The organism is Pseudomonas sp. NPDC090208 (assembly GCF_044746785.1).
In the GTDB taxonomy this organism is placed as follows: domain Bacteria; phylum Pseudomonadota; class Gammaproteobacteria; order Pseudomonadales; family Pseudomonadaceae; genus Aquipseudomonas.
This window is the reverse complement of sequence record NZ_JBIVCU010000014.1, coordinates 169,606-210,377: the sequence shown is the minus strand read 5'-3', so window position 1 is coordinate 210,377 and position 40,772 is coordinate 169,606. Positions and strand designations below refer to the sequence as shown.

Here is a 40,772-nt window from a genome sequence, read left to right as displayed (position 1 = left end):
CGATGGTAGTGTGGGGTTTCCCCATGTGAGAGTAGGTCATCGTCAAGATTAAATTGCAGAACCCCGTTTGCGTAAGCAGACGGGGTTTTGTCTTTTAGTGAAAGCCACGAAATTTCGCTGAAGCGTCACCCTGTGACGAGTCGGCATACAGAATTTCTTGACGACCATAGAGTGCTGGAACCACCTGATCCCATCCCGAACTCAGAAGTGAAACGGTGCATCGCCGATGGTAGTGTGGGGTTTCCCCATGTGAGAGTAGGTCATCGTCAAGATTAAATTCCGAAGCCCCTGTCTGCTAACGCAGACAGGGGCTTTGTTTTTGCGCATGAAAAAGCCGCCCGGATCTGCATCCGGGCGGCTTTTTTATCGAGGCGGGCTATCAGGCAAACAGATTACGCACGTTGTTCATGGCGTCATCGGCAAAGCCCTGCAGGAATGCCTGGAAGTCGCCCGCGCTGACCGGGTTATCTCGTCCTGGCTCAGCGATGATCGTCCAGGTCGCGACACTGCTGTGACTGCCTGACGGTACAACGGTCATCGCCGCCCACAGATTGCCAACCCCCAGATTGTTGTAGATGGTCGTCCAGGTCATGGACATTGCGCTGTCGTCCCGCGAGTTCAGTTGCTCGACCACGACAAGGCCACCTTCCTTGAATTTCTTGTGACGTACCGCCCCGACTCCTTCGCCGATCACTTCGATACTGGCCAGTGCAGGGATGAACCGGGTGAATCCGCCGAAGTCCCCGACGACCTTCCATACCTGGCTCGCCTCGGCAGCGACTGTCACCGAAGACACCACGGGCGCGCCCGCCGGGTTGCTGATCAGAGTGTCGGGTGTCAGGGTTTCAATGGTGTTGATTGCGTTCATGTCGTTCTCCATTACGTAAGTGGTATTGCGTTCGGGGTTATTCAGATAAAAGCGATTTCTTTCAGGTAGTCGCAGCCCTTTCGCAACAATGCCGGGGTCTTTTGCGGATAGCGCTCGCCCATGCGTTGCACGCCGGCCAGGGCGTTCTGATAGGCGATCATCGAGATGTCGCCGATGTCTTCTTCAAAGCCGTCGATGTAGAAGCCGAGCACGCCGAACAGCGCGTTCTGGCTGTCGACCCTGTTCAGCTGGGTCTGCCAGTGGGCGACGCTGACCATCTCGAATTGGCTGCCGGCCTCACGAAACGCGCTGACGTAATTGCTCCAGCTGAGCGGTTCCGGGTTGTGCAGGTTGAACACCGAGCGGGCCGGCTGATAACGGCTGCTGTGGAAGCCGATGAAGCGGGCGAGGAAGTCCACCGGCATGAGGTCGAAGGTCATTGAGAAGTCGGGTACCTGGCCCAGCTGCATCGAGCCCTTGAGCATGAGCATCAAGCGGTTCTTGTGCGGCTGGCAGACGCCGGTGACGCTGTTGAAGGCGATGTTGCCGGGACGGTAGATATTCACCCACGCACCCCGTGAGCGAGCCTGTTCCAGAAGGCGCTCGGCGACCCACTTGGACAGGTTGTAACCGTTCTTGATGTAGATCGGCGGGGTCTCGGCGGCAGGGGCCTCCAACACACTGCCATCGGCACCGACGGCACTGGATGCGGACAGAGTCGAGACGAAATTGAAGACCTTCTTGCTGCGCCCCTCGCACAGTTTCAGGCACTCCAGAATCGGTTCGACGTTGTCCCGCGCCAGCGTCTGATAATCCTGAACGTGATTGACGTTGGCCGCGTTGTGGACCAGCGCGCCGAATTCACGATCCAGTCGCTCGTACACGTCATCGCTCAACCCCAACTGCGGTCGAGTGACGTCGCCGGCATAGACGCGCACCCGGCTCAGGTCCAGGTGCTCCAGGCGGTTCTCGCGCAGCGATTCGATGAAGCGGTCATGGGCCGTCAGCCCGGCACCTTCGCGGACCACACAAGCCACCTCGGTAGCGCCCCAGGCGAGCAATGCCTCGACGATATGCACGCCGAGAAAGCCATTGGCGCCCGTGACGATGACCTTGTGTACATCCCCCAGTTTGCCCACCGGCAGCACCTGCAGATCGAGCGGCGCGTTGGCGTCCTTGATGGCTTGTGGGCTGATGGTCCAAGTGGACGGGCCATCGCTGTCGAGCAGCGAAGCAAGAGTGATGAGCGTCGGGTCTTCGATGAAGCGGTTGATCGGAATGCTGCGGCCGAAGCGCTCGCGAATCCCCAGCAGCATTTGCGACAGCAGAATCGAATGGCCGCCAAGGTTGAAGAAGCTTTCGTCCGTGGAAATATCCCCAGAGGGCAGCTCCAGTAGCTCGGCCCACAGCTCCAGCAATTCGCGTTCATGGTCGTTCTGCGGCTGGCGTCGCGGTGCCTGTTCAAGCATGTTGACCGGCAATTGCAGCAACGCCTTGCGATCGATCTTGCCGTTGCTGGCGAACGGCATCTTCGCCAGCTCGGTATACGCAGCAGGGCGCATGTAATCCGGCAGCAATCGTTCCACATGGCCCTTGAGCAAATGCCTGGCGGCATCCGGCTCGACACCGTGGGGTTGTGCGAGGAACGCCAGAATTCGTCGCTGCTCGTCGATCACCACCGCGACCTGACGGTAGACCTGACTGTCACGCAGACAGTGTTCGATCTCTTCGGGTTCGACGCGGAAACCACGGATCTTCACCTGATTGTCGCGGCGCCCGGACAGTTCGATGCCGTCGTCGGTCCACTTGCCGATATCGCCGGTGCGATAGGCGCGCAGGCTCTCGCCGTCACCCAGGGCAATCTGCACGTAGCGCTGCTCGGTCAGTTTCGGGTTGTGGATATAGCCCAGACACACGCCCGGACCTGCGATGTACAACTCTCCGGCAGTGTGTTGCGCCACCGGCTGCATCTGCTCGTCGAGGATCAGCACCTGGCTGTTGGCAATCGGCCGTCCGAGGTTGCGGTTGCTGCTGCTCGGCCGGAATTGCCCGGCAGTGATCAGCACGGTGGCTTCGGTTGGCCCGTACAGGTTATGGAACTGGCACTGCCCGGCCAGACGCTCGATGACGAAAGGCTCGCAGACGTCTCCGCCAGTCATCAGATGTTCAAGGGGCAGCGGTCGCTCCGGCAGGATGCTGAGCAGCGCCGGCGGCAGGAACGCGTGGCTGAGGTGTTGATCGAGCAGGTCGACCAGTAGCAATGGATCGCGGCGCTGGTCGTCGTTGGCCACCACCAGTTCCGCGCCGCTGAGCAGGGTCGGGAAGATGTCGATCACTGATGAGTCGAAACTCAGGGTGGAGAACTGCAGCACCCGGCTGTGCTCGCTCAGACCGACATACTCCGCGTACCACGCGGTGAAGTGGCTGAGATTGCGCTGGCTGAGCATCACGCCTTTGGGATGCCCGGTGGTACCCGAGGTGTACAGCGCCATGCACGGCGCGTCGCTGTCCGGCAGGTGGCGCATCAGTGGCTGTCGGACGGGCAGCCCGTCGATGGCACTGATATCCAGCCCCGGTACGCATTGCCCGGCCAGGGGATGCAGACCGTCGTGGAGCAACAGTGCGGCCTTGGCGTTCTGCAGGATGTATTGCTGGCGTTGCAGCGGCTGGCTGGGGTCAAGTGGCAGGTACACCGCGCCGTACCCCAGAATCGCCAGAATGCCGGCAAACAGCGCCGCCGATTTCGGCAGGCAGATGCCGATCACCAGCGGTTCGTCAGGCGATGCCGTGAGCAGTTCGTCCATCCGTCGCTGAATCGCCACGCTTTGCGCCCGCAGCGCGTCGTAGCGAATGCGTTGACCGTCGATGCTCAGGGCGATGCGTTCGGCATAGTCGCTGAAGCTGCGATCAAGCCGAGCCACCAATGGCGTTTGTGCGATATCCAGCAAGTGCGGCTGAGCGGTGCGGTTGAAGCGGTGCTCGAACGCCAGGCGATCCAGCTTGTGCAGACCTTCCTGCCATTCGCTTTGCGGCGGCTGGGCCGGTTCGACCCGATTGAAGTACTCGGCGTCCCGGGAGAAGCGGCTGACCAGCAGGGCGATGCTGTCGACCAGCGCAGCCACTGCAGAATCGTGCAGCATGCGCCCGTTGCCGGACGGCTCGGCATCTACCGGCTGACGCAGAATCAGCCGTTGCGCAGTCGCCGAGCCGTACCAGCAGAGCAACTCCACTTGTGGCAGACCTTGGCCGATGACCGGCGTCACGCCGGCCCGCAGCCCCAGATGGACGCCGGCTGTAAACGCCTTGAGGCGCTCGCCGGGCAAATCCAGGGTGCCGTCTTCCACCAGCAACGACGGGCAACGCACATCGCATGCTTGCAGCGCCTCCGCGCTGACGAGCGAGTGGACCTGATGCCCGTGGGATTCCAGCTCGCTGCTCAATTCGCCCAAGGCCCGGCTGTGGCCGATCAGGACAATCTCCAGGCGCTTCATTGCACGCCTCCTGCCGGCAGGTAGTCGGCGAGTGCGTCCTGAACGCAGGGAGCATCGAGCATCGAACTGGCTTTGAAAAAGCGCACGATGTTGCCCACCAGCGGGTGATGGCGATTGATCGGGAAGCACATCGCCTGGGTTTCGTCCTTGAGCGCCTGTTTGACGGTCTCGCTGACCGGCAGGTTGTCGATCAGCACGAAGTCAAAGGACTTCTGGATGTCGTTGGTCAGGTACTGGGCGATGAACACTGGCATGATCCGGGCGATGGTCTGACGATCCTGTTCCGGTGCCGCATGCCAGTAAATCCGCACCAGTCGCGCCCAGAACCCCGAGTGACGGCCTTCGTCGAGCAGGTGATCGGCCATCAAGCCCTTGATCGACTGCTTGACCGTATCGTCCTTGGCGAACGCGGCGACGTCGTTGGTCACGGTGTTCTCGGCAATCGCCACGCAGATCAGCTCGACGGCGCTGCGCAGGTGATCCGGTGCCAGCGCCAGGGCAGCAGGAATGGCCCGGCTCAGTTCGATTTCCAGCGGCAGGGCAATCGGCTGAATGCCGGTCAGGGCGATGGTCTGCTGCATGAAGTCCATGGCCACCAGCGCGTGGTAATCCTCGTCGACCACCACGGTCATCGCGTCATAGCGGCAGGCGAACGGGAAGCGGATCGCGAAGTTGTCCTTGGCGATGCTGCGGGCGGTCTTGTCGACGATCTCGGTCTCGAAAATCACCACGTCGTTGATGAACTTGTACAGGCTCTGGATCAGGGCGAAGTCGCGCAGGTGCGGGCATTCACGCAGAAAGGTGTCGCACAGCACCAGAGGCTGGCGGCTCAATGGGTAAATGAGCTTTTCGTCGTTCTCGACAATGCGGCGCGGGCGGGTGCGGATGCTGGCGCGGCCTTCCCAGGCATCGGCGAAGGACAGATAGTCTTCGGCTTTCATGATGGCTTCCTTGTATGGGCGGCGGAGGACTCGGGGACGGGCAGACGGCTCATGCACTGACCTCCAGCGCCGGCTCACGCATGCTCACGCGCAGCGCGTCCCACAGGGCGATGCGGCTGTCCACGGCGGCGATGGCGGCTTCGTACACTTCCCGTTCACGCTGCTCGTCACCGTCCACCAGACGCGCCAGCAACGACTCGGCGGCGGGGCCGTGGTCTTCGGAGTCGACCTCGATGTGGCGTTCCAGGTAGTAACGGAAGGTCGGCGCCTGGTGGGCGGTGATGCCCCAGTCATCGAGGATGCGCTGGAACATCTGCGGGATGACGCTCTCGCGGCCGTGCAGAAACGCCGCCGCCACACTGTGGGCCGGCGCATGCAGGGCGGTATCGAGGGTGTCGCGGACAAACCGCGCCGCCGCCTTGCCGGCATTGACGCTGTCCAGCGCGGTTTCGTAATGCACGCCCTCCTGCTGCAGCGCCACGAATGCCTCGACCTGTTCAGTGCTGGCGCCCACCTCGCGCATCGCATCCAGATACAGTTCAAAATGGCTGTAGTGGCCGTAATCCAGGCGATCGTCCGATTCCTCGCCGAGGACGATCTCGTTGATCAGCCGTGCCGCCTGCGGATCCTTGGGCGGTAGCCAAGGCAGACGCGTGCAACTGAGCTCCTGTTGCAGGCGTTTGGTCAGCGACATGAAGTCCCAGACGGCAAAGACGTGGGCTTCCATGAAGCGTCTGAGGACGTCCAGTGAATCGATTTCGGCAAAGATCGGGTGGGCACTAAGTTCGGATTTTTTGCGATTCAATACGTGTTTATGGCTATTCATGGTGACGTCCTTGCTGTAATGAAAGTCCGTTTTTGAGGCAAGTTTCGCCCTGCCGTAAGTATCGACAAACACGCCGTCGTTAATTGGACGGGCGAACGCAGGCCGCAAACGGATACTTCGTTTAATGGTCGTTTATGTATTGAACCTGCTGCGCCAGGCAGCAGGTGTCGTGCAGTCCTTGTGGCGCCAAGATGCAGCGGGGTGGCGGCGTGCGGATGTCGACGGGAAAACGGTAAATCACTTTTAAATAGTTGCGCAAACAAAATTTTATATTTTAATTAGTGTATAAAAACCGGGCGCGAAGTGCTGCGATAAAACATTAAGGATAAGTTTTATTTGGACGAGCGTAACCCTTCTAACTGGTTAAGGTCAGAATTGAGATAAATGAACGAATGCCTCGTTCAGCGTTACGCGTTAACTGAGTAATCGGATTTGAAGTTTTATGTGGGCGACGTTGACTACTCCATCATTGCGTCTGCGCCCTGTGCACTGCTCCTTGTGTTGCGCCATGGGGAATCACGATTGCGAAACCGGCTGCAGGCGGTTTCGTCGCGCGAGTTTGCCTGAAACTCGGGGGCAGACTGTTTCAGCGCCCCTGATTGACGATAGGTCCAACGGGGTGGCGGCGGGAAGCGGCGCGAGAGGCGCGCAGGCGGGTTCTATTGCCGTGCGTGTTGGGGGAGAGGAGGGTGACGCGGTGGGCCCACTGCAGCGATCAGTCGCCGAGCAGGCCCAGGTGGGTGTTGATGATGTGCAGCAGACGGTGACGCTGGGAGACAAGGAAATCGTGATTGCCGCGCACTTCGATCAGTTCGAACTCGCGGCGGGTAAATTCGCGCCAGTTCATCATGCTGGCGGCGGTGTCGAGCGGGTCATCGCTGCCATACAGCGCGGTCAACGGGATATCCAAGCCGGCATCCGGGCAGTGCGACCACAGTTCGGAGAGTTTCACGTCGCTGCGCATCACCGGTTCAAACAGGCGCATCAGCTTTTTGTCGTGAAGCATCGATTCCGGCGCGACGCCCAGCCGGATCAGCGCCTGGATGAAGTCATCGGCTGGCAGTGTGTGCAGGTATGGCTCGGGTTGGCGACTGTCGGGGCTGCGGCAGCCGGAGATGAACAGATGCCGCGTCTGGTGCGGGTAATGTGCCTGTGCCAGGTGGGCCAGTTCAAAGGCCAGTCGTCCACCGAAGCCATGGCCGTAAAAGGCGTGCGGTTCGCTCAGGTAAGGTTTTACCGCTCTGAACGTATCGGTCAGCAGCGGCGCCCACTGATCGTAGGGCGACTCCTTGAGTCGACTGCCGTGGCCGGGCAGGCGCAGGGTCACCAACTCGATGTGGTCGGCCAGACCAAGGGACCATTCGCGGAATTGTTCGGGATCGCCACCGGCGTGCGGAAAGCAGATCAGGCGCGTTCTGATGGGTTGTCCGGAATTGACGACCATCAGCCATTTGTTTTTCTCGGCGTACACTCAGGATTCCCCAAACCCGTAACTGCGGGCGTTCATCACCGTGGGGCCGGGTCCTTCGGCGTGGCGCCGTAACCTCCGGCGCTCGGTCTACCCCATGCCTCATGCGTCCGGTTGCAACGACCGCAAGCAGGGGAACGTATGGCTGGATCGTGAGCTGTCATCGCTCACGATCATTGCGACCTCACTGGGCGAGGGCACGCTTTCTTGATGTCCTGGTGGTTTTTGCGACGTCCGTCGGACGTTCTCTCAGGTATTTGTTGATGGCTTCGACACCACGACTCAAGTGGTGGGTCAGCGAACTGACCGTGGACTCGATGGCACCAGCGGCTGCCAGCTCAAGCAGTTCGCGGTGGTCATGCTGGGACAGCTTGCCCAGGCCCATGTGCTTGAGATTGAAGCGCAGAAAACGTTCTTCCTCGTTGAGACCTTCCTCGACCAGCTTGAGCAGCCGCTTGTTCTGCGCACGGGAATACAGCGCCATGTGGAACTGACGGTTGAGCGTGCCCATCTTGTCGTAGTCGGTTTCGACTTCCAGCTGTTCGATCAGCTCGCGCGCGCCTTCGATGTCCTCGGCGGTCAGCAGCGGAATCGACTGGCGCAGCGCCTCGGACTCCAGCAGGATGCGCAAGGCATAGGCGTCGGTGGCATCTTCGTTGATCAGCGGCGCGACAACGGCACCCTTGTGGGTTTCGACGCGCAGCAGCGATTGGGCTTCGAGCTGGCGCAGGGCTTCGCGGACCGGCATGCGGCTGACGCCGAACAGGGTCGCCAATTCCTGCTGGCGCAGGGCGATACCCGCCGGCAGACGGCCGTCGAGGATGGCGCTGCGCAGTTTTCCTTCGATGACCGAGCGTGCCAGATGGGCAGGTGGCTGCTCGTCTCCGAGGATTTCCCGCAGAAATTGTTCTTTCTCAGTCCTGCGCATCGTGTACTTCTTCTTCCATTGATCAGAAATTGGATCCAATAGAACACTAGAGGCCACAACCTGCCTTGTCAAACTCGCTGATGAGTTTGCCCGGCGTCGGGGCGGCGGCATTCTACAAGGCTTTTTGGCGTTCATGTGCGAGCGGTGTTCTATCCTTCGAGATAGACAGGGCGCCGCCAAAACGGCCGCCTGGACGCGGCATGTCAACGCTCAAACGGGCAGACAATCGAAGTCGTTGAATTGCAAGCCAATGATCGCCAGATGCCATTATTTTCCTCGGTTGGAGCCTCGCCAGCGAGTACCTCCGGTCGACCCTCATGGACTGACGGCATTGGTGACCTGTTTCGCGTTCCGCCCCATCGCGCGCACGCTATGCCGGGTATTGCTGGCGGTTGTGGTGTTGGCGGGCATGGCGTACGCCGACTGGGATTTTTCCCTGATCAGTCGGCGGGCTCAGGCGCTGTATGGGCCGTCAGCGGACGGACGGCACAGGGTCGAAGCCTGGAAAGCTTTGCTGGCGAGTCGCAAGCCGGCCAGCGAGCTGGAGCAACTGCAAATGATCAACCGGTTTTTCAACCGGCAATTGCGTTACGTCGAGGACATCGATTTGTGGGGTCAGGATGACTACTGGGCGACGCCCGTTCAGTCGTTGTGGAAAGGTGCGGGCGACTGTGAGGATTTCGCCATCGCCAAGTATTTCAGTTTGCGGCGCTGGGGCATGCCGGCCGAGAAGTTGCTGATCACCTACGTCAAGGTGCTCAACCCGGAGCGGGCGCACATGGTGCTGACGTATTACCCCGACGCAGACGGCGAGCCGCTGGTGCTCGACAGCCTGACCGACGCCATCGAACCGGCCGATGCGCGCAAGGACCTGTTGCCGGTGTACGCATTCAATGGCGAGGGCGTGTGGTTGCCGGATGTGGGTGACAGCAGCATAGGGAGCAACACTATCGCGGGTGACATCAAGCAGCTGTCCCGCTGGCAGGACGTGTTGGACAAGATGAAAGCCGAAGGTTTTCCGGTCGAGGGCAATACGCCTTGACCCGTTCCCGCAGGACAAGGAATTGCCATGACCCTGTTCAAACAGCTGTTGATCGCCATTTGTCTGTTCATGATCGTCGCGTTCAGTGGTGGCTTCATGGTCAGCCTGGAAAGTTCGCGAAATCAGTACGTCAACCAGCTGCGTTCCCATGCCCAGGACGCTGCCACCGCGCTGGCCTTGTCGCTGACGCCCGCAGTGGACGATCCGACCATGATGGACCTGATGGTCAGTTCGATCTTCGACAGCGGTTATTACGCCCGCATCCGGGTGATCAACCCGAGCACCGGCAAGGTCATCGTCGAGCGTAGCGCGACCCCGGCCGCCACTGCGCCGGACTGGTTCGTCCGCCTGATTGCGCTGGAGCCAGCAGGCGCCAGCGCGATTGTCAGCCGTGGCTGGCGTCCGGCGGCGAAGGTCGAGGTGGTCAGCCACCCGATGTTCGCCATCGGCAAGCTCTGGCAGGCGGCGTTGGGTAATCTGGGCTGGCTGCTGTTGTGTGGCGCGATCAGTTTCCTGCTTGGCGTCTGGCTGCTGCGCCGGCAGCTCAGGCCGCTGGATTACATGGTCGAGCAGTCACGGGCCATTGGCCGGCGGGAGTTTCTCAGCCTGCCGGAATTGCCCGCGACGCCCGAGTTGCGGCGGGTGGTACAGGCCATGAATCAGATGGTCGACAAGCTCAAGGCGCTGTTTCAGGAGCATGCCGAGCGCACCGAAAAACTGCGCATGGAATCCTACGAGGACAGCCTGACGGGGCTCGCCAACCGGCGCTATTTCGACATGCGCCTGAACGAACACATCAGCCGGGTTGAAGATGCCCGCGCGGGTTATCTGCTGCTGTTGCGGGTCAACGATCTGGTCGGTCTCAACGAGCGGCTGGGTGGCAAGAAGGTCGATGCGCTGCTGATGGCGGTCAGCGATGTGCTGGTGCGGCAGTGTTTCAACCACGCCGAGGCTCGCCATCTGATCAGCCGGATTCGCGGCGGCGAGTTTGCCGTGCTGGCGCCGGGGCTGGTGAAGGAGGAAGCGCTGCAACTGGCCCATGAACTGGAAACCGCGCTTGGCAGCCTACGCGCGACTTCCGCTTCCGATGTCACGCCCACGGCCTTCATAGGCCTTGCCCCCTATCGACCGGGGGATTCGCTGCAGACCCTGATGGGGCTGGCCGATCAGGCGTTGTCTCAGGCAGAAACCCAGACCGGGCAGATCTGGTACTGCATCGAGCACAGCGCGGTCAGCAGCCTGGAAGACGATCATCATGCCTGGTACGAGTTGCTCGATCAGGCCCTCAACGAGCGGCGCTTTCAGCTGTTTTTCCAACCGGTGATGGATGCCGGCGACCGCAGCCGCGTGCTGCATTTCAAGGTGCTGTCGCGGGTGATCGACGACGAATCCCAAGCGCTGCCGGCCGGGCAGTTTCTGCCGTGGCTGGAGCGTTTCGGCTGGTCGAGCCGACATGACCTGCTGATGCTGCAAACCGTGTTCGAACAGTTGCCCCGGCACGACCAGAAGCTGGCGCTGAACCTGTCGGCAGCCACCGTGGCCGACCCGGGCGCACTCAATGAGGTGATGGAGTTGCTGCGTCGTCACGGGCATCTGGCGTCGCGGCTGATTCTGGAAATCACTGAAGAGCAGGTGCCGGATCAGCAAGGCCTGGAAGAGCTGACGCGGCGGCTCAAGGACCTCGGTTTCTCGCTGGCGCTGCAGCACTTTGGCGGGCGCTTCAGCATGATCGGCAACCTGTCGAGCCTGGGGCTGGCGTATCTGAAGATCGAAGGCAGCTACATCCGCGCGATTGACCGGGAGGGCCACAAACGGCTGTTCATCGAAGCCATTCAGCGCGCGGCCAACAGCATCGATTTGCCGTTGATTGCCGAACGTGTGGAGACCGAGGGCGAGTTCGTGGTGTTGCGCGAGATGGGGATTCAGGGTGTGCAGGGGCAGTTGTTTGGGGATCCTGCGCCGTGGGAGTGAGCGATGACGGCATTACACCGGACCTGTAGGAGTGAGCTTGCTCGCGATGGCGGTGGATCAGACCCATGGTGATGTCTGAAAGAATGCAATCGCGAGCAAGCTCACTCCTACAAGGAAAGGTTAGAGATAACGCCCGGTCACAAAGTGCTGCACGTCATTGAACCCCGGCGTCGAGGCATGGCCCGGGGTCACCAGCGAGTCGATGAACGCCTCGTCTTCAGCGGTGATCTTCACGCTCAGCGCCTTGGTGTAGCTGTCCCACTGCTCTTCGGTGCGTGGGCCGACGATGGCCGAAGTCACCGCCTGGTTGTTCAGCACCCAGGCAATCGCGAATTCCACCAGCCCCACGCCCTTGTCCTTGGTGTATTGCTGCAGCTTCTGCGCGATGTGCAGCGACTCGGTGCGCCATTCGGTTTCCAGAATCCGCTTGTCCTGGCGGCCGGCGCGGGTGCTGGAGTCCGGGGTGACATCCGGGGCGTATTTGCCGCTGAGCACGCCACGGGCCAGGGGGCTGTAAGGCACCACGCCGAGGCCGTAGAACTTCGCAGCGGTGATCTGCTCCAGCTCCGCCTGGCGGTTGACGATGTTGTATAGCGGCTGGCTGATCACCGGCTTGTCGACGCCCAGACGCTGGGCCACGTTGACCACTTCGGCGATACGCCAGCCACGGAAGTTGGACACGCCCCAGTAACGGATCTTGCCCTCGCGAATCAGGTCGCCGATGGCCGACACGGTCACTTCCAGCGGCGTGCTGTGGTCTTCCTTGTGCAGGTAGTGGATGTCGATGTATTCGGTGTCCAGACGGCGCAGGCTGGATTCGATTTCGTTGAAGATGTGCTTGCGGCTCAGGCCGCTGGTGTTCGGCGCGGTATTGCCGGAGCTGCTGCCGACCTTGGTCGCCAGCACCCATTCGCTGCGCCGCGAGGCGATGGCTTCACCGACGATTTCCTCGGAGCGACCGGCGTTGTAGACGTTGGCGGTGTCGATGAAATTCACGCCTTCATCCCAGGCCTTGTCGATGATGCGCAGGGATTCTTCGGTGCTGGTCTGTACACCGAACATCATCGAACCCAGTGTCAGTGTCGAAACCTTGAGGCCGGATTGGCCAAGCGTGCGGTAGTTCATTGCTCGATATCCTTTTCGTCAGGGAAGTGGAAATCAGGACAGCTCTAAGCCGGACATACTCGCCTGTTTTCGACGGATTTGAACAGTGACAAATTTGAACAGTGACGTTCTTTGTAGGAGTGAGCTTGCTCGCGATTGCGTCAGGTTAATCACCACTGTGTTGTCTGATAAAACGCTATCGCGAGCAAGCTCACTCCTACAGGGTCAGGTCTGCACTCGTGAGCTTCGCCCGCCGGCCACTGAGAAAACACAACGTACCGCCCACCGCCGTGAGCCCCGCCAGCACGTAAAACATCGTCGGCGCCGGTGAGTTGATCAGCAAGTAACCACAAATTACCGGGCTCATCGCACCGCCGAACGCCGCTAGGTTCTGCGCGCCCAGATAGCTGCCACGCAGGTGTTCCGGGGCGATGGTGTCGACGAACAGGTATTCGGCCGGGTAGATGATCATCTCGCCCAGGGTGAAGACGAACATCGCCGCGCACCAGGCCAGCAGGCTCTGGGCAAAGCTGAAGCCGAACAGGCCGACGGCGAACAGCGCGGTGCCCAGGCAGATCCAGTACGGCAGTTGTTCGCGCTTGAGGAAGCGGCCGATCTGGTACTGCATGAGGATCACCGTGATCGCGTTGCAGGCGAGCACGGCCGAGAGGATTTTCAGCGCCTGTTCCGGGGTGTGGGTCACCAGCAGGAACTGCGACAGGTACAGGGTGTAGCGGCCATGGACGATGGTGCTGAGCAGGCTGCCGCCGGTGAACAGGATCAGCGTGCGGTCGTTCTTCAGCGTGACCAGGGTGTCGAGAAAACTGCGTGGCTGGTTGTCGCCGTCGGCCACGGTCGGCGGGATGCCGATCATCAGGAACATGCTGCCGAAAGCGATGGCGCTGGCGATCAGGAATGGTGCCAGCGGCAGGTGCCCGGCGATCAGCACGCCGAGCATGGGGCCGGTGGCGTAGCCGATGTTGGTCAGGGTGTAGCGCAGGGAGAACACCTTGGCGCGCTGGCCGATGGGCAGGTTCTCGCTGATGATCGCCTTGGAGCCGATCAGAAACAGCGCCGACGCGGTTTCCGTGATCACCAGCGTCAGGGTGGTCAGGTACACGTTGTGGGCGAAGGTCAGCAGGGTGAAGCCGATGGCGCTGGAGAGCATCGCCAGAATCAGCAGCTTGCGCTTTTCCAGGCGGTCGATGATGTAGCCGCCGTACAGCCCCAGCAGCGTTGCGATGAACACCGCGATGCCCATCAGCAGGCCGACGTCCTGTTGATCGAGGCCCAGCCGGGTGCTCAGAAACAGCGTCAGCAGCGGGCTGGTCATCGCCCGGCTCATGACGATGGTCAGCGAGCAGACCATCAGGCGGCGGATGACGAGGGAGTAGGTGGCCACAGGTTTTCTTATCGTCCTAAATCCAGGCATTCGCGCCGGTCCCATGGGATAACGCAATCCATTGTGGGAGCCGGCTTGCTGGCGAATGCGGTGTATCAGTCGGCCTCGTTGTCACTGACCCGCCGTATTCGCCAGCAAGCCGGCTCCTACAGATTCAGGGATCACTGCCCCTTGTTCATCTCGATCTTGCTCACCGCGCCTTGATCCAGCTCCCACTTCTTGAGGATCTTGCCGTAGGTGCCGTCATCGATCATCGATTGCAGCGCCTCGGCGATGGCGGTGGCCAGTTCCGGGTTGGACTTGTTCACGCCCAGGCCGGTGAACTGCTTGGAGATCGCCAGGCCGATCGGCTTGTAGGTGTCCTTCTCCTGCGACATCAGGTACGGAATGGTTTCGCTGCCTTGCATGGCCGCATCCAGGCGACCCTGGCGCAGTTGCGCGCGGGCGTCGGCGGAGCCTTCGGAACCGCTGACGACGATGGCCGGTTTGCCCGCCGCTTCACAGTTCTGCTTGCTCCACTCGGCGATTTCCGCCGGCCAGGTCGTGCGGCGGCTGGTGCCGACTTTCTTGCCGCACAGGTCGGTGAGCTGGTTCAGCTCGGTGTTCTTGGTCAGCGTGTACAACTGCGGGCCGCTACTGAAGTAGTCGACGAAGGTCACCGACTTCTGCCGCTCGGCGGTGTCGGTCATGCCCGACAGGATGATGTCGAAGCGCTTGGTCACCAGGCCGCTGACCATCTGCTCGAAGGCGGTTTCCTGCCACTTGATCTTCACCCCGAGGCGCTCGGCCAGGGCGTTGCCCAGATCGACGTCCAGACCGGTCAGGGTGTTGCTGGCGGTGTCCTTGAAGTCCATCGGCGGATAGTTCGGGACGATGGCGGCGGTGATTTCGCCCTTGTCTTTGATACTGGCCGGCAGGGCGGCGAATGCCGATGCAGATACCATCAGGCCGGCGAGCAGGGTCGGGAGGATCAGTTTTTTCATGGTCGTTCTCGTTTGTTCTGGTTTAGGTGCGAACGGCAGAAATGAAGCTTTGGGTTCGTGGGTTTTGTGGGCTTATTAGAATGTCTTCGGGGCTGCCGGCCTCCACAATCTGGCCGCCGTCCATGAACACCATGCGGTTGGACACTTCGCGAGCGAAGCCCAATTCGTGGGTCACGACGATCATGGTCATGCCGGTGTGGGCGAGGTCGCGCATCACCGACAACACTTCGCCGACCAGCTCCGGGTCGAGGGCGGAAGTGGGTTCGTCGAACAGCATCAGCTTGGGCCGCATGGCCAGCGCGCGGGCAATCGCCACGCGCTGCTGCTGACCGCCGGACAGTTCGACGGGATAGGAATGGCGCTTGTCCGCCAGGCCGACGCGGGCCAGCAATTCGACGGCCTCTTCGTTGGCTTCCTTGGGCGAGCGCTTGAGCACCTGAATCGGCCCCTCGATGACGTTCTGCAGCGCGGTCATGTGCGGGAACAGGTTGAAGCGCTGGAACACCATGCCGGTGCTCAGGCGCTGGCGGGCGATCTGGGTGTCGGTCAACTCATGCAGCTTGTTGCCGGCCACGCGATAGCCGACCAGTTCGCCATCGACCCAGAGGCCGCCCTTGTCGATCTTTTCCAGCTGGTTGACGCAGCGCAGCAAGGTGCTCTTGCCCGAGCCCGACGGGCCGATGATGCACAGCACCTCACCCTGTTCGACCTCGATGCTGACGTCCTTGAGGGCGTGGAATTTGTCGTAGTACTTATGCAGGCCGACGGCTTTGACGATGCTTCTCATAGGGACTCTCCAAGCCTGACTTACGAACGCTTGCCGGCGCCGCGAGCGAAGCGCAGCTCCAGACGGCTCTGACCGAACGACAGCACGGTGACCACCGCCAGGTACCAGATGCCGGCGACGATCAGCAGCTCCATGACCCGGGCGTTGGCGTAGTAGATGTTCTGCGCGTTGTGCAGCAACTCGGAGTACTGGATCACGCTGGCCAGGCTGGTCATCTTGACCATGCTGATGAATTCGTTGCCCACCGGCGGAATGATCACGCGCATCGCCTGGGGCAGGATCACCCGGCGCAGCGCTTGCAGGCGCGGCATGCCGATCGACTTGGCCGCTTCGTACTGGCCGGTGTCCACCGACAACAGGCCGGCGCGCACCACTTCGGCGGTGTAGGCGCCCTGGTTGATGCTCAGGCCCAGCAGGGCAGCGACGAAGGGCGTCATCAGGCTCACGGTGTCGAGCTGGAACAGGCCGGGAATACCGATCACCGGGAAGATCAGCGCAAGGTTGAACCACAGCAGCAGTTGCAGGATCAGCGGTGTGCCGCGGAACAGCCAGGTGTAGGTGATGGCTACATAGCGCAAGATCGGGTTGGCCGACATGCGCATGATCGCCGTGATCACCCCGATCACCACGCCGAGAATCATCGCCAGCACCGACATGACGATGGTGTTGACCAGACCCCAGAGAATCGCCTCGGAGGTCAGGAACTGGCCGATGTAGCTCCACTCGATCTGGCCGTTGGCGAAGGCGCGGACCATACCCGCCAAGGCGACGACGATCAGCGTGGCAAAGAAGATCCGCCCGTAGTAACGACGCGGGACGTGCTCGTAGCGGGTGATGTCGAATTCGTTCTCGGCCTGCTTGCGTTCGGCTTGCAAACGCTCTGCCTGGTTGTGGTTCATGGTGTGTCTCCGAAGCTGTGTTCAGGCCGCGTATCGATCACAGCGAAGCCACGGCCGATGGCGGTGTGGGCTCGTCCTTGGGGCCGGGGCAGTTCGCTGGGAGTGGTGGGCAGTCACGCGTTGCAAGTCCTGATCAAAGTGTCAGGTTTATTATCGTTACATCGATAAAACGGTCATTGATCAGAGCGTCGAGTCGATGGTTGCCAATCGCCATTGTCTGTGTTCATCATGAAGGGCGGGCATGTTTTTGTTGTGGGTCAAAGCCTGTTGAATATAACGGGCGAGGTAAATAAGCATTATGGAAACTCCACTTTCCACTTCTGGAAACGTGCCGCAAAAACCGGGAATCCGTCCGCCGCTGACGCTCAGCGGAATGGATTTCAAGCTGCTGCGGGTTTTTCAGGCGGTGGTCGAGGCGGGAGGTTTCAGCGCCGCGCAGAACGAGCTGAACGTGGGCCTGGCGGCCATCAGCAAGCAGATTTCCGACCTTGAAATCCGTATCGGCATGCGCTTGTGTACCCGAGGTCGGGAAGGTTTTCATCTGACCGAAGAAGGCAAACTGGTCTATCAGGCCTCCATCGAATTATTTGCCTCGGTGGACAGTTTTCGTGACCGCATAAGTTCGGCACAGAACGAACTGATCGGCGACCTGAGTATTGGCGTTATCGATAACACGATGTCCGATAAAAGTTCGCCGTTAATTACCGCGCTCAGAACAATGCATGACGAGGCGCCCAAAGTAAGATTGCGCCTGCAAGCGTCGCAATTAGATGAAATCGAGCGGGGGGTGGTCGAGGGGCGCTTGAGCGTGGGCATCGTGCCGGTGTACCAGCGCCGTGAGGAATTCGATTACTTCGAGCTTTACCAGGAGCCGTCCCATGCTTACTGCGCTGCAGGTCATCCACTGTTCGACGTGGACGACAGCACGCTCGACATCGACAGCCTGCGTCATTGGCAGGTGATCAATCATCGCTACGCGATCCACCGGGACAAGGCCAGTTTCGTCAATTACGACAGCCAGTCGGCGTCGGCCTCGCAGGTCGAAGCGGTGGCGATCCTGATCCTCACCGGGCGCTTCATCGGCTTTTTGCCCGAACACTACGCCCGCCATCTGATGCGCGACGGCCAACTGCGCGCCCTGCGCCCCGACCTCATACACCTCAACACCCCGTTCAACCTCATCCTGCGCCACAACGCCCCACGCAGCCCGCTGGTCAAGGCGTTCGCCCATGCGATGGGGGTGGATTTGAAACAGGTGGTTTAGGCCAGATCTCGGCGCCATCAAACACCCCAAAACCTGCAGGAGCGCGCTTGCCCGCGAAAGCGTCCGCCCAGCCAATCCCGCGCTGACTGACCCACCGCTATCGCGAGCAGAGCTCCCTCCCACGGGGTCTGTGGTGTCTGATGAATTTCGGCACGGCGCATCAGCTTTTGTGGGAGGGAGCTCTGCTCGCGAAGGCGGTGGGTCAGGCAATAAAGCATCAACTGACAAACCGCATTCGCGACCGTCGTAACCTCCGATCCCTCCCACGGCCTGCGGCCAGAAGCTGCCGGTGCATGAACGCCCGGAACCAGTCCGGCTTGCCAGCGGTAGCGATCTCAAAGACATCACCGCAGGTAGACCCAAACACATAAACCCTGTGGGAGGGAGCCCTGCTCGCGAAAGCGTCAGCCCAGCCAATGCAGTGTTGCCTGACCCACCGCTATCGCGAGCAGGGCTCCCTCCCACGGGTTTAGAAATCCACCGTCGCCGACACCTTCAGCGTGCGCGGCTCGCCTTGGGTCAGGTAGTTGTTCGCCGTCGATGCCGAAGCCCAGTAGGCCTTGTTGGCGACGTTTTCGACGTTGGCGCGCAGGGTGATGTATTTGTCGTCAGCCTTGAAGCCGTAGCGGGCGCCGAGGTCGACGCGGGTCCAGGCCGGGATGCTCAGGGTGTTGTCGGCGTTGACGTACTCACCGCCGGTGCGCAGCATCCGTCCGCTCAAGGCGGCGCCTTCGATGCCCGGCACGTCCCATTCAGCGCCCAGGTTGTACTGGAAGCGCGGCACGCCGGCGGCGCGGTTGCCATCGGTCAGGCCGTTGGAGGTCTTGTTCAACTCGGTGTGCATCCACGTCGCACCGGCCAGCAGGCGCAGACCGTCGATGGGTTCGCCGAAGACGTTCATTTCCACGCCTTTGTTGACCTGCTCGCCGTCGACGTTGAAGGTCGGCAGGCGGTTGCCCGGCATGGTGGTGGTCGCGCTGTTCGGCTGTTCGATGCGGTAAACCCCGAACGTGGCGCCGTAGCTGTCCCAGTCCAGCTTCACGCCGCCTTCGATCTGCTTGCTGCGCCGGGGCGGGAAGACCTCGTTGGGGTTGGTCACGTTGGTGGCGGGCGCAGTCGGGCCCTGGGCCAGACCCTCGATGCGGTTGGCATAGAACGACACGTGATCCCACGGCTTGACCACCAGACCGTACACCGGCGTGGTGATGGACTCGTCGTAGTTGGCGTTGCGGGCGCCGGTCGTGGTGTTCCACGCATCGACTTCCAGCGTCTGGCGGCGCACACCGACGGTCAGCAGCACGCGGTCATCGACAAAGCCCAGGGTGTCGGACACGGCGGCACTCTTGATGCGGTTCTTGCCGACGATGCGCGGGTCATGGATATCGCTGCCGAAGTAGGTGTTGGTCGGTCGCGGAATCTGCACCGGGTGATACAGGTTGTTCGGCTGACGGTTGGCGACCAGGATCGCTTCAAAGGACGAGCGCTGCTCGCCCCACAGGCCGGACAGGCCGAAGTTCATCTGATGGCTGATCGGGCCGGTGTTGAAGTGGCCGTTCAGACCGGCGATGGCGCTCTTGTTGTCCTCGTCGTGGGGCGAGTACAGAAAACCGGTGCGCGCCGTGCCGTTGTTGTCGCTGACGTACAGCGACGAATACTCGCCGTTCTCCCGGGTGTGCTTGGCACCGGCACCGGCGTAGACCGTCCAGTTGTCGTTCAGGTCGTACTCGGCGTTGACCATGCCGTAGGTGTCTTCCAGCTGCGACCAGCTCCAGTCCTGGGCGTAGTTGTCCTTGGCCGACGGCGGATGCGGCACCACGCTGCCGTTGGGATAGACCACGGCGCGGCCCTGGTTGATGCGTTCCTTCTGATAACCCAGGTCGGTCGACACGCGCAGGCGTTCGCCCCGGTAATCCAGGCCCACGGCAATCAACTGCGAACGCTTGGTTTCATCATCAATGGCGGTTTCACCGCCGTGCTGGGCGAGGTTGATCCGCGCGCCGAAACGGTTGTCCTCGCCGAAACGCTGACCCAGATCCAGATGGCCGCCGACCTGGCTGTCGCTGGCGTAGTCCAGTGTCACGCTGCGGGTCGGGGTGTCCTGCGCGCGCTTGGGCACGATGTTGACGCTGCCGCCGATGCCGCTGCCCTGTGGTGCGACCCCGTTGACGAAAGCGTTCGGGCCTTTGAACAGTTCGACCCGCTCGACCGCTTCGGTGGTGATGATCTGCCGTGGCAGGATGCCGTACAGGCCGTTGAAGGCGATGTCGTCGGTTTGCAGGGGCAGGCCGCGAATGGTGAACACCTGAGAGAAGTTGCCGAAGCCGGCGGACTGGCGCACCGAGGCATCGTTGAGCAGCACGTCGCCGAGGGTGCGGGCCTGCTGGTCGGCGATGGTTTTCGCGGTGTAGCTGGTGACGCTGAACGGCACGTCCTTGATGTCACGATTGCCCAACACACCCAGCCGCGCCGACTTGGCGACCTGACCGCCAGCATACGTGTCGGCCAGTTCAGTGTTCAGTTCGCCGTTGACGGTGGTCGCACCCAGTTCCATGGCGTCGCCGGTCTTGACCTCGGGCGCGACGGTATAGCCATTGCCGCCGGTGCTCAGCAGCGAAAAACCGCTGCCCTGCAGCAGTTTGGCAAAACCCGATTGCACCGTGTAGCTGCCCTGCAGGCCGTCGCTGTGGTGGTTGTTGAGCATCTTCGAATCGAACGACAGCGGCACGCCGGACATCGCCGCGAACTGCGCCAGCACATTGCCCAGTGGCCCCGGTGCAATCGAGTAGCTGCGCGCCACGCTGCTTTCGACAGGATCGGCCGCCAGTGCCGCCTGCATCGGCGCCAGCCCGCCCAAGGCAATGGCCAGACTCAACGCTTTGACCGGAAAGCGGGAAGAACTCGATTTGAGAGAGCGCGGGTGCGGCGTGAAAGTCATTCGGCAATCCTGTCGGCGCATGGAAAAGTGAGTGGGTTCTCTTCCACACCGCACGACCCGGAAAAAGGTATCAAAAAAAATTGGATGGACTGATCAGGCGCTGTTTTGCGTTCCCCGTGGGAGAGAGCCCTGCTCGCGAAGGCGTCAGCGCAGACACTGCTTCAGTGGCTGACAGATTGCTTTCGCGAGCAGGGCTCCCTCCCACTGAAGGCTCCGTGCTCATCCAGTCAACGCGGCTCCACGGCGACCCAGTAACGAGTGAGGCTACTGACAGTGATCGGCAGGGTGTCCTGCAACAGACGCAGGCTGGCGTCGGTGTCGCGCAGGGAAAATGCCCCGGACACTGTCAGATCGGCGACCGCATCGTGGCAACGGAGCACGCCTGGCCGGTAGCGTCCCAACTCGCCGAGCAGGTCCGCCAGGCGCATGTTGGTGGCGACCATCATGCCGTTCTCCCAGGTCATGCTGGCCGGGTCTAGCGCCGCGACGGCATCCGCCCTATCGATGCTGAATGCGCTCTGCTCACCGGCCTTGACGATCAAGCTCTGGTTTCCGTGGAGGGGGCGGATTTCCACCGCACCCTCCGTCACGGCCAGCCGGCTGCGCTGCTCGTCGACACGCACACTGAAACGCGTACCCAAGGCTCGCGCAGTACCGTCGCGGGTCTGCACGATTAACGGGCGATAAGTCGGCGCCGGGTCCTTGGCCGTGGTAATCAGCACCTCGCCGGTGAACAGCCTGATCCGCCGTTCGCTGGCGCTGAAGGCGATGTTCAGCGAGCTGTGGGTGTTGATCAGCAAGCGTGTACCGTCCGGCAGCGTGAGGTTTTTCTGTTCGCCGATGGCGGTGTGCTGATCGGCCAGCCATTCGTCCCAGGGCAACTGACGCTGGGCCAGCCAGATCGCAGGCCCAGCCAGCAGGAACAAACCGATGCGGTTGAGCGCCTGACGCCGGCCGATGTGCTTGCTGCGGCCAATGCGCTTGATCGTATCGCTGGCAATCGAGCCGGGCACGGCGCGGAAATCACCGAGAATCGCCTCGGCGCGCTGCCAGGCCTGTGCGTGCTGGGCGCTGCGCCCGCGCCAGAGCTGGATGGCGCGATGGTCTTCATCGGTGGCCGCGCCGGATTGCAATTGCACCAGCCAGTCGGCGGCTTCGCCGAGGATCTCCGGATCAATAGGCTGATTCATCAGGCGACGCTCAAACAGGCAAGGAAGGCATCGCGCATATAGCGTTTGACCGTGATCAGCGACACGTCCAGCTCGGCGGCGATCTGCGGATAGGTCATGCCGTCGATCTGCGACATCAGGAAGGCCTGGCGGACTTTTTCCGGCATGGCCTGAAGCATGGCGTCGATGCGGTACAGGGCTTCAAGGATCAGCCAGCGGGTTTCTGGCGACGGCACTTCCGGTTCCGGCAAGTGGGCGATGGTTTCCAGATACGCGCGCTCGACGTCCTGCCGCCGCCAGCGGTCGATCACCAGACCCTTGGCGATATGCGTCAGCAGAGCCCGGGGCTCGGCACCGAAACCGGCAACGTTCTGACGGGTCAACAGGCGCACGAAGGTGTCATGGGCCAGGTCCGCCGCATCGCAGGTATTGCCCAGCTTGCGGTTCAACCAGCCATGCAGCCAGCCGTGATGTTCGCAATACAGATTGTGTACGTGAAGGTTGAGCGAGCGATCGACTGACGACATAGAGACCACTGAAAACATTCCGGGCGTCCGTGCCGGATGTTATTAAGAATTGATCTCATTCTATATTCGCCCGCAGAGCGCTGGCAATTTCATTGCACAGGGTGGGGGATGAGTGGTTGTTGGCCGTTACCGCGTCCTTTGACGAAACCCGTGGGAGCCGGCTTGCTGGCGAATGCGTTGGATCAGTCGCGGATGGGTTGAATGATTCTACGGTATTCGCCAGCAAGCCGGCTCCCACAAGCCCCATGTCGCCTCAGGCAGAGCGATACCCCGGCAACCCCCAGTCTTCCAGCGGAAACTCCGTCAGCGATCCCAGCATCAGGTCCGCATGGGCGTATTGCTCCACCGGCATGTGTGAATCCGGTACGGCCACGGCATACATTCCGGCGGTTTTTGCGGCGGTCACGCCGAACGGAGAATCCTCGAACACCAGGCAGTCTTTCGGCTCGACGCCGAGGCGTTTGGCCGCGACCAGGAAAATGTCCGGCGCCGGTTTGGCGGCCGTCACTTCCGGGTCATCAGCGGTGACCACATGCTCGAACAGCTCGAACCATGGCCGGTGATTGCTGGTTTTCACGTGGAAGTAATGAATCGACGAACTGGTGCCGACGGCAATCGGGATGTCGTGTTTGGCCAGATGGCGCACCAGTGCCTCGGCGCCGCGCATCGGCTGGGCGTGGGGGAAACGCTCGTCGAGCATCGGCTGGCGTACGGTGAGGAACTCGTCGGCAGACATCGGCAGTTCCAGCGCGCTGATCACGTACTCGGCGAAGTCCCGCGAACCACGGCCAATGGAATGCTGCTTTACGGACCAGTCGAAGGTTTTGCCGTGCCAGTTGGCAATCGTGTTGGTGACTTCGGTGTAAATGCCTTCCGTGTCCAGCAGCAGTCCGTCCATGTCGAAGATCACCGCCTTGATCGGGCCCTTCGGCTTTTGCGCATCGCTCATCTCATCGATCCCGTTTGCAAGTGGACGACCAGCCTAACGCGCAGGCAAAGGCCGTGGCTAGGCGCAGCGGCTGCAAAGTGGCGCCTGCGGATGCTACTCTCGCCGGGTTCTCGGCCGCCTGCGGGCTGTTCGGTGCCTGCATCCCGGCGCCGGAACCTTCAGGGGTCAGGGAAGACATGACCCCCTCTTCAAGAACGGACATCTTCGAGTCGACACATGAATAAATCAGTCAAGGTCGCCGCTGGCGTCATCATCGTGGCCGGCGTGATCGCCACAGCCGGCGCCTGGTACACCGGCAAGCGTCTGGAAGGCGTGCTCGGCGATGCCGTGGTGCAGGCCAATCAGCAGATCCAGGCGGCGCTCGTCGGCCACGAAGGCAATGCCAGCGTTTCGTTGCTGTCGCTGGATCGGCATTTCTTCTCCAGCACCGCCCATTACCGCTTCGTGTTCCAGAGTCCGAAGCTCAATGACGGTCATCCGGTCGAATTGCTCTTCACCGATGAAATCGAGCACGGTCCGCTGCCGTGGAGCCGGGTCAAGTCGTTGCAACTGGTGCCGGTCATGGCCGCCAGCAACCTGCAGCTGGAAAAGAACCTGTTCTCGGAAAAGTGGTTTGCCATGACCAACGGCCAGGCGCCGCTGACCGGGCATTTCAGCATGGGCTACGACCGCGCCGCACAGGGTCGGGTCGAGTTTCTGCCGTTCGAGTTCAGCGACCAGAACGGCGCCTTCAAATTCTCCGGTTTCACCCTCAATGCCTCGGGCAGTGGCGACGGCCAGAAGCTGGAGGCCAACGGCCTGTTGGGCAGCTTCGACGTGACCGCGAGCTCTGAAGAGGGCCCGGTTCACCTGTCGCTCAAAGACGTGACCTTCAACACCGGCGGCACCAAGGGCAAGTCCGGTTTCTATCTGGGCCACAGCGATGCCAAGGTCGCCTCGGTCATCTTCCAGGCCGCAGGGCGTCCGCCTGTCGAGCTGAACAACTTCGTCAACACCAGCCTGTTGCAGGAGGTCGAGGGCAATCTCAATGCCCAGGTCACCTACGACATCGACAAGATCCGCTTCGACGGCAAGGACATCGGTGCGGCGCAGATGCTGTGGAAGTTCGCCAACTTCGACATCGCCTCGACCAAGTCACTGCTGAAGATCTATCAGGAAAAAGTCCAGCCGCAGGCCCAGGCCGCAGCGGCCATGGGCGAATCCTACACGCCGCACCTGAGCGCGGCGGATCAGGCGCTGGTGCAGGCCGAAGTAGGCAAGCTGCTGGCGGCCAAGCCACACGTCGAACTGGAAAAGCTGTCGCTGAAAACCGCCAACGGCGAGAGCCATTTCAGCCTGTCGATGGACCTGGCCAACCCGACTTCACTGGACCAGCCCGGCGCCGCGCTGCTCAAGCAACTGCTGACGCAACTGGACGCCAAACTGCTGCTGTCCAAACCGATGATCCGCGACCTCGCCGCCTTGCAGGCCAGCTCTGCCGGCCTGACCGACCCTGCTGCCGTCGCCGAACAGGCCCGTGGTGCCGCCGAGTCCGTGGGTGGCATGGCGATCATGTTGCAGATGGGCAAGGTCGAGGGCGACAACATCGTCTCCACCCTGCACTACGCCGACGACGTGGTGGACTTCAACGGCCAGAAGATGAGCGCCCAGCAATTCGCGGCGGCCATGATGGGCAAATTCGTGATGCTCAACGGCGGGCAGTGATTTCGGGGCTGCGGGCTCTGCCCTGGTGGGAGGGAGTCATCTGCCTGACTGGCCTGCATCGACGCCCTTGCACGGCCTGCTTCTGGCCGCAGGCCGTGGGAGGGATCGGAGGTTACGACGGTCGCGAAAGCGGTCTGTCAGATGAAGCAGCGGTGTCTGAGCCACTGCTTTCGCGAGCAGGGCTCCCTCCCACCTCGTCATTTGTAAGGCCTGGCTGTTGAGGCGTCATCAATATCGCCCCCGCCGGCAAGCCGGACTGTTACAGGGGCATGCGCTCATCCATCAAACAACACACTCTCTGTGGGAGCGGGCTTGCCCGCGATGACGTCACCGCGCCCTCACCTGCACCCCGGCAAACGCCGGATAAAACCCGCGCCGCGGACTGGTATCCAGCAACTGCGTCAGCAACTGATCGATAAACAGATCGCCGCTGTCGATGCTGGTATCGACCACGAACTCCGGCTCCAGCGGCGCCTCGTAGGGGCTGTCGATCCCGGTGAAGTTGCGGATGCGACCTTCGCGCACCGCCTTGTACAAACCCTTGGCATCGCGCCGCATGCACTCACTCAGCGGCGTGCTGACATGCACCTCGATGAACTGCCCGTCGGCAAGCTGCTGTCGGCAGGCATCGCGGTCTTCCCGGTACGGCGAAATCGCCGAAACAATCACGATCAGCCCGGCATCCACCATCAGTCGCGCCACTTCACCGATGCGCCGCACATTCTCGCGACGGCAGGCTTCGCTCATCCCCAGGTCCTGACACAGCCCGCGGCGCAGACGGTCACCGTCCAGCAGATAACTGTGCAGGCCGTGGCTGGTCAGGGTCTGATCCAGCCGGTTGCCCAGCGTGGTCTTGCCGGCGCCGGACAACCCGGTCAGCCAGATGCAGCAGGCGTGCTGCTGCTTCAATGCCTCGCGCTGATCCTGCGCCACGGACAGCGGTCCGGCGATGATCAGCGGGCGAGGTTCTGGGCGGGCGTCAGTCATAGGAAAACAGCTCGTAGTCTCGGGCATAGACCTCGCGGATGCGTCGTCGCGAAGCCTCGGAGCACAGCGCGGTGGTGCGATAGTTGGCGCCTGGGGAGCGGTTGAGATGGCGCAACTGAGCGTTGATATCCAGGTGCTCACATAGCGCTGAGAAATCCGCTTCCAGATGTTCCTGGCGGCCGATGAAATCCACCGCAATCTGGCCCATGCTGTTTTGCAGAAACTGATACTGCGGGGCGAAATGTATTTGTTTCGACACATTCTCCGGATGCAACCAGCCATCGATGAATGTATCGAAACGCGAATAACGGCTGACCAGTTCAAAAGCGGCTCTATCCCGGGGCTGCGGGTTTTGCAGTAGATAACGATAAGCCGACAATGCTCGATGTAGTGGATCACGTACAAAGCCAAACTTGAAGTACTGCTCATACCGATCTTTGAATTGCTTCTCGTACCAATAGAGTGGCAAATGACCGGTGGGCGTATCGCCAAATATCGACATCGCCACGCTGCTGCCGGCGCATTTGGGAACGTGAATGAAGATGCACTCAAAATGGTCGAAAGCCTCGGGAAACCGGGCTCTGCGCGACAGTGTCTTGTTCACGGCCTGACGATCGACGACGGAAAGTCGCTCAAGCAAAAACTCACGCTGGCTCTTGGGAAGTAACTTCCATAGCAAGTGATTCATAAGGGGATGACCTGTAACGAGGTATGAAGCGACGTTCAGAGTACAGGCAGTTATAAGGAAAGGGAGCGACTTTGCAAATACTTTACGCTGAGCGGATTAATGTAATAAGTTGTGGGCGGTTTGTAGAGAGTTTGTGTGCGGCTGGATACAGACTATTTAAATGGGCTATCGTTTAGAGAAATAGCGAAAACAGGATATGAGGTATTCATGCATCCCGAAACTTTTCTTGAGCACGCCTTGGCCTGTGACGAACTGGACAGGTTTCTGCTGGGGGAGGCACCCTGGTTTCAGGTCGCCAGAAGCGATAACGACGAGCCACAAAATGTGATGGCCGCCTTTGACCAACAGGTTCTGCATTACTGGCGGGAGCACCGTGATGCCAGGTTTCCCGGACAGCTGGTCAAGGCCTTGTGCGATGTGCTGACCGATTGTGCGGATCGTTCGAAAGCCATTTACGTTGTGTCCGATTGGGTCTGGTATTACGGCTATTGCCGAAGCAAGCAACATGCGCAACCGGGCAGTGAATACACTGACCTGTTTGAACTGGACCTCGAACCCGTCGGCGCGATGCTCAAGCAGCAACTGCAAGCCAACAAGGCGCTGTTGATCGCCGATACGCGCTGGGCCGGAAGTCCGTGGAACAGCCAGAGTGGATTGTGGGAGCCGCTGATGCGTACAGCGTTGAATGTTCGGGACACGCTGGGAGGGCCCGACTTCGTACCGGTGAATATCTGATCAGGCCATATTTATTGCTGGCGGGCTCAAACCAGCGACCGCCTGATCTGCCCCGGTGCAGTCCACGACACCTTGACGAATGTCCCGCTCAGCAAGCCCTTGTCCCGCAGGTATTCGAACACCTCGGCGGGGCACCATTCCCTGCCATCGGAAAAGGCCACGCCCAATTGGCGCAACGCATCAAAGACCCGGGCTTTCTGCGAGTCGTCGATCACGTTGAGCGCGACGATCCCGGCCCGCGCTTGCATTGAAAAGCCGAGAGACTTCAGCGCAGGCGTCAGCGTCTCATCCATCACTTTGACGGTAACGGTCTGAACCGCCGCACTTTGCACATAGGCTTTGAGCTCTTCAGTCATGGTCGATTCACCGTAAAGCCGATGCAGCGCGACAAAGGCCGCCTGCATCGGCGGTCGCTCTGTTCAGAAGCGCATGCCCTTGAACGGGTTCCAACCTTGTTCACCCTTCACTTCCTTGAGGTAGTAGGCGTAGTTGGTTGCGATGGCGTACAGGATCGAAAAGCCGAAGCCCAGGCCGTTATCCAGGGCCTTGGGAAATTCCATACCGACGATGGCAAAGATCACGATCAAGGCCGTGTAGAGCAAAAACATGCAGCCCAGCAACGCCAGATTCTTCTTCCACAGGCCCAGGACGAAGAGGTAGATCGGGCCGAAGAAAAACGCGATGAAATTGGCGTTGACCAAGAGTTTTCTGCGAAATGGCAGAGTCTTCAGTTCGGCCTTGTAGCGTGGGTCGTTCGGAGCGCCGAAGGTGTCGAAGAAGTCGAATCGCTCCTGCCATTTGGCGCTGTATTTGCGGGTGTCCTGCAACTGTTCAGTGGTGCTCATGATGTCGCTCCTTGTGTTCCGTCGATGTGATTGTTCTTCCAGGAATATCCATTCATCTCTTGCGGTGCTGCGGCCCTCCTTTATTGCGGCTTAAAGCGTTGTGACTGGCGGTGGTGGGTCAAGACTTCGCCTGCTTGGTCCCCAGCACATCGCGGATACTGTCGACCACGTTGCTGTCCTTGATCACGTCATTGAGCCAGCCTTCCAACGGCATGTTGCCCCACTTGATTGCGCGTTCGATCAGGTAGGGCACCGGGCTTTGCGGCTCGCTCTGTTTGAAGAACTGGGCCACGCCGGCGAGCATGGTGAACGCTTCGTCGCGGGTCAGTGGCGTGGTTCGCAGCGCGGTGGGCGCGGGGTCTTTGACGGGCATGGTCATTGCGGCACCTGCGGTACTTGATTGGGACGTTTCGGCCATGGCTTCGGGGGCGGGCTCTGGCACCGCCGGGTCAAGTTCCACGCCGCGATCCTTGAGCAGTTTTTCCGCCAGTTGCCCGGCTCGAAAAAGAATCTCGTTCAGGCCGGCGAAGCTGGGCGCCTCAGTGCCAAACAGGCGGTCGACGGTTTCCTGAAGCTGGTGGCAGGCGTGCAGGCTGTCGTTGATTTCCGCGGCTTTGCGTAACAGATGCTCGGTTTCGGTGAGCACCACAGAGCGCTGGAAGATTTCCGCGTTGATCTTGCCCTCATCGAGCGCGGTGCGCATCGCCTGCTGATTTTGCAGCGCAAGGTTTTCGACGTGGCGCGACTCGTCATAGCGCAGCAGGCCGAAGTTCTGCCCCTGCGTGATTGGCAGGCCGCCGACGATGTCGGCCAGCGTGGTCTTCAGCCAGGCCAGCCGAGCAGCGCGTTCTTCAAGGCCTTCATCCAGGGCCGGGAACAGGCTGTCCCAGAACGTCTGCAGAATTCGCTCGGCCAGGGTCAGGCCGAAGGTGATGCCGATGAAATGGTATTTGTGCGCCAGGCCCTCGCTGAGCCAGGCCACCAGCATCAAGTCTTTGCTCTGTTGAGCCAGACCTTGTGCGGCCAGCGTGATGGTCTTGTCCCAATCGGACAGTTTCAGATCGGTCTGCCAGTCGCCCTGGGTCAGGTAATCGGGGTCTGCCCGACGAGCTTCCTTGACGTTATCGAACAGCGTGGAAAAGCTCAGGTCTTCGCCGCTCCCCCCATCAATAGGTGCTGTCAGCTTGGCCAGCGAAAGGTCGTTGAGAAATTCAGACATGGGACATCCGCAAAAAAATAAAAGAGCACCGCGCCGCACAGCGCGACACGGTGCCGAACGTGGGCCGCCACCTTGGGCGGCGGTCCACTGTACTTAGCCGATCACGCGAAAACCTTGTTCGCGGTGCGGTCCCAACCACCGGTGACGTTGCCGCCGCCCTGGCCGTCGGAGCGGCTCTGTTGGGTGTAGGTGGTTTTGATGCGTGCGAAGTTGAAGCTGATTTCTTCGATCGGCAGATCGCTGACAGGCTTGTCTTCACCGCCCTGATTGCCACCGGCGACAGCCTTGACCGACGACACGACAACCTCTTCCAGGTTGATGGTCAGATAGGTCAGCTTGTCGCCGCCAGCGCGGTTGACGTTCAGCTGGATCTTGGCGATGTGGGTGCCCTTGCAGCAGGCTTCGAACAGCTTGGCAGAAGCCTTGTCGACAGCTTTGCGGATGCTGAAGTCGCTCAGTGCGACGCGCTCGGACGACGCACCGCCCGAGGAGCTGGCAGTAGCAGAGGTCGCCTGAGTGGCGCCGTACTCGTAACCGAGCACTTCGATCCAGTCCTTGTGTTTGTCGTCCAGTACTTCACCTGGAATGCCGTCGATCTGAATATATGCGTCAAATGCCATTTCTTACTTCTCCATTTCTTACATTTAAGGGCCAGCCTTACCTGCGGCCAGATCACAGCCCCCTTGAGTCGACCTCTTTGAAGCGTTCAAGAGAGGTCTGTTGCCGCTGCCCGGGCCTTTGCTGACAGAGGCCCGGACGCCGGTTTCTTTATGGCGGCGCCGGTTCAGTTCAGCGCGCGCACTTCGATCTCTACCCGCCGATTGGGCTCCAGGCATTGAATGAGTTGTGTACGGGGCAACTGCATGTCGCATTTGACCAGCGGCTTCTCGCTGCCTTCGCCAACGGCTTCGACCAGGTCGGCGGGCACGCCCTTGCCGACCAGATAGGTCTTGATGGTCTGCGCGCGTTGTCGGGATACCTGGAGGTTGCCTTGCGGGTCTCCCAACTGATCGGCATGCCCGGCGATGATGATCTTGCCGATGTTGGGAGTGCTCAAAAGCTTGCCGGCGATGGCGCTCAACTGGCTTTGCCCTTCGGTTTTCAGGCTCTGGAAATCGGCGCGGGCGAAAGCGAACAGGGTGTCCGACTCCAGCGTGATGGTTTCGATCGAGCGCAACGACTGCGACAGCAGGCTGTTGATGTAATTGCGCGAGCTGGAGGTCAGGAAGGCGTTGTCGAGAATTCTCGGCACGTCCGGCTCGTGAATCTGGTCGCTGTAGAAGTTGACCTGCCGGCTGGCCAACTCATAGTCGCTGCCCGAGTTGGTCGCCGCGTCGGCAGCGGTCATGTTCCGACCCGTCTGCCGGGCAATCGCCGGGTACCAGTAATCCGGGATTTTCGCCTTGAGAAACGCTGGGTCGGCTTTTTCGCGTTGTGCGCGGGACAACATGACGTAGGTTTCCAGGGTGGCCTTGCCAAAATCGGCAATGGATTGCGCGCGGTTGTCACCGGGCAGGGCGCGTGGCTCTACGCTGTCCACGCCGGTGACCGGCATCAGGTCCCTGGCGTTACGCTGGTAGACCTTGAGCGTGGTCAGCAGGTAAAGCGAGCGGGTCAGGTTGTCGGCGGTCGGTTTGAGCATCACCGTCTCCAGCCGGCTGAAATAGCGGGCGCGCAACAGTGGCTCGACCTTGTAGCCCTGATACAGGCCCATGCGCAGACGCAGCGGTACGCCTTGGTCGTGGTGGCGGGTGTAATAGTCGGCAGTCCAGAAGCGCAGATGATCCAGCGTCTGCCAGGCGGTGTATTGGCTTCTGACCGATTTGTCCTGTGTCGTCGCGGCGGCCAGCTCGCTGGAGATGTTTTCAATCGCCGATTGGTTGTTCCAGTACGACCAGCCCCACAGTCCGCACAGCAGCAACGCCGCCAGACTGGCGCCACCGACCCACGCAGCCTTGCGTCGACGTTCACGGAAGTTGCTGGTGTAGAGTGCGACCAGGTGTTGATCCGGGATGATCACTTTGCGGAACAGGCTGTTGATGAACAGCGGTTGCGGCTGCGCATTGCCGCCCACCGCTTCCTGCTCGGCTTCCAGAGAAAAACGCTCACCGACCTGGCGGGCATGGCCGCCAAGCTCCGGCGCATTGGCGTCCAGCGCACTGGTGAAGTAAAAGCCGCGCAGCAGCTCGGCATTCTGATAAGGGTTGGCGCGCAGCAAGGCGTCGACGAATAGTTGCAGCCGGGGTTTGAGCGCGGCCAGCTCCAGCGGGAAGCGATACACCGCCGAATCTTCGCGGGTGATCTGAATGTCTTGTGACACCAGTTGCTGACGGGCGATCTCCTGCCAGTAGCTGACCAGCTCATCCATGGCCACGCCGAAACGCTGGCCCCAGTCAGCGCTTTCATAGTCTTTGTGGGCAAAGGTCTTGCCCATCACCTCGCCGCGGGCGACTTCATCGAGTTGTCGGTAAAACGGTGCAAAGCCGGGCACCAGATCGCACTTGGTGAACACCAGATAGACCGGCAGACGCACTTCCAGCAGCGAATGGGTTTCCTGAATCCGTTCGCGCAGGCGTTTGGCGAGGCGTTCCTGTTCCTCCAGCGAGGTCTGCAGAATGTCGTGGATGCTCACCGTGACGATCAGGCCGTTGAGCGGGCGCCGTTGCCGGTGCTGGCGCAGTAACTGGAGAAATGCCCGCCATTTGCCGGCTTCTTCCTGGTTGTTCATGTAGCGTCCGGCGGTGTCGAGCAACACGGCTTCGGAGCTGAAGAACCAGTCGCAGTTACGCGTCCCGCCCAGTCCGGCAACCCGTACACCTTCGCGTTCGGCGTAGGGGAAACTCAGGCCCGACTGATAGAGCATGGTGCTTTTGCCCGCCGCTGGCTGGCCGACCACCAGATACCACGGCAGTGCGTAGAGCGCATCTTTGGCCGCCGTGCCACGGGGCTTGTTGCTGTGCAGACGCTCGATGCTTTGCAACAGGCGCTCACGCAGCAGGCTTACTTCTTCCCGGTCGGCGGGGCTGGCATTGAGCACGGCCTGGTCGGCGTCGTCACGCAACAGGCCTTCGAGGTTGTGATGGGTGGACACGCCGCGATAGAGCAGCAGCACGTAAGCGGCCGACAGCAGCAGAAACACACCGATACCGGCCAGCAGGCTGTTCAGCGAGCTGAAGTCCAGGGCACGTCCGATGCCCCAGACGACGAATGTGCTGAGGAAGAAGCACACACCCAGAATGTAGGGCTGATAGCGCAGGAAGTAGTACTTGATCTTGTTCATACGGATTTCACATCCAGCGCCCCGACAACATGGTCGATGACGTCAAAAAGGGGCCGGTCAATGTTGGGGAATGCAGGAGGCTGGTGGTGCTCGTCGAATGTCGCAAAGTCCGCCAGCACATCGTAATTTTCCGTGAGCTCGCTTGAGCCGGTCAGCGCCGTGTACACCCCGGCAGTACCCCGCGACGGGAAGCAGAACAGCCGCGGGCGCATGAAGTCGTCGGCCAGCACGCTGACCTCCGGGCTGGTCCGTCCAGGCTTCATGCGCGTCAGCCAGTCGACCCACAGATCGGCCGTCGGATTTTTCAGACCGCGTTCTGGTGGCAGCGGCAGGCAGATACCCAACGCGTCGGCGTGATGCAACGGCTGACGCAGTGCATACAGGCGCGTCAGCACGGCATGGGTGACAAACTCGGGATATGAATTTTCAAGTGCCGTGGCGATGTCGCGCAGGGTGAAATTCAGCAAGAATTTTTCGTGCACCTGGCGAAACAGTGCGAAGTCCTGGCCCTGTAATGGCCGCAGTGCCTTGATCCTGTCGAACAACGCCGCCGGGGCTTCGCCCTGAATGGCCAGATGCAGCAACGGCTTGATCTGCGCGCTGAACAACTCGCCGAGGGTGAACGGGTTGACCAGTGGCTCGCCGTCGCCAGCCTTGACCGTCTGGAAGACGAAGAACGGATAACGTCGCTCGCTGGCGTCTCGAGAACTGATCAGCCCGCCCAGCAGCCAGTTTCCCGAACGCGCGCGGTAGGCGAAGAAGCAAACCGGCAAACGGTCGAACCGCGCGCGCCAGTCGTCGTGGTGATGCAGCGCCGCGAGCGACGCCTGCAGCCAGCCATCGAACTCGCACACCTCGTCAGCTGCGCCGTGCAGGCTGACGAAGTCGGCGCTCGCCGGGATTTTCCCGAAGCAGCCAATCATTGACCGCCCCCCGTGCACAGGATCAGTTCGCTCACTTGGTACGCCCATCCGCAACGCTGACCGGCGTGTTGAGTGCGCTCAGCGATTTGACGTTGGCCAGATCGGTCAGCTTGACCCCGCCGTAGTTGCGCACGGCAAGGCTCACCTGGCCGCTGTCAGTGCTCCAGCTGAAGCGCTGCTGAATGCCGTCCAGATCGTCGACGTGTGCGCTGTCGTTCATCCGCAGCAGGCCCCAGCGTCCGGGATAGTCGAACACGGTGATGCGCTCGCCCGTCAGCGTGACCACGTCCAGCCGCGCGCCGGGCGCGGTGGTGGTGCCGGGCCAGGAGAAGCGGCTCCAGCTGGTCTTGCCGTTGCGGTAATGCTGCACCTGCCCGTCGAGGGTGAAGATGATGTCGGTGAAGTACGCCGACGGTTCCAGCATGATCTCGAAGCCGTTGTCCTTGTCCGACAGGCTGGCGATGACCTGGCCCAGCGAACTGGCCTTGTCGATGCTGTTGACCATGTTGGGGCTGACCAGCGGTGCCGCTTTGGTGCTGCTGCTCATGCCCAGGCCCTCACCGCCGGAGAGATTGCCGATTTCGTTGCGTTTGAAATTGGGCAACAGGCCGGATTCGGGGTCGACAAAGCGCTGCAGATCCTTGACCGAAGCTTCGTTGCGGCTGCCGGCGGCAATCGGGTAACGGTGAGCCATGACCTGCTCCCACGGTTTGGCGATCTGCTGTGCCCAGGCTTTGGCGATCTGCTCGCCAGCCGGATCGCGCAAGGTTTCCCAGGCGAACTGGATCGGCAGGCTGAACAGCCCCTGCAGCGACGCCGACAAACCGCCCTGGCTGGTGTCGACCGTGGTTTCAACGTAGTTGCGCACGTTGGTCACTTCGCTCGGCTGGCCTTCCAGGGTTTCGCTGATCAACAGCTTGCTGCTCTTGCCGACGTCCTGCGAGCGCTGGATGTTGTTCATGCGCACCTTGAGCTTGCGCAGCGCTGCGAGGTAACGGTCCATGATCGTGCTGTCGGCGCCTTCGGCGTTCTGCGCGGCGAACACGCGCGATACGGGTTCGAAGCGCTTGGCCAGACTGCCGTCGTCTACAGGCGGCAGTGGTGAGAGAAGCGCGGTAGCCGACGTCTCGGGACCGTCGAACAGCCCGGTGACTTTGCCCCAGAACGTGTCTTCGGGCTTCTTGCCCGGCTGCTGGGTTTCGTGCGGCGCCGGCAGGTCCCACTGGGTGTTGTCGTTGACCCCGGACAGCAGGATTTTCACCGGCGAGTTCTGCACGTCGCTGAGCAGGGACAGTTGCTGCGTGGCGTTGGCCATGTCGGTGAAGTGCCGCACGCCGACGCCGTTGAGCAGGGTGTACCAGGCTTGCGCATAGTCCCGCTTGTAGCGCGCCATGAACTCACGGATGAAGTTGGCTTTCTGCACAATGCTGTCGCCGCCTTCGCCATCCAGCACCCAGTCGGATTCGTTGCGCAGGTTGCCGGACACCAGTTTGATCAGCTCCGGCTTGACGAACTCCTGCCAGCCCTGACGAGTAAAGATGGCCGGCACCGCTTCGCTGCCGTAAAGCAGTTGGCGACCGGGCAGCGGCACCAGTTCGTTGAGGCTGACGGACGGAAACTGACGGCTCGATTCCAGTTGCAGGCGCAGGTATTCACGGTCGACCAGCGAGCTGGAGATCATGAAGGACTTGAGGCTCTTGCGGGTGCTCTCGACCAGTTGCTCGTTACGCGGCAAGGCCGGGGCCTGCCCGTTCTTGAGCAACTGCACGTACATCGGCGCGTTGTCTTGAATCACCTCGTCACTGACCGGGTTGTCCTGCGTGGCGGTGCTCGCCCAGGCGACTGGCAAGGCTGCGCTGATGAACTCAGGGTCCGGGTGGGCATCGGGCTGGGTCAGCATCAGGTACAGCTTCAACGCGTTATAGGACTCGATGATCGAAGCGACTTGCTGCTCATCCAGCCGGCCGAGCATTTCCTCGGACAATGACAACCCGCCCGTGGTGGCCGACAGGTCGGCGGCATCGCTGGCCGTAGCCGGGTTGCGCACATCGGCCAGTAGCGTGTCGCGGGCTTTGTTCGCGGCGCCTTTCATGCCGGTTTTCAGGCGGCTGCCGGCATCGCTGGCGCTGCGCGGAATGCTGCCAAGGCTCGGTTTGCCGTTGGTGCTGGTCAGGCCTTGTAGCGTGCGGCCGGTCACTTTCTCGGTTTTGCCGTTCTTGTTGTTCGCCCTGTCCGGCGTAGCGCCGAAGTTGTTCTGCGGATCCATCGCCTTGGCAAATTCATTGAAGGCGCGCATCTGCAATTGCAGCTTCAAGGCGACCGGCTCCAGCGCCTGGCTGCGCAGTTGTTGCAGGTAAGCAGTCTGCGCGGCGCTGAAAATTTCATCGCCACGGTACAGACCGGCGCTCAGTTGCAGCGGCACACCTTTGGCACGGTGCTTTTCGATCAGCGCCAGCTCGTCGCGCAGCAGTTCAAGACCTTGGCCCGATGCCAGCCGCTGGCTGCGCTCAGGCGAGGCGTTGAGATCGCTTAGCTTGTGTTGCAGCGAGGCAATCCAGTCCCGGTTGTTCTGGTAGGCCAGTGCCTGCCAGCCAATGAATGCGAGGCCGACGAACAGCGCCAGGGCGATCAATGCCGGGCTGAAAGAGTGGCTGCTTCCCGAGCGCGACTGGTACAGCGTCAGGTCGCGATCCGGGAAAATCACCCGGCGAAAGGTGTCGGTGATGAAGTAACTGCGGTCGCCGACCTTTCTCCCGGACGCTTCAGCAGCGGTGCCAGCGTCGTGTGCCGTACTCAGGGCGAAGGTCTCGGCCAGATCGTCTTCGTAGACCTGACTCAGTTGCTGGTCGGTCTGCAATGCACTAGTGAAATACACGCCGCGCAGCAGCAACGGGTTGCCACTGCTGCCTGGCTGGGTGAAATGCTCAAGGAACTGCTCCAGCACGCGAGGCAGCTCGGAGAAATAGTTCGGGAAATTGAGCAGCGCGCTGTTGGCATCCGAGCCCAGGGCGATCAATTGTGCATCGACGTGGCGCTTGATGCCGTTGTGCAGGTTCCGCAATTTGCTGTCCAGTACCGTACGCAGGCCCCGGGTCTTGATCTCCGACAACGCGAACGTCATGCCCAGCGGTTGCAGGCGCTCGTTGAGATCCAGACCGTCGAAAGCCTGGTTGAAACCGGGCAACTGGTCGGTCTTGCTCAGCATCAGATAGATCGGCGGATTGGCATCCAGGCAGCGGGTGTATTCCTCGATTCGCGCAACCAGTTGCGCAGCCATCTTCGCGCGCTCGGCCACAGTGGCCGCCAGCAGTTCCGGCAAGCTCACGACCAGCACCAGGCCGTTGACCGCAGATTTCTTGCGCTGCTTTTTCAGCAATTGCAGGAAGGCGGAGAATTCACTGGCCGACTGATCGTCATGCAGATACCGACCGGCAGTGTCGATCAACACCGCATCGGGGCTGAAATACCAGTCGCAATGCTGGGTGCCGCTGTCGTTGTCGTTCTGGCTGCCGGCAATGCTGGCCGACAGCCCGGAGCGGGTCAGCAGCGAAGTCTTGCCGGCTGCCGACATGCCGATCACCAGGTACCACGGTAGATCGAACAGCGCCGACGAGCCTCCGCCACCGGCAGAGCGGTCGGCGCGCAGCATGGCGATGGCGTGCTTCAGGCGCTCGCGCAGCACTTGCTGATCGCGGAATTCGCCGGTGGATTTCAGCGAGCGATCGACCTCGATCTGGACCAGATTTTCCAGGTTGCGTTCGATGCGGATGCGTCGGTATTGGCGCAGGATGATGATCAGCAGGTAAAACGCACTGACGATGACCATCGATTCCAGCATGTGATCACGGGACCCTTGCAGGCGCGGCGCAACGAACCAGCAGACAATCAGGCTGAGTAGCCACAGCGCGGGAACGAGAAACCAGAAACTCTTGAGTGAGCGCAATAGTGTTTTCATGTCTTCCTGACTCGGTTACCTGACCATTGCTCAGGCACTGAACAGCTGGCTGATTTGTTCGGACAATGCGGCCACATCCTTGCCCAGCAGCCAGTCCAGCGTCAGGTAAACCCCCACGCAGACCAGTGCGATCAGCACCAGATAGAGCCAGGCGGGTACTTCGTGGCGCAGCATCTGCGACACCTGATCCGGCAGCGCCCAGTCAGGCGCCAGCGTTTTCGGCGTTTTGCGATAGCGGGCAATGTCCTGGCCCAGGGTGTTGGCCAGATAGCGCAACTGATCCTTTTCACCGATGCCGAACTTGCCCTCGAAGCCCAGTGCCAGGCACAGGTGGTACACCTCAAGCACGTCCAGGTTGTGTTTGACGTCGACGCGCAGTGCATCGATTTTTTCAAAGAAGCCCTGACCGGCCAGGTGCACGCCGAAATAGCGGAATTGCAACGGAGACAGTTCGAAGTGTCGGCGCAGTTCGTTCTCGCCGGAGCGCAGCACACTCTCGTCAAGAAAGGCACACAAGGCGTATTGCGTGTCCTTGACCTGATCGACGCTGTAATTGGCGGCGCGGGCGTCTCGCTCAAGGGTGGCGAAGAAGCTGTCGACGCTGGCCTCGAAGGCGCTGACCGAGGTCACTTGACGGCCACGACGCACGATCAGCGCCATGCTGATGAAGTCCTGCACCAGGTCTTTGAGAGTGGATTTAGTGGGGGCGGCGGCCATGGCGCCTTGCATTACGGCTTCGCTCATTTGAGTACCGCCATCAGTTCCAGCTTGAGGTTGGTGAAGGCACTCGGTGCGTAGAACGAGATCGCCTGGGCGTTCATCATCCGTTCGTAGACCTGGCCATGGGGTTCGATGGAGAAATAGTGGTTGTCCAGACGCACCGGAATGGCATTGGGCAGCCGGTTGGCGTGGTTCAGCGGTGCGCCTGGCATGGCGCTGTTGACCACCGTTTCGATGTCTTCGGGCGAGCCGACCTTGAAGGCACGTGGCACCAGTTCCAGCAGGCTGGCGCCGGGCATGTCGGCATGCACGGAAAAGTAGAAATCGGCCTCGGCCAGCCGCGGATCGTTCAGCTTGCCCTGCCAGTACGACGGCTTGGTCTGGGTCAGGTGGATGACCACGCACTGGTTGGGGATCACGTTGTCCAGCAGCACGCGAATCGTCTCGTCGAGTTTCATCAGCGACGCCGCCGGATCGTGGTGATCGTATTCGGGGATTTCGTTGAGTTCGTTCTTCAGCGAGAACGTCAGCAGCCCGGCGGCCAGCTCCGCCAGAAACAGGTACAGCCGCTCGGGGTGCAGGCGCGGATGGGACAGCAGATGCGCCAGGTTCGGGTAGGCGCGGTTGACCGTGTTGAGCAGCCAGAACAGCGTCACGTCGCTGGAGCCGAATTCGGCGATCTGGTCGGCCCGCTCGCGGCGACGCCCCGACAGTGCCTTGCTTTTCGCCTGCAACGCACCAAGAAGGCGCTTGCCCAGGCCGATGAGGGTTTCGTGAGTACCCAAGTGCAGGCTCGGGTGGACAAAATGCGTGTCCAGATTGAAGCCGCCAATGTTGTTGCGCGACAGCCGTGCCACCGGGCAATAGGTATAGCCGTCCAGGTTGTCGCCATCGATCAGCATCACCACGTTCAGGCGCAGGCTGGTGATCTCGTTTTCCAGATCGCCTTCGTTGAGGTCCGGCAGGGTGTCGAACTGTTTGCGAAAGCGCCGCGCGCTTTTCTGTTCCTGACCGTCTTCGACGTAATTCATGCCGAACGGCTCGGCCAGCTTCAGGGCGGCGTACACCTTGAAATCATCACCCTTGAGCAGGTCACGCAGGTCTCGCGCCGCGGGCAACGGGTCATGCTGCGGAGCATCGAACAGCGTGCCGTCGGGGAACACCAGTTTCAGGCGTTTGAGCTGCAGCGAACCGTTGGCCAGCGCTTCTTCGTCGATCTGTAGCGTTTGTATGCCCCAGTGGAACGGGGTGCTGCGCAAGGTCGACTCGGCCAGCTGGTGCTGGTGAAATTCATCCTGATATTGGAAATGCTGCGGCAAAAGGAACATGCCTTCGGACCACATCACGCGGCTTTGCTTACTCATGAACGCCTTCCAGCAATGAATCGAATTTTGACTGCATGCCCTTCTGTACCGAGTCGGTGGCGGTGTCCTGGGCTTTCTGCGCCACGGCTTCCTGCACTTTTTGCAGTGGCGCCGGGGTCGCCGGCACACCGTTTTGCTTCGCCAGTTGCGCTTCAGTCGGCGGCTTGTTCAACACGTCGGCGCCGCGCAAGGCCTGCACCTGATTGTTGTCGACCAGCACGCGCAGGCCGTCGGAGGAAAACCAGATGCCATCCTTGCGCAGGGAGTTGGCATCGAAGGCGACTTTCCAGCGGCTTTTGTCTTCGGAGCGAAAGAACGCTGCTACGCCGACGTAACTGGCGGCCTTGTTCAGCGGCCACTGATCGACCTGCCCGATGCCCGGCAGCAGGGTGATTTCCTGGCTGTCGATCAGGGTGTTGCCCAGCGCTTTCTGCGGGTCTTCCCACAGTGAATCGGCATCGATAGAGGCGAAGCGCTCCAGCGCGGTCAGTTGATACACGCGCAGCACCACCGAGAGCGGCTTGCCGGTTTCATCGGGGTTCAGCTGGTTGCCGCCGTCGGAGGTCAGGATCACTTTCTCCTTGTCGCCAAACAGCATGTCGCCGGCCCAGGTGTCGTCGACGCGCTTGCTGGCCCGGTCGGTGATGCCGCAGGCCGTCAGAGCGACGGCCAGCGTCACGAGGGCCGCACACCGTGCCCAGCGTGGGCAAAGCGTTTCGTTGTTGTGCATAGTCATGACTGCTACCTATGAATGCTCGATCAACTCAGGTGGTAGGCAAAATCGCCGTCGCTGCCCAA

33 protein-coding genes and 1 rRNA gene (1 of these 34 running past the window's edge) are annotated in these 40,772 nt (G+C 61.1%); 6 read left to right on the top strand and 28 right to left on the bottom strand.

Features of this window, described 5'->3' with window-relative positions:
* Positions 1–156: 156 nt before the first annotated feature.
* Positions 157–272: ribosomal RNA gene (gene rrf, locus ACIPL0_RS22650) — 5S ribosomal RNA — on the top strand.
* A gap of 107 nt (positions 273–379) precedes the next feature.
* Here rrf and ACIPL0_RS22645 read toward each other — a convergent pair.
* From ACIPL0_RS22645 to ACIPL0_RS22620, 6 genes are all read right to left on the bottom strand, one after another.
* Positions 380–868 carry an SRPBCC family protein gene (locus tag ACIPL0_RS22645; RefSeq protein WP_400599214.1) on the bottom strand — a complete coding sequence of 163 codons (489 nt, stop codon included), beginning with the start codon at positions 866–868 and terminating at the stop codon, positions 380–382.
* A 41-nt stretch (positions 869–909) separates the two neighbouring features.
* Positions 910–4,359: a non-ribosomal peptide synthetase gene (locus ACIPL0_RS22640; RefSeq protein ID WP_400599215.1), complete on the bottom strand. Its 3,450-nt coding sequence runs from the start codon at positions 4,357–4,359 to the stop codon at positions 910–912.
* Positions 4,356–5,300, bottom strand: coding sequence for a diiron oxygenase (locus tag ACIPL0_RS22635; RefSeq protein WP_400599216.1), 945 nt, complete (start codon positions 5,298–5,300; stop codon positions 4,356–4,358). Before ACIPL0_RS22635 ends, ACIPL0_RS22640 begins: the two co-directional genes overlap by 4 nt.
* 49 nt (positions 5,301–5,349) lie before the next feature.
* Positions 5,350–6,126 (bottom strand): DUF3050 domain-containing protein, encoded by a 777-nt coding sequence (locus tag ACIPL0_RS22630; protein ID WP_400599217.1) that lies wholly within the window; start codon positions 6,124–6,126, stop codon positions 5,350–5,352.
* A 715-nt stretch (positions 6,127–6,841) separates the two neighbouring features.
* Positions 6,842–7,597 (bottom strand): thioesterase II family protein, encoded by a 756-nt coding sequence (locus tag ACIPL0_RS22625; RefSeq protein ID WP_400599218.1) that lies wholly within the window; start codon positions 7,595–7,597, stop codon positions 6,842–6,844.
* 181 nt (positions 7,598–7,778) lie between these two features.
* Positions 7,779–8,522 carry a GntR family transcriptional regulator gene (locus ACIPL0_RS22620; RefSeq protein WP_400599219.1) on the bottom strand — a complete coding sequence of 248 codons (744 nt, stop codon included), beginning with the start codon at positions 8,520–8,522 and terminating at the stop codon, positions 7,779–7,781.
* A 331-nt stretch (positions 8,523–8,853) separates the two neighbouring features.
* On the opposite strand from ACIPL0_RS22620, the gene lapG reads away from it, so the two are divergent.
* Positions 8,854–9,564: a cysteine protease LapG gene (gene lapG / locus ACIPL0_RS22615; RefSeq protein ID WP_400599220.1), complete on the top strand. Its 711-nt coding sequence runs from the start codon at positions 8,854–8,856 to the stop codon at positions 9,562–9,564.
* A gap of 27 nt (positions 9,565–9,591) precedes the next feature.
* Positions 9,592–11,535 (top strand): cyclic di-GMP receptor LapD, encoded by a 1,944-nt coding sequence (lapD, locus tag ACIPL0_RS22610; protein WP_400599221.1) that lies wholly within the window; start codon positions 9,592–9,594, stop codon positions 11,533–11,535.
* Between the two features lie 120 nt (positions 11,536–11,655).
* On the opposite strand, the gene ACIPL0_RS22605 is transcribed toward lapD, so the two are convergent.
* From ACIPL0_RS22605 to ACIPL0_RS22585, 5 genes are all read right to left on the bottom strand, one after another.
* Positions 11,656–12,660, bottom strand: a complete 1,005-nt coding sequence (locus ACIPL0_RS22605) for an aldo/keto reductase (protein WP_400599222.1) — start codon at positions 12,658–12,660, stop codon at positions 11,656–11,658.
* 196 nt (positions 12,661–12,856) lie between these two features.
* Positions 12,857–14,041: an MFS transporter gene (locus tag ACIPL0_RS22600; RefSeq protein ID WP_400599223.1), complete on the bottom strand. Its 1,185-nt coding sequence runs from the start codon at positions 14,039–14,041 to the stop codon at positions 12,857–12,859.
* Positions 14,042–14,202: 161 nt separating this feature from the next.
* Entirely contained in the window at positions 14,203–15,024 is an 822-nt protein-coding gene (locus ACIPL0_RS22595) for an ABC transporter substrate-binding protein (protein ID WP_400599224.1), read from the bottom strand.
* Between the two features lie 22 nt (positions 15,025–15,046).
* Positions 15,047–15,811, bottom strand: coding sequence for an amino acid ABC transporter ATP-binding protein (locus ACIPL0_RS22590; protein ID WP_400599225.1), 765 nt, complete (start codon positions 15,809–15,811; stop codon positions 15,047–15,049).
* A 20-nt stretch (positions 15,812–15,831) separates the two neighbouring features.
* On the bottom strand, positions 15,832–16,710 hold the full coding sequence (locus ACIPL0_RS22585) for an amino acid ABC transporter permease (RefSeq protein ID WP_400599226.1): 879 nt from the start codon (positions 16,708–16,710) through the stop codon (positions 15,832–15,834).
* A gap of 298 nt (positions 16,711–17,008) precedes the next feature.
* Between ACIPL0_RS22585 and ACIPL0_RS22580 the strand changes: the two genes are divergently transcribed.
* Complete coding sequence (locus ACIPL0_RS22580) at positions 17,009–17,974, top strand: LysR family transcriptional regulator (protein ID WP_400599228.1); 966 nt, start codon at positions 17,009–17,011, stop codon at positions 17,972–17,974.
* A gap of 469 nt (positions 17,975–18,443) precedes the next feature.
* Here the strand turns inward: ACIPL0_RS22580 and ACIPL0_RS22575 are convergent, their stop codons facing one another.
* The 4 genes from ACIPL0_RS22575 to ACIPL0_RS22560 form a co-directional block, all read right to left on the bottom strand.
* The gene (locus ACIPL0_RS22575) at positions 18,444–20,909 is read right to left on the bottom strand and encodes a TonB-dependent siderophore receptor (RefSeq protein ID WP_400599229.1); all 2,466 of its coding nucleotides are present in this window, start codon (positions 20,907–20,909) and stop codon (positions 18,444–18,446) included.
* 227 nt (positions 20,910–21,136) lie between these two features.
* The gene (locus ACIPL0_RS22570) at positions 21,137–22,099 is read right to left on the bottom strand and encodes a FecR domain-containing protein (RefSeq protein ID WP_400599230.1); all 963 of its coding nucleotides are present in this window, start codon (positions 22,097–22,099) and stop codon (positions 21,137–21,139) included.
* Entirely contained in the window at positions 22,099–22,605 is a 507-nt protein-coding gene (locus ACIPL0_RS22565) for a sigma-70 family RNA polymerase sigma factor (protein ID WP_400599231.1), read from the bottom strand. The genes ACIPL0_RS22570 and ACIPL0_RS22565 overlap by 1 nt, the downstream gene beginning before the upstream one ends.
* Positions 22,606–22,858: 253 nt before the next feature.
* The gene (locus ACIPL0_RS22560; protein WP_400599232.1) at positions 22,859–23,554 is read right to left on the bottom strand and encodes an HAD-IA family hydrolase; all 696 of its coding nucleotides are present in this window, start codon (positions 23,552–23,554) and stop codon (positions 22,859–22,861) included.
* A gap of 216 nt (positions 23,555–23,770) precedes the next feature.
* On the opposite strand from ACIPL0_RS22560, the gene ACIPL0_RS22555 reads away from it, so the two are divergent.
* Positions 23,771–25,258: a YdgA family protein gene (locus tag ACIPL0_RS22555; RefSeq protein ID WP_400599233.1), complete on the top strand. Its 1,488-nt coding sequence runs from the start codon at positions 23,771–23,773 to the stop codon at positions 25,256–25,258.
* A gap of 327 nt (positions 25,259–25,585) precedes the next feature.
* Here ACIPL0_RS22555 and cysC read toward each other — a convergent pair whose 3' ends face one another.
* Together cysC and ACIPL0_RS22545 are read right to left on the bottom strand one after the other, a co-directional pair.
* Positions 25,586–26,245, bottom strand: coding sequence for an adenylyl-sulfate kinase (gene cysC, locus ACIPL0_RS22550; RefSeq protein ID WP_400599234.1), 660 nt, complete (start codon positions 26,243–26,245; stop codon positions 25,586–25,588).
* Entirely contained in the window at positions 26,238–26,933 is a 696-nt protein-coding gene (locus ACIPL0_RS22545; RefSeq protein WP_400599235.1) for a sulfotransferase family 2 domain-containing protein, read from the bottom strand. The genes cysC and ACIPL0_RS22545 overlap by 8 nt, the downstream gene beginning before the upstream one ends.
* A gap of 135 nt (positions 26,934–27,068) precedes the next feature.
* Between ACIPL0_RS22545 and ACIPL0_RS22540 the strand changes: the two genes are divergently transcribed.
* Entirely contained in the window at positions 27,069–27,668 is a 600-nt protein-coding gene (locus ACIPL0_RS22540) for a hypothetical protein (protein WP_400599237.1), read from the top strand.
* Between the two features lie 26 nt (positions 27,669–27,694).
* Here ACIPL0_RS22540 and ACIPL0_RS22535 read toward each other — a convergent pair whose 3' ends face one another.
* From ACIPL0_RS22535 to tssH, 11 genes are all read right to left on the bottom strand, one after another.
* Complete coding sequence (locus tag ACIPL0_RS22535; protein WP_400599238.1) at positions 27,695–28,024, bottom strand: hypothetical protein; 330 nt, start codon at positions 28,022–28,024, stop codon at positions 27,695–27,697.
* A 63-nt stretch (positions 28,025–28,087) separates the two neighbouring features.
* Positions 28,088–28,513, bottom strand: a complete 426-nt coding sequence (locus ACIPL0_RS22530) for a DUF2628 domain-containing protein (RefSeq protein WP_400599239.1) — start codon at positions 28,511–28,513, stop codon at positions 28,088–28,090.
* A 118-nt stretch (positions 28,514–28,631) separates the two neighbouring features.
* The gene (tssA, locus tag ACIPL0_RS22525) at positions 28,632–29,732 is read right to left on the bottom strand and encodes a type VI secretion system protein TssA (RefSeq protein WP_400599240.1); all 1,101 of its coding nucleotides are present in this window, start codon (positions 29,730–29,732) and stop codon (positions 28,632–28,634) included.
* Between the two features lie 101 nt (positions 29,733–29,833).
* The gene (locus tag ACIPL0_RS22520; protein WP_400599241.1) at positions 29,834–30,352 is read right to left on the bottom strand and encodes an Hcp family type VI secretion system effector; all 519 of its coding nucleotides are present in this window, start codon (positions 30,350–30,352) and stop codon (positions 29,834–29,836) included.
* Positions 30,353–30,516: 164 nt separating this feature from the next.
* A complete protein-coding gene (gene tssM, locus ACIPL0_RS22515; RefSeq protein ID WP_400599242.1) occupies positions 30,517–33,012 on the bottom strand; it encodes a type VI secretion system membrane subunit TssM in 2,496 nt (831 codons plus the stop codon).
* Positions 33,009–33,935 (bottom strand): type VI secretion system-associated protein TagF, encoded by a 927-nt coding sequence (gene tagF, locus ACIPL0_RS22510; RefSeq protein WP_400599418.1) that lies wholly within the window; start codon positions 33,933–33,935, stop codon positions 33,009–33,011. The genes tssM and tagF overlap by 4 nt, the downstream gene beginning before the upstream one ends.
* A gap of 31 nt (positions 33,936–33,966) precedes the next feature.
* On the bottom strand, positions 33,967–37,890 hold the full coding sequence (locus tag ACIPL0_RS22505; RefSeq protein WP_400599243.1) for a type VI secretion protein IcmF/TssM N-terminal domain-containing protein: 3,924 nt from the start codon (positions 37,888–37,890) through the stop codon (positions 33,967–33,969).
* A gap of 30 nt (positions 37,891–37,920) precedes the next feature.
* Entirely contained in the window at positions 37,921–38,634 is a 714-nt protein-coding gene (icmH, locus tag ACIPL0_RS22500; RefSeq protein WP_400599244.1) for a type IVB secretion system protein IcmH/DotU, read from the bottom strand.
* On the bottom strand, positions 38,631–39,974 hold the full coding sequence (gene tssK, locus ACIPL0_RS22495; protein WP_400599245.1) for a type VI secretion system baseplate subunit TssK: 1,344 nt from the start codon (positions 39,972–39,974) through the stop codon (positions 38,631–38,633). Before tssK ends, icmH begins: the two co-directional genes overlap by 4 nt.
* Positions 39,967–40,704, bottom strand: coding sequence for a type VI secretion system lipoprotein TssJ (tssJ, locus tag ACIPL0_RS22490; RefSeq protein WP_400599419.1), 738 nt, complete (start codon positions 40,702–40,704; stop codon positions 39,967–39,969). The genes tssK and tssJ overlap by 8 nt, the downstream gene beginning before the upstream one ends.
* 29 nt (positions 40,705–40,733) lie before the next feature.
* Positions 40,734–40,772: the 3' portion of a type VI secretion system ATPase TssH gene (gene tssH, locus ACIPL0_RS22485; RefSeq protein WP_400599246.1), read on the bottom strand. It continues 2,559 nt past the right edge of the window; only the last 39 of its 2,598 coding nucleotides appear in the window; the start codon falls outside the window, past its right edge; it ends in the stop codon at positions 40,734–40,736.

What these genes read in the sequence shown, in the direction of transcription:
- ACIPL0_RS22575 (WP_400599229.1), bottom strand. Translation starts at nt 20,909, where the DNA reads ATGACTTTCACGCCGCACCCGCGCTCTCTCAAATCGAGTTCTTCCCGC.
- ACIPL0_RS22530 (WP_400599239.1), bottom strand. Translation starts at nt 28,513, where the DNA reads ATGAGCACCACTGAACAGTTGCAGGACACCCGCAAATACAGCGCCAAA.
- ACIPL0_RS22620 (WP_400599219.1), bottom strand. Translation starts at nt 8,522, where the DNA reads ATGCGCAGGACTGAGAAAGAACAATTTCTGCGGGAAATCCTCGGAGAC.
- ACIPL0_RS22585 (WP_400599226.1), bottom strand. Translation starts at nt 16,710, where the DNA reads ATGAACCACAACCAGGCAGAGCGTTTGCAAGCCGAACGCAAGCAGGCC.
- ACIPL0_RS22640 (WP_400599215.1), bottom strand. Translation starts at nt 4,359, where the DNA reads ATGAAGCGCCTGGAGATTGTCCTGATCGGCCACAGCCGGGCCTTGGGC.
- ACIPL0_RS22590 (WP_400599225.1), bottom strand. Translation starts at nt 15,811, where the DNA reads ATGAGAAGCATCGTCAAAGCCGTCGGCCTGCATAAGTACTACGACAAA.
- lapD (WP_400599221.1), top strand. Translation starts at nt 9,592, where the DNA reads ATGACCCTGTTCAAACAGCTGTTGATCGCCATTTGTCTGTTCATGATC.
- tssA (WP_400599240.1), bottom strand. Translation starts at nt 29,732, where the DNA reads ATGTCTGAATTTCTCAACGACCTTTCGCTGGCCAAGCTGACAGCACCT.
- cysC (WP_400599234.1), bottom strand. Translation starts at nt 26,245, where the DNA reads ATGACTGACGCCCGCCCAGAACCTCGCCCGCTGATCATCGCCGGACCG.
- ACIPL0_RS22555 (WP_400599233.1), top strand. Translation starts at nt 23,771, where the DNA reads ATGAATAAATCAGTCAAGGTCGCCGCTGGCGTCATCATCGTGGCCGGC.
- tagF (WP_400599418.1), bottom strand. Translation starts at nt 33,935, where the DNA reads ATGATTGGCTGCTTCGGGAAAATCCCGGCGAGCGCCGACTTCGTCAGC.
- tssK (WP_400599245.1), bottom strand. Translation starts at nt 39,974, where the DNA reads ATGAGTAAGCAAAGCCGCGTGATGTGGTCCGAAGGCATGTTCCTTTTG.
- ACIPL0_RS22605 (WP_400599222.1), bottom strand. Translation starts at nt 12,660, where the DNA reads ATGAACTACCGCACGCTTGGCCAATCCGGCCTCAAGGTTTCGACACTG.
- ACIPL0_RS22565 (WP_400599231.1), bottom strand. Translation starts at nt 22,605, where the DNA reads ATGTCGTCAGTCGATCGCTCGCTCAACCTTCACGTACACAATCTGTAT.
- ACIPL0_RS22595 (WP_400599224.1), bottom strand. Translation starts at nt 15,024, where the DNA reads ATGAAAAAACTGATCCTCCCGACCCTGCTCGCCGGCCTGATGGTATCT.
- ACIPL0_RS22570 (WP_400599230.1), bottom strand. Translation starts at nt 22,099, where the DNA reads ATGAATCAGCCTATTGATCCGGAGATCCTCGGCGAAGCCGCCGACTGG.
- ACIPL0_RS22645 (WP_400599214.1), bottom strand. Translation starts at nt 868, where the DNA reads ATGAACGCAATCAACACCATTGAAACCCTGACACCCGACACTCTGATC.
- ACIPL0_RS22630 (WP_400599217.1), bottom strand. Translation starts at nt 6,126, where the DNA reads ATGAATAGCCATAAACACGTATTGAATCGCAAAAAATCCGAACTTAGT.
- ACIPL0_RS22545 (WP_400599235.1), bottom strand. Translation starts at nt 26,933, where the DNA reads ATGAATCACTTGCTATGGAAGTTACTTCCCAAGAGCCAGCGTGAGTTT.
- ACIPL0_RS22505 (WP_400599243.1), bottom strand. Translation starts at nt 37,890, where the DNA reads ATGAAAACACTATTGCGCTCACTCAAGAGTTTCTGGTTTCTCGTTCCC.
- icmH (WP_400599244.1), bottom strand. Translation starts at nt 38,634, where the DNA reads ATGAGCGAAGCCGTAATGCAAGGCGCCATGGCCGCCGCCCCCACTAAA.
- ACIPL0_RS22535 (WP_400599238.1), bottom strand. Translation starts at nt 28,024, where the DNA reads ATGACTGAAGAGCTCAAAGCCTATGTGCAAAGTGCGGCGGTTCAGACC.
- ACIPL0_RS22635 (WP_400599216.1), bottom strand. Translation starts at nt 5,300, where the DNA reads ATGAAAGCCGAAGACTATCTGTCCTTCGCCGATGCCTGGGAAGGCCGC.
- ACIPL0_RS22520 (WP_400599241.1), bottom strand. Translation starts at nt 30,352, where the DNA reads ATGGCATTTGACGCATATATTCAGATCGACGGCATTCCAGGTGAAGTA.
- ACIPL0_RS22560 (WP_400599232.1), bottom strand. Translation starts at nt 23,554, where the DNA reads ATGAGCGATGCGCAAAAGCCGAAGGGCCCGATCAAGGCGGTGATCTTC.
- tssM (WP_400599242.1), bottom strand. Translation starts at nt 33,012, where the DNA reads ATGAACAAGATCAAGTACTACTTCCTGCGCTATCAGCCCTACATTCTG.
- ACIPL0_RS22580 (WP_400599228.1), top strand. Translation starts at nt 17,009, where the DNA reads ATGGAAACTCCACTTTCCACTTCTGGAAACGTGCCGCAAAAACCGGGA.
- tssJ (WP_400599419.1), bottom strand. Translation starts at nt 40,704, where the DNA reads ATGCACAACAACGAAACGCTTTGCCCACGCTGGGCACGGTGTGCGGCC.